Raw genomic sequence first — 57,671 nt, 5'->3', positions numbered from 1 at the left:
GTAACCCGGCCAGGTGCTGAGTTTAAACCTGTCCGCGCCCAGTTGCTTTGCCCGCTGCTCCTCGGGCAGCAATTCGTTGAGCTCCATCTCGACGTCAGTAATAAATGTAGGATGGGGGCCGGGCATGACATCACCGCCGGGAACGTCGAGGTTACCGCAAATGGCCCTCAACACCGCCCTTGCTTGGGCAACGGCACTGGTAGCCCTACCGAGCTGGTCGGTGGCTACCCCCCACTGGATACAAGCAGGCCTCGATGTGGCGTACGTCCTGGCCGCCATTGCTATCCTTTCGGCGGGCACCCAGGTCTTTGCTTCCGCCCATTCCGGGGTATACTCCTGCACCCGTTCCCGCAGTTCCTCAAAGCCCACCGTCCAGTTCTCGACGAAATCGGCGTCATAGAGCTCTTCATTGATAATGACGTTAAGCCAGGCCAGGGCCAGGGCGCAGTCACTCCCCGGGCGGATGGGTAACCAAATGTCGGCCCGGGCTGCCGTCTCGCTGTAACGTGGGTCAATGACAATGATTTTGGTACCGTTCTTTTCCCGGGCCTCTAAAAGCCCCCGCATTTCCGGTAAATACGAAGCACCAGGATTATGGCCCCAGACGACGACGCAACGGCTGCCCATAATCTCCGGGTCAAAGGCGCTCCAGCCGTAAATGGCCGTTTCTATTAAAAAATTGGGTATCCAGCAAACGGGTGAGGTGTGGACCACATTGGGGCTCCCCAATAGATTAAAAAAGCGGCGCCTGGCCCAATCGTCAGTACGGTTGGTGCCCCCGGCAGTGGCGATGCTTTCCGCACCATATTCCGCTTTGTATTTTTTTAGCCGGGCGGCAATGTCCTCCAGGGCTTCCTCCCAGCTGACACGCTTAAAATTACCAGATCCCCGTTCGCCGACACGTTTAAGGGGATAGTTTACCCGGTTGATGTGATTGAGGTGATCGATAGCCGAGGCACCCCGGGGACATTGTGCCCCCTGGTTAAAGGGATGCTCCGGATCGCCCGTTACTTTTTTTACGACACCGTCTTCAACGTGCACCAGCATGCCGCAGTTCATATGGCAGAAATAGCATGCTGCCTTTTTGACTTCAATGTTACCAGCCATTTTTTTACCTCCGCTCGAACAGGAAAACAATATAACACAATTATTTGTAATCGTCTTCCTTCCCAACTTAAAAAGAACTTGATAATCTGATTTATATATGCGATGATTAGTTATGGTATCGATCTTTTCACCTAAAGACCTCCATTCTATATGTTGTTAACCCTCCTAAACCTTAATCTTCTAAATCATTCATGCAAAAATCATGCCAGTAGCAGCGGCAAGATCCAAACCTCCGGATAGCGCTGAGGCACAATAATAAAAGTTAGCTATGACACTTAAACTAAAAATTAACGACCTAATGTTGTCCCTTTTTGATACTATGTATTCCCAAAAAAGAGACTACACGTAAGACCAATATTGTTCGTTTTATGCATTAATCAAAAATCAAAACTCAAAGATATCTTCTAATTATAATTGTGAAATGTATCACACATGCAATAGAGTTACTATCCGGGGGTGATTTAGCAATAAAGGGTGATTTATTAATAGGGTGGATTGTCTTCTAAAGGATCTGAACTCTGTTCCTTATTTACATATTTCCTTTTATTTCTTTGCTGCCAGATATTTATATGTAATAGGAGGATTGATATGGAAATCATCAGGACTGATATAGCCTGTTACGATAACCAGAGTAATTTTATATTAAATTCTGTGGACAATGATTTATTCCAACGCCGCTGGCAAGAGATTCGCCAATGTAAGCAAAGATTTATCTATTATAATGAAGACCCTCGGAATTTCCCTTGTTTAACCCCGGTAGTCGCCGATTCCTGGTTAAGATCATACAAATTTAAAATCGATCCATTTGCTAAAAAAATCGGGCATAACATATCGAAAGATGACCTGGAAGCTATCCTTTTAGAAAACAGTATGTTAATTTCAACTACTAAAACCTTGATAGATGCCTTTAAACATCTTCTTAAAATTTCCGGATACATGTTATGTCTCCATAATGCCAACGGCACCATTCTCTACCTCGATGGAGACGACAATGAAATTTCTTATTTCAAATCAATAAATGCAGTCATTGGGGCTGTGTGGAACGAAGCAACTTCAGGAACTATCGCCCACGGACTCAGTATGATCTTGAAATGTCCGGTTCAATTAATTGGCCCGGAACATTATTGCATAACCCTGGAGAATACAATCTGTTCTGCCGCTCCCATTATGGACGAAAAAGGTAACCTTATCGGTACCCTGACGCTGGTACAGGCATTAGGAGAACGGCCCTGGGAAAAAAATCTTAAAAACTTATTATCCCATACCCTGGGATGGGTTGCTTCCCTGGCAGTAGCTATAGAAAACAGTCTGAAACTAGAAGAAAAAAACCGCAGGTTACTGGTTATGAATAATACATTGGAAACAATTCTCTCCTGCATCGACGCTGGAGTTATAGCCCTCGATTGTGATAATAAGATTATTAAGGCCAACCGGGAGGCAGCCCTTATGCTTTCTCCCAGTGGCGACAAAGTCGAAGGCAGATACATTAGGGACTTTGTGGACGACAGGGTAATGCAGGTATTAACAAGCCAGAAACCTGTTAATTACCTGGAAGCAACTATTCGCAACTGCAAAAAGGAACGCCACTGCGTATTTAGCATACAATTTATACCAGGCCAGAAAGAAAAACGCACCGAAGGAGCCATTATCCGTGTCAACCTGTCTGAAAAAATCAATAACCTTGTTAATGTGCGAACTGGTGCAGTGGCCAAGTATCACTTTGATGATATTATTGGCAACAGCGCCTGCATAAACCATGCAAAAGACTTGGCCCGTAAGTTCGCCGATGCCGGCGAAAATATTTTATTAATAGGAGAGAGCGGCACCGGAAAGGAGCTATTTGCCCAGGCTATTCACAATCAATACCGGCCTGAAGGTCCTTTCGTTGCTTTGAACTGTTCTGCGATTCCCAGAAACCTCATTGAAAGCGAGCTCTTTGGCTATGAAGGCGGAACCTTTACGGGTGCCGAACGCAATGGAAGACCAGGCAAAATTGAGCTGGCTCACAAAGGGACGCTTTTCCTTGACGAAATAGGCGATATGCCCATTGAAACCCAGGCCACGTTGCTTAGGGTTTTAGAGGACAAGCGCGTAATGCGGCTGGGAGGCAGGAAGTATATTCCTGTTGACTTCCGCGTTATAGCTGCAACTAACAAAAATCTTTACCAGATGGTGCAAGAAAATCAGTTTCGTCTCGACCTGTACTTCCGGCTGGCGGTTCTCAAGCTAGAAATACCGCCCCTGCGACAGCGACAGGAAGATATCTTGCTGTTATGCCAGCATTTTATAGAATACTACTGTAAAAAGACAGGACATGTATTGCCAACTATAAGCCCGGCTGCTAAAAAAGTAATTTTGAATTATGAATGGCCAGGTAACGTTAGACAGTTGGAGAATGCTATGATTTATGCTGTCAACATGTCTCAAGATGGGATTATCGACGTACGCCACCTCCCTAATGAGATAGTAAGAGAGACAACCCAGAAAAATGCTGGTATTCGTAGCATTGAAGGGGTAACCTCAATGAAAGAAGCTGAAAGGATAGTTATTCAAAATGCTATGATTTATACAGGTAATAACATCCCTAAAGCTGCAAGACTCCTTGGTTTAGGTAAATCTACTCTATATAGAAAACTAAAACAGTATAACCTGGATAAAGCATATTAATATACATGCGGTTATTAAACTACAAAAACAGGCCCTTCCTGTTTACTGTAAGCAGAAGGGCCTGTTTATTATTTTCTAAAGTATAAAATATTAAAGTCCAGCCAGGCTCACTAAAAATGGAACAGCTAATGCAGTGAAGACAATTAGAAACAACGTCGGTAACCAGCCGGCTTTAACCATCTCAGTCATTGTGTAATACCCTTTACTGTAAGTGATAAGGGGCACCATATCAATAGGAAGTAAGAAGGTCACATTGGCCCATACAGTAACTATCATGGCCATAACGACCGGATTAACGCCTATATTCAATGCCAGGGCAGCCATAGGCGGTAAAGCCATGCCCACAACCGGTGGACCAGCTGGTACTAAAACGTGGAGAAACGCCATTATTGTGGAAGCTACCAGGAGTACCACAAAAGGATTCCATTGCTGCGCCCCGGCAAGCACGGTGTTCACAACCCATGTCGCACCACCGGATTTCAAAATGCCAGAAGTTACTGCTTGTATACCGCCTATCATAAGGATCATATCCCATGAGGCATCCCGATTGAATTCCTTCCAGGTCAGCAACTCTACTCCAGGTAAAAACATTACTATCAGTCCGCACAGGGCTACAAGGGTAGTATCAAACACGGGAAACCAGGTGCTGGCTATCCATAAAACTAACATTGTCAGAATAATAGCCACAACTTTCTTTTCCTCGGTCGACATGGGTCCCAGGTTACCCAGAGACTCATTGAAAGCAGCCAACGTCTCTTTCGTTATGGGCTCGGGTTTTATAACAGTTACCACCCAGAGCCAACATACCAATACTGTAAGCAGGCTAACGGGAATGCCGATTATCATCCACTGCAGGAAAGTAATCTTGATGTTGGTAGCATCTTCTAAAAGGTATAAAGCCATGATGTTATTTGGTGATCCGGCCGGCGTCATGATGCCTCCAACTACGGCGCCAAAGGGAATGCCAATCATGGCCGCTTTAACCAGGTTTGACTTATACATATCGGGTATACTTTTCTGGAGGGCGGTAATGGCAACCGCTGCACATAAAGCCGTAGTCGGAACGTTTGACATGATCGATGATAAAAGTGCAGTAGCTAAAATGAACCCCAGAACTATTTTCCTGGAGTCACCACGTGCCATCCTGAAAAGCACCGCGGTAAGACGGTTGGCCAATGGCGTTTTCATGATTATAGTAGTTAAGGCGAAGGTGGCAATTAGGAAGAAGATGGTAGGGCTTATAAAATCCTTAAACACATCAGCTAATTTTGGTGTGACTCCGTAAAAAGGTAATAATATCATTAATATAAAAGCGGTTATAGCTATAGGAAACACATCCAGCACCCAAAGAACAATCCCGCTTATTAATATGCCGAAAGCATTTTTTCCAGCAACGCTCATGCCGGCAGGCGGGGGCAGTAAAAAGGTAAGCACAAATATAGCTATACCTATTATGAGTCCAATAATTCTTTTATTATTCATTTACAAACACACCTCCTAATAATTTATGATTTTTTAAATTATCTGCTATGAGATAAAATGGAATAAAAACTCCTACTGTAAAAATAACCGGGACGGGTCCCGGGCAACCTCAGGACCCGTCCTGACTTATCGCATTGCTAGCTAATCAGGGTGCAAATAGCACCATTTTTTTACCCTTGGCCACCATCTTGGCCGCCAACTCTTCGACCGGACCATATTCCATTGCTTTACCCAAGCAATGATGAACGCACGCCGGATCTTTTCCTTTTGCTACCCTTTCTTCACATAGATTACAAAACTCCGTCGGAATTGGAACATAATCCATCTGCCAACGGTCAGGTGATAACTGCATAGGACCTATTTCTGCCAACTTAATCCCCCACTTACCTACTGGAAGATTAAGCTCTTTCTTGCAAGCCACCTCACAACTATGGCATCCGGTACAATATTCATAATCAATTAGTAAACCATTCCGTGACATCCCTTTCCCCTCCAATCTCTATTATTGGTGCGGGTTTCCGCCACCCTCTATTTTTACTCCTCAGCCTTGTAGACTTTACATATCATACTCTTTAAGGGAGATCCGAACCCTAGCTTACCAATATGCTTATGAGGTACTAGCAGATTTACATTGGCATCCCATACGCCGAAGAGATTCGGCTCGTCAGCCTGTTTCTCCGGGAACCACCAACCATGCTGGGCATGGACAACCTTCGGGTGGATGCCCACCGTCAGCTTGGCCTTCTGCTTACACTTTCCGTACATATTTTCGATGTAGACCCAGTCGCCGTCATTTATGCCCAGCTGGGCAGCGGTATCCGGATGGATCTCTACAAGGGGATCTGAATGTATTTCACGTATGGTCCGGATCTGACGGTGCTCAGAATGGAACATACCCCACATTCTAGCTCCCGTTGTTAGAATGAGCGGATATTCCTTCGCCAGTTCCGGAGTGCTATACGGGCTATAAGGAGGTTCTTCAAAGTAAGGCAGCGGATCGTCGCCCCACATCTCAAACAGCGTCGAGTACAGTTCAATCTTCCCTGAAGGTGTCATGAAGCCAGGCTCGCCGTCGGGCCGTAGCTTGCCTGTCTCATACTTCCGGTATTCGTACGGCGGATGGACAACAACCTGCTCCTTCAGTTCATCAAAGGTTATACCTAGCTCGGGCTTCAATTGGGAGGTGAAGAATTCTTTTACATCATTCCACGGCCAAGCCTTTGGGTTGAGGCGTTTGCCCAGTTCAAGGCAAATCTCGATATCGGACTTACACTCACCAACCTGCAGGGCCTTATTAATAGCTCCGACAAATATGGTATTCCGGCCGAAGTGGGTTAGCACAATGCCGTCGTGTTCGGCGAAGGTAGAAAGGGGCAGGAATATATCGGCAAAGGCCATGGCCGTAGGCGTCATAAAGGTATCAGTTGCTACAGCAAATTCCATATTTTTAAGAGCCCTGTACCACCTGTCGGGAGCAGTTGAACAAGTCGGCGAAATGAGATTGGTGCTGTTGAACCATGCCATCTTAATCGGGTAGGGTTTTCCAGTTTCTAGGACATCCAGTGTTACGTCAGGGTGAGTAGTTGCTAATGCATTGGCCAGTGCCGGATATTCTTGCGCTCCTATTCTCTTGTTCCACAGCTCTTCTGTTAACTCTAGCCGTGTCTCAACGCGCCATTTTCCGAGCAGCGCTGCCGGCGGTCCAATGGTGATACCACCAGGCACGTCTATATTACCAGTTACCGCCGCCAAAGATAGTACGGCGTGACCTACCTGTACTCCGTTGGGATTTTCATCCACCGCCAGACCCCAGGTTATGCTGGCAGGTTTGCTCCTGGCAAAAAACCTTGCGGCCTCCACAATTTTTTCCTTTGGTACCCAGGTTATTTCCGCCACCTTCTCCGGCGGGTATTCCTGAACACGCTGTTTCAAATCATCAAATCCGGCGCACCACTTCTCTACGAAATCCTTATCGTAAAGCCCTTCATTGATGATTACATGAAGCATTCCCAGAGCCAAAGCTGCGTCCGTACCAGGCCTCAGTTGCAGCCAGTATTCCGCCCGAGAGGCGAGCCAGGTCAGTCTGGGATCGACTACGATGAGCTTGGTGCCCCTCTTCATCATGTCCACAATGGCATGGCCGTACAAGCCATCGGGATTCGATTTTATTGGATCTTTGCCCCAGATAATTATACACTCAGGTAGCTTCCAGCCCGGGTGGTCATAGCGGTCCGGGTAGTAACCAGCAAAATCGATTTCTGGGTATCCCGTACCAAATACGTATTGTGTAATGGCGCACCTGGGGCCATAACAGGACCATCCGCTGAGAGGATAACATACATTTGGTGTGCCTAGGGCAGCGAAGCCGAGCGGATAATAGTATAAGCAGGCCTGTCTTCCGGTTCCACCGTACACTACTATCGATTCCGGACCATATTTAGCTTTTATATCCTGGACTTTATCAACTATGATGTCCCATGCTTCATCCCAGGATATGCGCTGCCACTTGTTTTCTCCTCTCTCACCAACCCTTTTCATAGGATAGATAATTCTCTGGGGGTGATGTACATATTCGGGAAGGCTTAAGCACCTGATGCAGAGCCGGCCCTGGCTGATTGGATGATCAGGATCTCCCTCTACTTTTACCAGCCTATTATCTTTAACATACAGCTTTAGGCCGCATCCTACAGGGTGGCATCCGGGCGGTGACCAGGCACAGGTTCTCGTTACAGTATAACCGTCTTCTTCCCAGGTCCACGGTTTCTTTGCGGTACTCATTGTTCTCTCCTCCTCTTTTTTAAAATTTTTGCTTATAATATAAACGAAATATAAAATTGGTTTAGATTTACGCTAATTTAGCTATATTTATCACCTCCTACGTTACCTTAATTCAACAAACATCCTTCGACAGCTAACTGTTTCCCGTACATTTATTTCTGGCCGGCAGTTTCTAGATCTGCTTTACAATGGGGACATTTTTTTTGCTTTATTCCTTCGAATATTGTTACTTCCTTTCCACAACTAGGACATTTAATCTTTCTAGATATGGCGGTAGGTCTAAAGCACATTAAAGCTACCTCCTCAATTTAATTTTTAATTAGTTCCTTTTTTATCCCAACAAATCAACCAACAAATCACCTCACCAATTTAAAACCCATTGCAATATTCGTGCCAATATTCACAGCCTTGAGCGTTACTTATTAAGCGAGATAAAATCTTATTTGAACAAACCTTTAAGGAAATGCTTTTTTGAATTTATAGCATACATTTTTCCATTTTGAAAATTATTGTCCCAGAAAGAGAACCTTTAGTACTGGCGTCGCCATTGTTGATACGGCTGTGCGCTAAATCATACCTCATTATACACATAAAAGAGCCCTGCCTTTTCTAAAAAAAACAGGGCTCTCATATATAGAAAATAAACATTTAACAGTATCTACTACTGCTGATAAAATCCAACCTGGCCCGTTGCGGCGGGGCTGTAAGCATTAATCATGGTACTTGTCGTTACATCCTTCATGGTCGGTACCTGGTAATAGCCTTTTTGGTTCATGTACTGCCATACTTCATAAGCCTGTTCGGCACAGTTAATGGCCCCCTGCTGGAGCATGCGCCGCAGCTCCAGGTCAGCACATTCTAAGGAAGCCATCATCCTAAAGGCTGCTGAAGCCTTATGGCACCCCAGCATGCCGCTCGCTACATCCCGGTCATCCATCTCATGCATAGAAGTATTGGGCCTCTGGGTTTCCGGGTTGTCCAGGCCGTAAACCGGAGCCGCCGTCCGGGGCAGACGGTAGGGTACCGCCTGGCTAATGCCGCGCTGGTTGATGGCCTGAACCATGTTGTTATACTCTTGCGTCATAAAGCGCAGTTGCTTGTCCAGGATGGATTTGAGCTGGGAATCTTTAACATGGGGACGGTACAACTGGAACTGATTGATCCCGTCAATTGTGTCGCTTAGTACCTCATGGAGTTCCATCACTTCGTGGGCACCGTAGTGGGCGGTCATAGACGATCTCCTCCTCTACATGTTATTAGTTACGGAGGTTATTATTTCCCTTTGCCGGATAAAATATATGACCTCAAATTCTTGTGAACGAGATCAGGCCTTCCTTTTTAAATAGCAAAGGATTAAAATACAGATAGTGTGTCAACAATCTAGAATAAAAGGAAGCGTCAAATGGTAAAATCCGGTACGATGCGGCTGGCCCACTCGGTAGCTATCATGAGCCTGGCTGCCGGCGTGTCAAGGATTTTAGGTTTTTTACGCAATACGGCTATTTCAGCCCTGTTTGGCCAGAACCAGCTAACCGATATGCTCAATACCTCCTTTGTTATCCCGGATACCATCTATTTAATCCTGGTGGGCGGCGGGGTTAGCTCGGCCTTTATCCCGGTGCTGGCCAGTTACCTGGCGGAAGAAAATGAAGAGGCCGTCTGGCAAACCGTAAGCATCGCCTTTAATCTGGTCCTGACCCTGGTAGGGATTGCCGTAACCCTGGGAATGATCTGGACTCCCTGGCTGGTACACCTGATAGCCCCGGGCTTTAATGCTGAACAAGTGGCTTATACCGCCTACCTGACCCGGATTGTACTCGTAGCCATCCTCTTTCACTGCCTGAATGGGGTCTTAATGGGGACAGAGTACGCCTACCAGTCCTTTATAGGAACGGCCATCGGCCCCCTGGTATACAACGCTGCCATTATAGTTTTCGGCCTCGCCCTGGCCGGGAAATACAGCATCGCCGCTTTTGCCATTTCCACCCTGATTGGCGCGGCCCTGAATTTTCTGGTACAGGTGTGGGGGGTATGGCACCTTAAGCCCCGCTACCGGCCGGTCCTGGACCTTAAGCACCCAGGCATCCGCAGGATTTTTAAACTAATGCTCCCTGTAACTATTGGCCTGTCCATTGCCCAGTTAAATCTTTTCTTTAACCAGACTTTCATTGCCTCTTTCCTGCCGCGCGGTTCTATCAACGCTCTGACCATCTCCAGCCGGGTGGTTTTAGTACCAATTCTCTTTGCCTCATCAATGGGCATCGCCCTTTTACCGGCCCTGACTCGTATTGCCATGGAGGGGGATTATCGTTCTTTTACCCGTTACCTGTCGGGATCGCTGCGGGCTGTGGTCTTCATCTCCATCCCGGCCACGGTGGGGCTAATTGCCCTGGGGCAACCGGTGGTCAGGGTGCTCTTCCAGCACGGCCGCTTTACCAGTGCCGACACCCTGGCTACTACCGAAGCCCTGGTCTTTTACTCCCTGGGGATAACGGCCTACGGTGCCTATGAGATTTTGAGCCGGGCCTTCTATGCCACCCAGGATACGGTAACCCCCCTAAAGATCGGTCTGGTCACCCTGGCAGCGGGCACCGCCATGAACTTTACCCTGGGGCCGGCCTTCGGCATCCGCGGCCTGGCCCTGGCCTACTCCCTAGCCGGCTGTGTCAACGTCGCCCTGCTGCTCTATTACCTGCGGCGCAAGGTACAAGCCCCCCTGGAAGGTCGCCGGTTACTGCAGACTTCTATGAAAAGTCTCCTGGCAGCACTGGTCATGGGCCTTCTCCTGAACCTGGCGGCCGGCCATCTTTTCCTCCCGGCATCCTGGCCCCGCCTGGTGCGGGAGGGAGTGGAGCTGGCCCTGCTGATTACCCTGGGGGTTTTGAGTTACATCGGCCTGGCCTGGTTGTTGCGTATGGAAGAGCTGGCCATGTTCTTAAGCGTCCTCAGCAGGCGCCTGCGCCGCAGCCAGGCCGCTGTGGGTTAAAGGAGGTTCCTGCAAATTGCTGCGTACTTTCCTGGCCCTCTGGGCCGGCCGCCTGGCAGCCTTTATATGCCGCCTTTTGCAACGGGGTGGTACCTCCCTGCCGGGCTATTTAGCCCTGAAAATTGACCCGTATTTAATGGGCCGTTTAGCCTCCAGGTATGAAAAAATCATCATCGTTACCGGAACCAACGGCAAGACGACGACCACCAACCTCCTGGCCTCAATTTTTCGGGCCGCAGGGTTGAAGGTGGTTCATAACAGCGAAGGGGCCAATATGCCCGCCGGCGTAACCACGGCCCTCCTGGCCCGGCGGGGAGAAATTGCCGTCCTGGAAGTAGATGAAGGTACCCTGGGCCTGGTGACCCGCCAGGTCAAAGCCCATATGGTGCTCATTACGAATTTACTGCGGGATCAATTAGACCGCTACCATGAGCTGGAGCAGCTGGCGGCAGCCATCAGCCGCGCCCTGGCAGCCATCCCGGCGGCCACCCTGATCCTTAACGCCGATGATTCCCTGGTCACTTCCCTGGGCCGGGGAAGGGAGAAGGTCCGCTACTTCGGCCTGGCGCGGACGCCCTGGAGCCAGGAAACAACCAGCGAAGTCCTGGAGGGCCATATCTGTCCCCGCTGCCGCCGGCCCCTGGAGTTTAATTACTATCATTACAGCCACCTGGGGGATTATTTCTGCCCCCAGTGTTCGTACAGCCGGCCACCTGCGGAGTATGAGGTCAGGGATTTAGAGCTAAATTCCGGAGGAGCCCGCTTTGACCTTGTTTACCCAGGCGGCAAACTGCCCCTTCGGTCCCCCATGCCGGGGATTTATAATGTCTATAATGTCCTGGCCGCTGCCAGTGCCGCCCTGCAATTAAAGATTGACCCGGCAACCGTCGGCCGGGTGGTGGCGTCTTTCCTCCCCGGCCAGGGCCGGGCCGAAACCTTTAGCCTGGGGAACAAACATTTGACCTTGATGCTGGTAAAAAATCCTACGGGCTTAAGTATTGCCCTGAAAACCCTGACTGCCGGCCGTGGCAAAGCGACTTATCTCCTGGCCATCAATGACCTGGCCGCCGACGGCCGCGACGTCTCCTGGCTTTGGGATGCCGACCTCAGTCCCTTGCTCCAGGCTCCTTACCACCGGATTATCTGTGCCGGCCTGCGGGCCGGCGATATGGCCATTTGTCTCAAATACCAGGGGGTAAAAGAGGCGAACCTCAAGGTTATCCCCGACCAGGAAGAAAGTGTCGACTTTTTACTGGAAGAACCGGTCGACGAAGGCCTCATTCTCTGTACCTATACCAACCTGGCCCTGTACCGCCGCATCCTTAAAGCAAGGGGGGCTGTCAGTGAAGTTACGCCTCTGCCATCTCTATCCGGAACTCCTTAACCTCTACGGTGACCGGGGTAATGTCTTAATCCTCTGCCGCCGGGCTGAGTGGCGGGGTATCGCGGTGGAAGTGACCCGGATCTCTCTGGGTGATAAGCTGGACCCGAAGGCTTATGACCTTTTCTTCCTGGGCGGCGGTCCCGACCAGGAACAGGGGGTGGCCAGTGCCGACTTACTGGCAAAAGGTCCCTGGCTTAAGGAAGCGGTGGAAGCAGGCGCGGCCCTCCTGGCCATCTGCGGCGGCTACCAGCTGCTGGGGGAGTATTACCGCACCAGCACCGGAGAAACGTTACCGGGCGTAGGCCTTTTTGCCGCCTATACCGAGGCCGGGAACAAACGCTTAAAGGGCAATATTGCCATCCAGGTGGAGGAGTTGGGTACGGACTGGCCGGTGATTGGTTTTGAAAACCACGGCGGCCGCACCTTCCTGCAAGGTACCCGGCCCCTGGGCCGGGTAATTTACGGCGACGGCAACAACGGTACCGACCAGACGGAAGGGGCCCGCTACCGGAACGCTATCGGCACCTACCTTCACGGGCCTCTATTGAGTAAAAACCCGCATTTGGCCGATTACCTCCTCCGGCTGGCCCTGCAGCGTCGTTATGGCGAAGTCGAACTGCCACCCCTCGATGATTCTTTGGAGCTGGCCGTTAATGAAGCAGTCTACCGGCGCTTTTTGCCCACAAAAGGTAAGTGGTAATGGCCAACCCTAAGCGGAGGTCTGTAGTCTAAGCCGAGAATTCCTGCAGGGGCTGCGTTTCCCTCAGGTATGGGTGCAGCAAACCCAAGGCCGGAGCTACCAGGTCTTGCAGTTTAACCCCGGGAACCAGGCCATATTCCAGCAACGACTGGTAGAGGATGAAATTAATAAATTGGCTGTATCTTAAACCGGCTGCCATGGCCATAGCCGTTAAAGAAGCCGCAGGGCTTAAAGAAGGCGTCCCGTTTACATCAATAATATAAAACCCTCCTTCACTGTCAGAACGCAGGTCAATCCTCAAGGCGTCCCTCGCCCCGGTGGCTGCCAGCACTTTGATGGCCAGGTCGCTTAAAAGTTGATAGCGTATGTCCTCTGGAAAAATGTGTTCTGTTACATCCTGTTTTCCCTTGATGGCAGAAGTCCTGATTTTCCGGGACAGAAAAGCTATTGGCGGTAGAATATAACAAGGAGAGCGGCCGATCAGGCCGACGGTAAACTCCTGGCCGGGGAGGTATCTTTCCACCAGTACCGGCAACTTGCCCAGGATCTCCAGGAGCGTTTTTACCTGGCACTCCAGCCGGGCAAAATCAAATACCACCGAAGCATCGCTGATACCAATACTGTTACCGCCGCCATTAGGTTTAACAAATAAAGGAAAACCTAGTTCCGCCACCGCCCGTTCCATCTGTTGTCGCAGTAAGCCCCGGCCCGGGTCAATCACCTTGTATGGTGGTACCGGCAAACCGTGTCGCTGTAAAACTTGATAGGTAAGGTTTTTGTGACGGCATATCTCCATGGTTTCCGCGGGAGAATGGCTGGCAGGAATACCATACTTCTGTAACAAAAACCGTACTTGAGCAGCTCCACTGCCGTCGTACAGGGTATGGGGTTCGTCGAGAAAACCTTCGGCCAGGACAAAGGCCAGGTGAGGAGCAGGCAGGCGGGAAAGGGATTTTTCCAGCTGGCGGCGGCTGCGGACATTCACAGGGTAAACATCGCTGCCGCCCTCCAGCAACGCCCGATAAATGTTAATTACCGTTTCCCAGGATAGACAATCGCTGTAGGGTCCCCGACGCTCCTGGGCGGGGACGGCATTGAAAAGAAATAATATGCGCAGCAAATAGTTCTTCCTCCCCGAGTTAACAGGCAGCCTGTTCTTGATAAAACAACCATATTATACCACATACATATTCCTTCTTAAATAGCTATAATACCTTAAACCTGTTCCCTTTCTGAAAGCCCCATAATTACCGGACAATAAAGGACCTGTCCGCAATTAATGGACAGGTCCCTTTTTAACAAGATACCAGGACCGGGGTAAAGTTTACATAATCGGCAGACACCAGGTGAAAGTTTATACCCCACGCCTTATCTGTCAGAGCCTTTTCGTGATCGGGGCCGTGTAAATGACCGTAATAACAATGGCTGACGCCGTAGCTCTGCATCAGTCTAATAAAATCCGTTACTTCGCCGTTAAAGGCCGGTGGATAATGCATCATCACCGCCAGGGGTTCTTCCCGGCGAAGATCCCGGATGCCTTTTAAGGCCATCTCCAGGCGCAGGACTTCCCTCCGGTAAACCTTACCGTCTGTTTCTTCATTAAACAAGGGGTGCTGGGGCACAAGCCACCCCCGGGTACCGCATACGGCAACGCCGTCAATTATCTCCGGTTTCAAAAGGGAAAATTCTCCATCGAGAATGGCTGTCTTCATCTTACGTTCCGTCTGCCACCAGTAGTCATGGTTTCCCTTTAAAAGCCTCTTAGACCCCGGCAGGGATTTTAGAAACTGCAGATCGGGGAGGGCGTCAACCAGGCGCATACCCCAGCTGATGTCCCCCAGGATTAAAACTGTATCTTCCGGTTCGACCACCCGCTCCCAGCGGGCGGCCAGTTTTTCCCGATGATTTTCCCATACCTTTCCAAACATGGACATATCACGACCCAGGTGCAGATCGGCGATGGCAAATAAAGCCACTCTTACCCCCCTACCCCTCCGCCAAGGGGTTAAGCCTTTTCCATCTGCCGGACGATGGCGTCGGCCATTTCGCTGGTGCCGGCTGTGCCCCCAAGATCATAGGTTAAGTACTTGCCTTCGGCCAGAACTGCCTCGATCGCCTTCTGTATCCGCACCGCAGCTTCCCTTTCGCCCAGGTACTCCAACATCATCACCCCGGAAAGGATGGTGGCCAAGGGGTTTACTTTGTTTTGCCCGGCGTACTTGGGCGCGCTGCCGTGAATGGGCTCGAATACAGCCGCGTTATCGCCGATATTCGCCCCAGGGGCAACCCCCAGGCCGCCGACCAGTCCGGCGCACAGATCAGAAAGGATGTCGCCATAAAGGTTAGGCAGCACCAGCACATCGTACTGTTCCGGCTTTTGGACCAGCTGCATACTCAGGTTGTCCACAATACGGTCGTCGGCCGTCAGGTCAGGGTAATCTTTGGCCACTTCATAGAAGGTCCGCAGGAAGAGGCCGTCGGTAAACTTCATAATATTGGCCTTATGACCGGCCGTCACCCTTTTGCGGCCGTTGGCGCGGGCATATTCAAAGGCCGCCCGGGCGATCCTCTCAGAACCTCTACGGGTAATTATTTTTATGCTTTCCGCCGCATCTTCTCCTACCATATGTTCAATGCCGGCATAGAGATCCTCCGTATTTTCCCTGAAAATAACCAGATCGACGTTTTGGTAGCGGGAAGGCACATTGGGCAAATTACGTGCCGGGCGAATGTTGGCATAAAGGTCTAGCTCTTTACGCAGGGCTACGTTAACACTGCGAAAACCGGTACCTACCGGCGTGGTTATGGGGCCTTTAAGGGCTACACCGTTTTTACGTATGGAAGCAAGGGTTTCTTCCGGCAATACGCTGCCGTACTTTTCCTGGGCCGCCTCTCCGGCTGCCATTACTTCCCACTCGATTTCAGCCCCGCTGGCATCCAGCACCCGCCGGGCCGCGGCAATCAATTCCGGTCCGGTACCGTCTCCGGGTATCAGGGTAACTACATGCTTCAAACAAAGCCACCTCCAGAAAATCTCATTCCCCATTATTATACGTTCTTGTCCACCCGGCGGACAAGTAAAAAATCGCCCTTAGTGGGGCGATGCTTTGCGGCGTTTCAATATAACTACGGGAGTTTGTTCGTCCTCATTGCCGAAAGGGTTGTCTTTCAAAGCTTCAATCACTTTATCCTTTAAACTCTTATCCGTAATGGCCAGAATATCGACACAACCCTTATCATTAACATCGGCAATCACGGCCTCTGCCCGGGTTGCCTTCTTTATATTCCACACCACCCGTTCCGGATCCTTTGGTCCCAGCACTATATGACGCTCAAATGGATACATGGTTCCGGCTATATCATCGATGAGGGCCAGCTGCCGCCCGGCCACTATGTAAAACAAACCTTTCTTTTTGAGCAGACGGCCGACTGCCGCCGCGGCACAACCGGCCAAAATGCGTAACGTCCCCACTTCCTCAATGGCCAGCTGCATGGCCGGCGGCGTGGCGAGGCTCCCGTCTTTGCCGGGAAAACGACTTAAAAAACGGGCCAGCCTGCCGGGGCGCACCGTCTCCGGCAGAACCGCCCGCCCCTGGGTAATAGCGACTACGCTTTCCGCCAGGCAAATAACGTCGCCAGGTTCGGCTATACCGACGCTGTATTTCCGGGCCAATTCTACTATATCCTCGTTTTCCATGATGATATGAGTACGGACGGGCACTTTATCATAGATTATTTTCCCTTTATTCCCGGCCATAAGTTCTATTCCCCCGCTGGAAATATTGTTTGATCGCCACGACAGTAGCCAGGGCTACCTTTTGATGGAAATAGGGGTTGCGCAATAAGCCTTCATCGACCCAGTTGGTTATGGCCACCGGTTCCAGCCTCAGGCCCGGCACCTCTCCAAGGCGGGTCAGTTCCTCATCGGCGGTAACACCCCGTGAAGGTGTCTTTACCCTCGCGACGATCCTTTCTAAGACCCGGACCGCCAGTTCATCGTTGCCCCGACAATTGGGATTGTAACGGACGGCCGTCCCCCGCAGACCGGCATCCGCCTCCCCGTGTTCATGGACGCTGATAAAACAAAATGTAGAGGCGGTAACTTTCTGCAGGCGTTCCTCCCAACTCGGATTTTCCTGTTCCCCGCGGGTCCAGAGCACCCTGGCTTTGAAGCCCTCCAAAATCTTCGCCAGGGCCAGGGCGGTCTTCCAGGCCATGTCCCGTTCCCAAAGGTTGACTGGCCCCCGCCAGCCGCCGTCACTCCCACCGTGGCCCGGGTCGAGGACTATCAGCTTATCACGGTAAAAATCTACCAGGGGCCGACGACTGAAACGGAGCACCACCCGACACGGCATGCCTTCCATCACTGTCAGATCTGCCCGGACGGCCGCATCAAGGCCGATGAGAAAGGAAACCTCATCATCACCCGCCACGACCGTTACTTCCCGGATAATGCCATCCTGGACATATAGGGAACCGGGATACATATTCAGGATGGCCCGTAAGGTAACTCGGCAGGTATCTGGTTGGGGATAGGAGATTGTTACGGGAGGTGGGGCAGTAGCTTCGATGGTTACGGTGCTGAACTGCTCTTCTTTGTCCAGGATAACCTTGCTATAGAGATTGGTTAGCCGGGGGGTGGTGGGCAAATCCTCTTCACCTCACTAACAGGTTCACCGGCATGGACGGACCGCCTGTTATTAATAGATATGCCGGGGTATCGTCTAAAAGACTTGCTGGTCTATTTTACAAGCTTAAATATACTATTTTTATTTTTGTTTTCAAGTTAAATTCTGTTAGCGAAAAAGAAACTTTACCACTGGCGTAATCCTTGCAACCTCCGGCTCGAAGTTCTAAAATAAACCTGGAGGCGAGGCAAATGTTTGTAGGATTGGATATGGGTGGTACCCATACCGACGCCGTCCTTATAGAAAAAGGGCGCGTTTCGCGCCACTACAAAACAGTCACCGACGCGGCCGATTTTGTCGGTACCATTCGCCGGGCCCTGGAAGCCCTCCTGGCAGGGATTAACCTTGACGCCGTCAGAAGCATTAATTTGAGTACAACTATCTGCACCAATGCCGTTATTACCGGGCGTACCAGCCCTGTCGGTCTCCTCCTGGAACCGGGGCCGGGCATGAATCCCGCCGTACTCACCTGCGGGCAAAAAAATTTTATCCTCTCGGGGTCCATCGACCACCGGGGCCGCCCCACAAGCCCCCTAGTGGAGGCCGAGATTAAAAACGCCGACCGGGAGCTGCAAAGGGCAGGAATCCGCCACCTGGCCATTGTCGGGAAATTTTCGACGCGCAACCCGGAACACGAAGTGGCCATAAAGGAGGCTTTATCGGTCGAGTACGACTTCATTACCCTGGGTCACCGCCTATCGGGACGGTTAAACTTCCCCCGGCGGGTTTTTACCGCCTATCTTAACAGCGCCGTCGCCGCCACCTACAGGTCCTTTGCGGCAGCCATAACGGATTTCGTCATGCAAAAGGGGCTGACCATTGCGCCCCATATCCTAAAGGCCGACGGCGGTACCATGACCATAGAGGCCTCCCAGGAAAGACCCGTTGAAACCATCCTCTCCGGTCCGGCCGCCAGCATCATGGGTGCCCTAGCCCTGATGCCGGTGGAACAAGATGCTGTCATCCTTGATATTGGCGGTACCACCACGGATATAGCCTTTCTGGCCGGCGGCGTGCCCCTTTTTGAGCCGCAGGGTATTACCCTTACCGGCTTTCCCACCCTAGTTCGTGCCCTCTTCAGTCATTCCCTCGGCCTCGGCGGCGACAGCTGCGTCAATAGTAAAGAAGGACGTTTAACCATCGGCCCCGAACGCCGAGGACCGGCCCTGGCCCTGGGCGGACCGACCGTCACTCCTACCGACGCCCTTATCACCCTGGGTCGCCTCGATGTGGGTGATAAAACCTTAGCGCGCCGGGGCCTCACCAAACTGGGTGACGAACTGGGATTGTCACCGGAAAGTGCGGCCACCGTCGTCTTACGTCAGATGGCGGAAGAAATTGCCCGCTGCTGCCGGACCCTCCTGGATAAGATCAACGACCGTCCCGTCTACACCGTTCGCGAAGTACTTGAAGGTAGACAAATAAAACCTGCACAGGTCATTGCCATTGGCGCTCCGGCACCACTTCTTGCACCGGAGTTGGAAAAGGCCTTCGCCCTTCCGGTAATTGTACCCGACCTGGCGGGCGTGGCCAATGCCGTCGGTGCGGCTTTAAGTCGTCCTACTACGGAATTGACCCTGTTAGCCGATACCGAAGAAGGTGTGCTTACCGTACCAGAAGAAGGTATAAGGGAAAGGATCCCAGGCAGCTATAACCTCGAACAAGCGAAAAAACGTGCCCTGGAGCTTTTGCGCAGCCGTTACACACGTCTGACTCGGGAGGTAGAAGAAGACAAATTGGAAATTATAGAAGAACAGGTCTTTAATATGGTATCCGGTTTTTACACTACCGGAAAAAACATCCGCATCAAGGCTCAAGTCAAGCCGCGGGTAATACCCCTGAAGGGAGATGGGGACCATGTATAAAGCCAGCCGCCGTATAGGCCTGGTATTCTTTCCGGCCTTTGACTGGGCCATCAGTCCCACCCACCCCGAACGCGAAGAACGCCTCCTTTACACCCAGGACCAGGTCCTGGAAGAAGGTATTTTAGATATCGAAGGCATTCGCGAGTACCGGCCGCATTTGGCAGCAGTGGCCGATGTGGAAAGAGTTCACGTCTGCGTCCCCGACGTCATGAGCCGTGTCACCGAATCCCACCTGATAGCCGCAGGCGGGGCCATTGTGGCCGCCGAGGCTGTTCTTAAAGGCGAGGTTGACAGGGCCTTTGCCATAGTCCGTCCGCCCGGACATCACGCCATGCGCATCGTCCACGGCGCCCGCGGCTTCTGCACCATAAATATCGAGGCAATAATGATCGAATATCTCCGCCGTCATTACGGTAATAAACGCATTGCCATCGTCGATACCGACTGCCACCACGGTGACGGCAGCCAAGACATCTACTGGCATGACCCCGATACCCTCTATATTTCCATCCACCAGGACGGGCGTACCCTCTACCCGGGCACTGGCTTTCTAAACGAGTTTGGAGGGCCCAACGCCTTCGGCTACAATTTAAATCTGCCCCTGCCCCCAGAGACGGGCGAAGAAGGTTTTCTTTATGCCCTGGAACACTGCATCCTACCCGTTCTGGATGATTTTAAGCCAGATCTCATCATTAATTCAGCCGGCCAGGATAACCATTATACCGATCCCATCACCAACATGCGTTTTTCCGCCCAGGGCTATGCCCGCTTAAACGACCGTCTGCAGCCCCATATCGCCGTTCTGGAAGGCGGCTACTCCATTGAAGGAGCACTTCCCTATGTTAATGTTGGTATTATCCTGGCCATGGCCGGCCTCGATTACACCTACGTCCGGGAACCTGACTACAACCCCGCCCGCGTTGCCCAGTCCCCTAAGGTCAGGGACTACATCGCCCGCCTATGCGAAGAAACCTATCAGGCCTGGCGGCGCCGCGATGAGCTGCGGGAAGAATTTATCCGTGATCAAAAAGAAATCAGCCGCAGGCGCCAAATCTACTATGATACCGAAGGTCTCCTGGAAAACCAGGAAGAAACAACCCTGGTCTGCCATGCCTGCGGCGGTCTCAGCTGGATTGACTCGCGTACCGATAGGGGCAGTCATGTTCTGGCCATATTTATCCCCCGCGATGCCTGCCCGCGCTGTCGTGAGGAAGGTCACAACCTCTTCGAACGTTCTTCACGCCAAACGTACCGGGACGGCGTCTTTCTTCAGGATCGGGTGGCCGACCGGTTGTTTACCAAATGAAAAAGGCCAGGGAATTGTTCCCTGGCTTTACTTTTCTTAAAATGCGCCTTTGATGACTTCGATATCAATAATCCTCTCCTGCCGGTCCATCAGCACGGCAGCCACATCGAAGCGGCAGGGGTGCCCGGACAAACCGCGTCCGTTCAAGTAATAAGCGGCCAAACGGCGGAGGCGCGTTTGTTTGCGTCTATCGACGGACTCCTGGGGAGTACCAAAAGCGTTGTTGGAGCGAGTCCGCACCTCGACAAAAACAATCTCATCTCCGTCGGCGGCAATGATGTCAACTTCCCCGAGGGGGCAGCGAAAGTTGCGTTCCAAAATGCGGTAACCCATATTTTCCAAAAAGGCGGCGGCGGCTGCCTCCCCCTGCAGGCCGCGCCGCCGCCGCGTCATGGTCATAGCGGTTCACCCCGGCGTGCCTTACGGCATAAAGAAGGCTACCGCCGAGTTCATGGCATAATTGGTCAAAGGCGTCGGGTAAATGCCGAGAAGGAAGAGGATCACCAGGGAGACGATCATGGCCACCTGCAACCCCGGTGCCACGCGTACCGTGCTGCTCCCCTCCGGCGGGCTCCCAAGGTACATGGCCTTGGCCACCTGCAGGTAGTAGTAGACGGACACCATGCTCATGAGGATGCCGAGGATGGCCAGCCAGATATAACCCCGGGATATGATGGCCATAAACAAGTACAACTTGCCGACGAAACCGGCCATAGGGGGTATTCCGGCCAGGGACAAAAGGGAGAAAAGCATGACCGCCGCCACCAGGGGCGACCGCCGGGCCAGGCCGGCGTAATCCTTAATCGTATCGCTCCCGTCGTTGTTGTAAAAGGCCGTAGCGGCCATAAAGGCCCCCATATTGCCGAACACGTAGAGCATGGCATAATACATTACGGCCCCGATACCCAGCACCGAGAAGGAAACTATACCTAAGAGGAGATAACCGGCCTGGGATATACTGGAATAAGCCAAAAGCCTTTTTATATTTGTTTGCGGAATGGCCACCAGGTTTCCCAGCACCATAGTAAGGACTGCCATGGCGATGAAAAGCTGCACCCAGAATTCATGCAGGTCCGGGAGGGCACCGAAGAAAACCCTGATCAGAGCGGCAAAGCCTGCCGCTTTGGAAGCCACCGATAGGAAACCGGTAATCGGTGTCGGTGCCCCTTCGTAAACGTCGGGCGACCACATGTGGAAAGGCACAGCCGTTACTTTAAAGGCAAAGCCGGCCAGGACAAAAATGGTACCCAGCAGGAGGGCCGGACCGGCGCCGCTGGCCGCCACCGCCTGCCCTATCTCCTTAATTACCGTGGTACCGCTAGCACCATATATAAGGCTTAAACCATAGAGGAGAATGGCCGACGACATGGCTCCCAGAAGGACGTACTTGACCCCTGCTTCAGCGGATTTGGCGTCGTCAAGGCGGTAGGCCGCCAGGATACAGAAGGTAATGGTCATCAATTCCAGCCCCAGGTACAGACTGATGAGCTCCCCGGCGGAAGCCAGGACCATCATCCCCAGGGTAGCCATGACCAGCAGAGCGTAATATTCACCCTGATTTAAACCCATCTTTTCTACATACTCAAAGGAGCATACTGCAGTTAGAAGGGCGGCGGCCAAGAACAGCACCTTGAAATAGGTGGCAAAGGGATCGATTATATAACCGCCCCAGACTACACCCGTAGCTTCGCGCATGCTGAAGGCAACCACCATAATGGCGGCCAGACCGGCGGCGGCTACATAGCCTATGCCCCTCCGGTCGCTTTTGGGTACCAAAAGTCCTAATGCCAGAAGCCCCAGCCCGAGAACCGCCGTTAATATTTCCACCGTTAGCAACTGCAGGTTTGCCATTAAAAGATACCCCCAATCGCCTTCGCAGCCTCGATTTTTGCCACGAGCGGGGCTATACCGCTGTTAATCACATCGACCTGGAGGGAGGGCAGCAGGCCAAAAAGGATGAGGGTGGCCACCAGAACGACAATGGGGACCATTTCCACGCCATGGGCATCCTCCAGGTGATCCCACTCGGTTTTGCGCGGGCCAAAGAAAGTGTTCTTCACAACCCGCAAAACATAGGTAGCGGTGATAACAATACCCGAAATGGCCAGGACCGACAAGATGCGGTAGGACAGGATACCGCCCATTATGGCCTGCTCCCTGGTGAAGGAACCCATAAAAATCAGGAACTCGGCCACAAAGTTGTTAAGGCCGGGAAGGCCCAGGGAGGCCAGGCCGCCGATGAGGAAACCGGCCGCCACCCGCGGCATCTGGTGGGCCAGACCGCCGAACCGGGCGATCTCCCTGGTATGGGCTTTATGGTACACATTACCGACCAGGGCAAAGAAAAGGGCCGTCATAATGCCGTGGGCGAACATCTGGGCCACTGCCCCATTGAGGCTTAAAGTGTTAAGGGAGGCTATACCTAAAAGGACGTAGCCCATATGGCTGACGCTGCTGTAGCCGATGACGAACTTCAGGTCTTTCTGCACCATGGCGATCATGGCGCCGTAGACAACGTTTACGATACAGAGAACGGCTATCAAGGGAGCCCAGTATTTGGCCCCTTCCGGGAAGAGGAAAATGCCCACCCTGATGAGACCATAGGCACCCAGCTTCATCAAAACGCCAGCGTGGAGCATGCTGACGGCCGTCGGCGCGGCCACATGGCCGTCCGGTGACCAGAGGTGCAGGGGCCAGATGGGTACCAGCACGCCGAAGCCGATTAACATGAGGAAGAAGACAAATTTCTGGAAGCCCAGATCGTATTTCACCGTGGCCAAGGTTTGAATGTCAAAGGTGGCATGGCCCAACTGCTGCGAAGCATACAAGAAAGTGGCAATAATGCCGATGAGGGCGAAGGCGCTGCCGACGAGGAGATACAGGGTCAGCTTCATGGCCGCGTATTCTTTCCGGGTGCTTCCCCAGATACCTATTAACAGGTACATGGGAATCACCGCTACTTCAAAGAAGAGGTAGAAGAAAAAGAGGTCGCGGCTAATGAAGACGCCAAATACGCCCGTCACAAGCATGAGGAGGAAAATGAAAAATTCCTTCACCCGTTTGGTCATGTCCCACGAGGCAAAGACGCCGGTAAAGATGACGATGGCCGTTAAAAGCACCATAGGCACGCTTATTCCGTCGACCCCGACGGAATAGTTGATACCGAAAGTCGGCACCCAGTGTACGTCCTGAAGAAACTGCAGGCCGCCTTTGCCATAGTCATAGAGAACGTAAACCACAACGGACAGCGCCAGGGACACAAAGGTAGCGACAGCGGCGGTGATTTTAATCGTCAGCTCTTCCCTTTCCGGAATCAGCAGGATGAAAAGGAGGCCTACCACCGGCGCCAGCATGATGGCCGTCAGAATGGGAAAATTCACTGGACTACACCTCCTAACACCGGCGCCGCCATCCAGAGGGCGAAGATAACTACTGCCGTAAAGATAACCAGGGCGTAGGTCTGCAGGTTCCCCGTCTGGATCAGGCGCAGCTGCCGCCCTGAAAGACGGGTGAGATCGCCGATGCCGTCAAAGATGCCGTCGACTACGTGCCGGTCGTTCCAATTAAAGGCTTCCGACACTCCCAACACGACGCGGCGGAAGAGCCACGTATAAATTTCGTCGATATAATATTTCTTTACTAGCAGGGTATAGATGGTACGAAAACGATCTGCCAGCTTTTCCGGTATGTCGCTGGGACGACCGTAGAAAAGCCAGGCCAGTCCTATACCCGCCAGGGCGACAACGATGGAAAGGAGCATAACGGCATAGTTGGGTTCTACGTGGTGCGGTTCGCCAAAATACACGAAGGTGCTGAAGCCGTGGCTAGTAAAGGGCGTTCCTACAAAGCCGGCTACTACCGAAAGCACGGCCAGGATAATTAGCGGCACTGTCATGGTCAAAGGGGATTCATGGCCGTGGAGGCCGGCACGGCGCTCGCCGAAGAAGGCCACAAAAATCAGCCGGAACATATAGAAGGCCGTTAGGAAAGCGACCAGGGTCCCCAGGATATAAAGGCCGGTATAGCCGTGATCAAAGGTGGCGGCCAAGATTTCATCTTTACTCCAGAAACCTGCCAGGGGCGGTATGCCCGCCAGGGCCAGGGCGGCAATGACAAAGGTCGTCGTGGTTATCTTCATATCTTTATACAGGCCGCCCATGCGGAAAATATCCTGCTCCTCCAGGGCATGGATGACGCTGCCGGCGCCCAGGAAAAGCAGGGCCTTGAAAAAGGCATGGGTCATGAGGTGGAACATGCCGGCCGTCATGCTGCCGACGCCCATGGCCATTACCATATAGCCCAGCTGACTCATGGTCGAGTAGGCGAGTATGCGCTTGATGTCCCGCTGGACCACGGCAATGGTGGCGGAAAACAGAGCCGTAAAGCCGCCGACATAAGCCACCAAAAGCATGACGTTCGGCAGGCTGGCAAAGAGGACAAAGGCCCGCGCCAGCAAATAAACGCCGGCGGCCACCATGGTGGCGGCGTGGATAAGGGCGCTCACCGGTGTAGGGCCTTCCATGGCATCAGGGAGCCAGACGTGGAGGGGAAACTGGGCCGACTTACCGATGGGGCCGACAAAAACCAGGGCCGCCGCCAGGGCTAAAAAGGCGGTGTTTTGATAGCCGGGTATGGCCTCGGCCAGTTCGCGGAAATTAAAGGTCCCGAACATGGCAAAGAGGAAGAAAAAGCCGAGCATAAAGCCGAAGTCGGCCACCCTGTTGGTGACAAAGGCTTTCAGACCCGCCCGTGCGGCTTCGGGTTTATGGTAATAGAAACCGATGAGCAAGTAAGAGCACAGTCCTACCAGTTCCCAGAAGAAAAAGATCATGAAGTAGTTATTGGCCAGCACCAGGCCTAACATGGAAGCGCTGAACAGGGACAGATAACTAAAGAAGGAGGAAAATCCCGGGTCGCCGTGCATGTACCCTACCGAGTAGATCTCGACCAGCAGGGCCACCAGGGTTACTACTAACAGCATTACTGCCGTTAGGGGATCGATAAGTACCCCAGCTTCGATCTTTAATATTTCGGGAATGTGCAGCCAGGGTAAAGCGTACTCTACTGGCTGCTCCATGGTTATGCCTAGTAGCAGCACTTCCCGCAGCACGCCTACGGCCATGACGAAGCTTGCCGCAATGGCGGCTATGGCCACCAGGGCACTTAGAGGACGCACTTTACGGGTAAGGAAGACGATTACAGGAAATGCGACGGCGGGAAATACTGGTATCAACCACGCATATTTGATCACGGGGTATCACCTGCCTTATGACAAATTACCATTTCAACCAGTCAAGGTCGTCCACACTGCTGTCCAGACGGCGCCGGTAAATGTTGATCACCAGGGCCAGGCCGACGGCCACTTCCGCCGCGGCGACAACGATTACAAAGATGGCAAAGATTTGTCCCGTTACCTGCGCCGGTTGGAGAAAATGGTTGAAGGCCACCAGATTGATATTGACGGCATTGAGCATGAGTTCAATACCCATTAAAACGGCGATGGCGTTCTTTTTAGCCAGGGCACCGAAAAGGCCGATGCAAAAGAGAAGACCGCCTACGGCAAGGTAGTGGGTCAGTGTAATCATTCTTCCCCCTTCCCTCCCCTCGCCACGAGGATGGCTCCGACCATGCCTACCAGAAGGAGCACGGCCGCTATCTCAAAGGGAATGGCCCAGGGGCCCAGAAAAGCCTCGGCTATGGCCCCGACGTTGCTTTTCGGAGGCTGGCCGGAGACACCTACCCAGGTCATGCGTCCTGTTGCCAGGGCGATTATGACAAACAGGGCCAGCGAAACCACACCCGCAGCTAGGTAATTGACGTTAAAGGGATTGCTCGCCCGGATATCGCCGCGACGGGTAAGCATCACGGCAAAGACGAACAGTACGGCTATAGCACCGGCATATACGAGAATCTGCACCGCCGCCAGAAACTCGGCGTTTAATAGGATATACAGCCCGGCGGTACCGACAAAGGTCAGCACCAGATATAACGCGCTGTGAACGATGTTCTTTAAAAATACGACGGCAAGGGCGGAGGCGATGGTGATAATCGCCAACAACCAGAATACAAGGGTGTTTACCTCAGGCACCTTTTTTCACCTCCGCTGCCGGACCGGCCAGGAGATCCTGTTCGGTATCTTCATTGCGATAACACGCCAGTTCAAAGTCGGGCTTCCAGTGCAAGGCGTCCTGGGGACAGCTTTCCACGCACAGGCCGCAGAAAAGACACTGGCCCAGTTTTGCCCGGTACCCGGTAAGCCGGCGCTTTTTTTGCTCATCGCGCTCGCTTTCAATTGTAATGACATGGTTGGGGCAGGCGCTGGCACAGAGGCCACAGGCAATACACTTTTCCTTTTCCAGATACAACGACCCATGGGAAGCCGGAGGCAGGTTGGGCCGCCGTTCCGGATACTGTTCGGTGATGGCTTTACCAAATAAGAAATGCCAGGTGACACTCAAACCTTTTAGTAAACCTTGCCCAAACATCCTACCACCTCCCCAGGGTCAACAGCTGGTAGATCTTGATTCCCACGCCCGTCACCAGGATGTTGGCCAGGGACAGGGGCAAAAGCACCTTCCAGTTAAAGCTCAGCAGGTGGTCAATACGAATACGCGGGAAGGTCCAGCGTACCCACATAAAGATAAAGATCATTATATAGACTTTGATCAAAAACCATAACCACGACGGCAGCCACGGACCGTGCCAGCCCCCCAGAAAAAGGGTCACGGCCAGAGCCGAGACGCTAACCAGGTTGGAGTATTCCGAAAGGAAAAAGAGGGCATAGCGCATACCGGTATATTCCGTATAAGGACCGGCAATAATCTCCTGCTCTCCTTCTACCAGATCGAAGGGAGCGCGGTTTATTTCCGCCGTGGCGGCAATGAAGTAGATGAGAAAAGCCAGGGGCTGCAGCAGAATATACCATACCTTTTCCTGGGCGGCAACAATTGCTGAGGTCTGCAGGGAACCGGCCAGCATTATTACCCCCAGTATGGAAAAGGTCAGCGGTATTTCGTAACTGACCATCTGGGCCACGGAGCGCATGCTGCCCAGCAGGGCGTACTTGTTGTTAGCCCCCCATCCTCCCATTAATATGGCGATGGTCGTGGTAGAAGCCACCGCCAGGAAGTAGAAGACGCCGATGTTCAAATCTACGGGGATCATGCCTTTACCAAAGGGTATAATGGCATAGACCATAACCGCAGGTATAAAGATGATAATCGGCGCCAGGATAAAAACCCACCTGTCGGCTCCCTGGGGGATAATATCTTCCTTTCCCAGGAGCTTGACGGCGTCGGCAATGGACTGAAACAGGCCGCGGGGGCCAAAGCGGTTGGGCCCCAGGCGCTGCTGCATATAGGCGCTTATTTTGCGTTCCAGGTAGATTAAATACAGGGCGTTAAGGAATATAAAGGCCAGGACGCCCACTAGATACAGGAGCCCCATCGTTATGGTCCGGGCCCATGACGGTGCCCCGGCCAGAAGCCCCTCTATAAAGGCGGCCGTGCCGGTGAAGATGTTTTCCATAGCCCATCTATCCTCTCCCTTAATGCAAAACTCTACTTACCGGTCGACTTCGCCCAGTACGATATCTATCGAAGCAATGTTGACTACAAAATCCTGGATATTACCGCCTTCGCTTATTTTAGGCAGGGCGCCCAGATTGACAAAGGAGGGGCTGTGAATGTGCAAACGATATGGTTTATTGCCGCCGTCACTTACGAGATAATACCCTAAAATCCCTTTGGCTCCTTCGATCTGGTGATACACTTCGCCCTTGGGCGGTTTAATCACCCGCGGTACCTTGGCCATCACCGGACCGTCGGGAAGCCCTGCCATTGCCTGGCGGATAATGCGGGCGCTCTGCTCGATCTCTAAAAGGCGAATGACGAAGCGGTCGTAGCTGTCGCCGTTGTTTAAAACAGGGATATCGAATTCAAAACGGTCGTATATGCCGTAGGGCCGCGCTTTGCGCAGGTCAAAGGGCAGTCCGCAGGCGCGGAGGTTGGGACCCGTTATGCCGTAGGCGAGGGCCGTCTCTAAATCGATTTTTCCTACCCCCCGGCACCGCGCCTGAAAAATTTCATTTCCCGTGATTAACCCGTTCACTTCGTCGATCATCTGGGGCAGGTCGTTTAAAAAGGCTTCCAGATTCGGTAAAAAGGCCGGCGGTATGTCGGCGGCCACACCACCGATACGCATATAGCTGACCGTGAGTCTGGAGCCGCAGGTCATTTCAAAGAGGTCGAGGATCCTTTCCCTTTCCCGGAATGGAGGGAACCATGCCGTCCACCCCGATAAATCCAGGGCCATTGAGGCGATCATAATCAGGTGGCTGGCTATCCGGGATAGCTCGGCCATGATGATGCGCAGATATTCGGCCCGCTCTGGCACTTCAACACCCATCAGCTTTTCCACCGTCTGGACATACCCCAGATTGTTGAGCATTCCTGCCAGGTAGTCCAGCCGGTCGGTGTAGGGAATAAACTGGGTGTAGGTGCGGTCTTCGGCCAACTTTTCTATTCCCCGGTGCAAGTAACCGATGATATTTTCTACCTTGACTACTTTTTCACCATCCAGGGTTAAAAGGGCCCGGTAGACGCCGTGGGTGCTGGGATGCTGGGGGCCCATATTGATCTCGATTTCCTGAGTCATTAGGTCTTTTTCGACTGCAGCCATCCCTTATTCCCCCCCTTCTTTACCGCTATTCAATTTAAAATCCTTACGCAGGGGATGCCCTTCAAAGTCATCGGGACAGAGAATCCGTTTTAAATTGGGATGACCTTTAAATACAACGCCCATGAGGTCGTATGCTTCCCGCTCCTGTACGTCGGCGGCCGGCCAGAGGGACGTCAGGGAGGGCACTTCTGCCTCGTGGCGGCTGAGGTTTACTTTGACCCTCAAAGCTTCGCCTCCGGGAACGGCCAGTAAATGGTATACCATTTCTATCCGGTCTTCTGCTTTAAAATCGACTGCCGTTAGGTCACTTAAAAAATTAAAACCGCGACGCTGCTTCAACTCTTCCATAAGCGCCAACAGCTGGTCGGCCGGTACAACCAGAGTCGGCATATCAATGCCTTCTTCCCCTTGCACTCCGGGAAATAGGCCCTTTAATTCCTCTATGAGCTTGTTCATTTTATTTCACCAGCACCGCTTTCGGGTTGATGACTTTCTTCTTTAATGTCAGCAGGCCGTTGATTAGGGCCTCCGGTCGTGGCGCACATCCGGGCACGTAGACATCTACCGGCACAATGGTGTCCACTCCCGGTACGACGTTATAAGAATCGACAAAGGGCCCGCCGCTAATGGCACAGCTCCCCATGGCGATAACCCATTTTGGCGCCGGCATCTGCTCATAGAGACGGCGCACCAGGGGAGCCATTTTTTTAGTTACCGTCCCGGCAACGATCATCAGGTCGGCCTGACGCGGCGACGGCCTGAATACTTCATAGCCGAAACGGGCTACATCATACCGGGCGCCGCCGGCCGCCATCATTTCTATGGCGCAACAGGCCAAACCGAAGGTCAGCGGCCAGAAGGAATGGGCCCGGCAGAAATTCAGCATATAATCCACCGTGGACAGGATGATGTTATCGGGAACCTGGGGTTCCGGCGGCCTTAATCTGACTACAGCCACTTCAAGGCACCCTCCTTCCATGCGTACCACAAACCAATTACCAGTATGGCTATAAAAATAAGCATCTCAACAAAGGCGAACAGACCCAGCATTTGAAAACGTACCGCCCAGGGGTATAAAAAGACTGTTTCTACATCAAACAATAAAAAAACAAGGGCATAAAGAAAATAGCTTACTTTAAACTGGACCCATGTCGGTCCCTGGGTTTCCAGGCCGCACTCGTAGGTGGCAAGCTTATCCCCCACCGCCTTCTCTTTTGGCCGCACTAGCCAGTTCATTGCCAGGGCGGCAACGGCCGTTAAGGCTCCTCCCACCAGAAAAACAGCTACTATACCATACTGCTGCAGCACCTTGATCCCCCCTTCCCATTTTAGGTCCAGGAATTTGAACTTAAGCAATACTCATTAACATATTCGCCATATTTATGGTAATTCCTGCTTTTGAATACTCCGGAATTTAAAACTTAAACGGTGTACGGCGCTCGGACCCCGGCAGGCAAGGGCGCGACGGTGTTCTTTTGTAGGATACCCTTTGTTTTCCGCCAGACCGTAACCGGGAAAAACATTATCATAGATGGCCATTAATTCATCCCTGGCCACCTTGGCCAGGATAGAAGCCGCGGCTATGGAGGCGCTCAATCCGTCGCCTCCTACCAGGGGCGTCTGGGGCACCCTTAGCCCCGGCAAAGGGAAGCCGTCTACCAAAACGTGTTCGGGTTTTAAGGGCAGGGACGTTAGAGCCCGCCACATGGCCCACCGGGAAGCAACCAGGATGTTCAAACAGTCGATTTCTTTCACCGAGGCCCACCCGATGGCCCAGGCCAGGCTTTTTTCTTTAATAATTACCGCGAGCTCCTGCCGCTTTGCCGGGGACAACTTTTTGGAATCAGCCAGACCGGTAATATTTATATCGGGAGGCAGGATTACGGCCGCCGCCGTAACCGGTCCCGCCAGGGGACCGCGACCGGCTTCATCAACACCGGCGATGAGGCGGACACCCTGGTACCACAGACGCCGTTCCCAAATGTAAAGGGACTGTCTTCCCGTCAAATCCCCCGCCACTTTTTTCACCTATATTAGCTTACCATCACTTAAACCGTGTTTCAAGGCGTAAAGGGCCGCTTGCGTGCGATCGCTCACGCCAATTTTATGAAATATATTTGTTAAATGGTTTTTTACCGTTTTTTCGCTGATATACAAGTCCCTGGCGATCTCCCGATTGGATTTCCCCAGGCTCACCTGGATTAAGATTTCTCGTTCCCTTGGTGTCAGCGGCAGTTCTTCCGATTGTAGGCTAAAAGACGCTTCTTTTTTTTGCAGATAATCCCTTACCTTGGGAGCAATGCCTGGATGAATTACCTGGTAGCCGCGGGCCACCTGCAATACGGCCTTTATTAGTTCATCGGCGCCGATGTCTTTAAGTATATAGCCGGTAACCCCGCACTTCAGCAATTCAATGATATATTCTTCATCATCATGAATGGTCAGGGCCAGAATGCCGGTACGGGGAAGCTCCCGGCGGATAATTTTAGTGATCTCAATGCCGTTTAAGCCTGGCATGTTTATATCGATTAAAATTACGTCCGGGCGATAGCGCCGGGCTAAAGCGACGGCTTCCCGGCCGTCGCCGGCCTCGGCTACTACATGGATATTTGGGTCTAACTCTAAAATCTTGCGGATACCTTCCCGTACCAGTGGGTGATCATCGGCAATTACTACGGCGATTTTTCCCTCCGGCACAATCTTCACCTTCCCTGTTTCATGGACCGGGTAAGTTTTTTGACTTTTGGCACATCATTTTTCAAAAACATTATAGCATTAAGGTCGCTCCAGGGTATATCGCCCTAACTGGCCTTCGCGAAAATCGTTAATCACGGCCATGGCGGTCCTTTCCTGATCGATTTTTTTTCCGGCCAAGAGAAAGCCCCGGCGCCGACCGATGATTTCAAGCAAATCGGCGCTTCCCATTTCTTCTTCAGTAATGCCGTACCTCTCTTGCAGGCGTTCCGGGGCTACTGTGAGTAAAAACTGTAAGATGACGTTGGCTGTATCCGTTGCCATGAGAGAACTTTCTGCGATACAGCCAATTGCCCCCAGCCACAAGATGCCCCCGCCTTCCTCGCGGCCTTTTCCTATAACACCAGGAGTATCGAGGATTTCTAATTCGTTACCCAGACGAACCCATTGGGGACCACGGGTTATCCCGGGGCGATCTCCCGTTCGGGCCGCCCCGCGTCCTACGAGGCGGTTTAAAAGGGAGGATTTGCCTACATTGGGTATTCCTACTACCATGAGGCGCAGCGGCCGCATTTTTAAGCCCCTGGCAGCAAGCTTTAACTTTTTTTCCCCGGCCATGGCGGCCAAATGCCGTTGTAAGGTAGCTATCCCCTCACCCCTACGGGCATCAACAGCTACCGCCGTCATGCCCTCTTTCTTAAAAATCTGCAGCCATTCAGCCGTTACTGCGGGATCGGCGAGATCGCATCTAGTTAAAACCAAAATCCGCGCTTTACCTTGCAAAATTTTATTAAGGCCTGAAAAACGGCTGGAAACAGGTAACCTGGCGTCGGCCACTTCCAATACAACGTCGACCACTTTAAGATACGGGAGGAAGGATTTGAAGCCCGACGGCATAATGCCACCTACCTGATAAATCCGATGCGGTCTAACGGCCAGTAGATGACGACGGCCTTGCCGATAATGAATTTCCTTTCCAGGGTACCCCATACCCGGCTGTCGGCACTGTTATTGCGATTATCGCCCATCATGAAATAGCTGCCCGCCGGCACCTTAACAGGACCGAAGTCGCTGTAAACGACACCCGGCGGCAGATAGTCTGCTTCATTTTGGGGCTTGCCATTTATATATAAAACATTATTACGGACCTCTACCGTATCGCCTCCTATGGCCACTACCCGCTTAATCAAGTCCCTGCTCGGATCGAGGGGGTAGCGAAAGACTACTATATCACCGCGTTGTGGGTCCCCAAGGCGATAGGCAAGGCGGTTAACGATGATGCGGTCCCCCGGGTAAAGGGTCGGTTCCATGGACGGGGAAGGGATATAAAAGGGTGTGAAAAGAAAACTGCGAATGATTAGGGCTAAGACGGCGGCAATCACCAGGGACTGTAATATTTCTTTCCACCAGGGCGAAGCTTTGCTTTCCGCCGTAGCCTTTTCGGTATCTTCCAACGGTTAACGCCCCCTATTAGTTAAACACGGGACTGATTAAATACCAGTCCCGTTGTGTGGCTATGTTATCTTTCCTCTTTAATCCGGGCGGCTTTGCCGGAAAGACCCCGCAGGTAATAAAGTTTTGCCCTTCTCACCTTACCGCGCCTTACAATTTCGATGCGTTCAATGCGTGGTGAGTGTATAGGAAAAATCCGCTCTACCGCCACCCCATAGGAAACACGGCGGACTGTGAAGGTTTCATTTATGCCCCTTCCCCGGCGGCCGATAACCGTACCTTCGAAAACCTGAATGCGCTCCCGGTTACCCTCGATGACCTTAACATGCACCCTTACGGTGTCTCCCGGCCGAAAATCGGGTACGTCAGAACGCATTTGTTCTTTCTCCAGGGCTTCGATAATGTTGTTCACCGCAACCCCTCCTTTCCTGCACTAACACAGCGAATATTATACCATAGTTAGATCTCTGGAAACAACTTTAATAGGTTTTTCCGCTGTTTTCCCGGCTATTTTTAATAATTTCATCTAAAAGGCGCCGATCTTCGGGACTTAAACTCAACTTCGCCAGCAAATCAGGTCGCCGTCGCCAGGTTCGCTCTAATGCCTGCCGGCGCCGCCACTGCCTTATTTTTTCATGGTTGCCGGACAATAATACTTCCGGCACCTCCATTCCGCGAAAAGATCGCGGCCTGGTGTACTGGGGATACTCTAGAAGGCCCATGGCAAAAGAATCTTCCAGCGCCCCGACCGGATCGCCAAGTACGCCCGGCAATAAGCGGGTTACGGCATCAATGACGACCATGGCCGGCAGCTCGCCGCCGGTTAAAACGTAATCACCAATAGAAATTTCCCGGCTGACCAGAAATTGTCTGACGCGTTCATCTACGCCTTCATAATGGCCGCAAATGAGGATGAGATGTTTTTCCCGGGACAGTTCGGCGGCCAGCTCCTGGTTGAAAACTTCGCCCTGGGGTGACATGAGGATAACAGGCGGCCGCTCCGCCCCTTCTTGCGGTAACAGGCTTTCTACCGCCAAAAAAATCGGTTCGGCCATCATGACCATCCCCGGTCCGCCGCCGAAGGGATAATCATCGACGCTACGGTGTTTGTTTCTAGCGTAATCCCGGATATCGACCAGGTTTACATGTAAACGGCCCTGTTCCCGCGCCCTTTTGATGATGCTGGTATTTAAAAAACTGGAGAACATCTCAGGGAATATAGTAAGTACGTCAACCCGCACGGGAACCGCCTCCTAGTCAAGCAAACCCGGCGGCAGGGCGACGATGATTTCCTTCCGGGATACATCGATTTTAAGTACCACGTCTTTTAAGGCAGGCAAAAGTATCTCCTTATAGTTGTTACCTCTAACCACATAAACGTCATTGGCGCCGGTGGCCAAGACGTCGGTTAAAGTTCCCAGGAATTCGCCGTCGGTAGAATAGACCCGGCTCCCCAAGAGCTGGAATATATAATAATGTCCTTCCGGAAGGGGTTCCACCTCCCAGGGTTCCACTTTAAGCACCGCCCCGCGTAAAGCTTCGGCGCTATTACAGTCGTTTACTTCCTCAAGTTTGAGAAGTAAATGGCGCCCATGGGGACGCGCCCCGGCGACGGTCACCCTCCGGGTCTCCAGGCCGAGCTGCAGCAACAACTTAAGCCCGGGGCGGAAGCGCTCGGGAAAGTCGGTCCATGGTTCAACCTTGACCTCCCCGTGGACACCGTGGGGGGCCACGATTTTACCGACGCCGATCCTCTCTTCTGTCATTGTTACTGGATAATCTCCACCACGACGCGTTTGCCCTGGTGGGCTGCCGCGGCCTTGACTAAAGTGCGTATGGCCCGGGCGATGCGCCCTTGTTTGCCGATTACTTTGCCCATATCTTCTTGGGCCACTCTGAGTTCAAGGATAACCGATTTTTCTCCTTCCACCATGTTGACGCTGACCTGCTCGGGATGATCTACTAAGGCCTGAGCCAAAGTTAACAACAGTTCCTTCACCTAAACTCCCCCTCTATTTGGCTTCCCTGGCAGCAATAAATTTCTGCCACACACCAGCTTTTTTCAAGAGAGCGCGTACGGTTTCTGAAGGCTGCGCACCGGTATTCAGCCAACGCAGGGCTTTTTCTTCGTCGACTTTAATTTCGGCAGGTTGTTTAACGGGATTGTAGTAACCGATCTCTTCAATCACCCGGCCGTCGCGGGGCGAACGTGAATCTGCGACTACCACCCGGTAAAAAGGCGCTTTTTTGGCCCCCATGCGTTTTAAACGTATCTTGGTCGCCACTGACATCACCTCCTTCTAAAATGGAAAGGGCAGGCGGCCTTTCTTTTTCATTTTACCACCGCCTTCTCCCAAAAAGTGCATCAGCTTTTTGGCTTCTTCAAACTGGCGCAGCAGGCGGTTTACGTCCTGCACCCGGGTACCGCTGCCGGCGGCGATGCGCTTTTTGCGGCTGCCGTTTATTATACTCGGATTGCGGCGTTCCTCCGGGGTCATGGACTGGATGATGGCCTCGGTATGAACCAATTCCTTAGGATCAATCTGAAGATCCTTAAGCTGTTTAATTCTCCCGGCCCCCGGCAACATGCTTAAAATCTCCTCCAAAGGACCCATCTTCCGCATCTGTTTCATCTGTTCCAGGAAATCTTCGAGGGTGAATTCATGCTGACGTATCTTCCTTTGGAGTTCTTTGGCCTTTTCAACGTCAAGATTGGCCTGGGCCTTTTCAATGAGGCTTAAAACATCCCCCATCCCCAGGATGCGGGAAGCAAGGCGATCCGGATGGAAGGTTTCCAGGGCATCGGTTTTCTCGCCCATGCCGATAAATTTTATCGGACACCCGGTTACCGCCCGTACCGAAAGGGCTGCGCCGCCGCGGGTATCGCCGTCAAGCTTAGTAAGGATTACACCCGTAAGGCCGAGTTGCTGGTTAAAATTAGAAGCTACCTGCACGGCATCCTGGCCGGTCATGGCGTCTACCACCAGGAGAATTTCGTGGGGATCGACCGCTCTCTTAATAGCCACCAATTCGGCCATCATTGTTTCGTTAATATGCAGCCTGCCGGCGGTATCCAGGATAACCGGGTTGTTGCCGTATTTGCGGGCATGCTCTACTGCGGCACGGGCAATGTCGACGGGACTTATCCCTTCCCCCATGCTGAATACGGGTACCTTTAACTGTTCTCCCAGTACCTGGAGTTGCTTGATGGCTGCCGGCCGGTAGACGTCGGCGGCCACCAGCAGGGGTCGCCGCCCCTGGTTTTGCAGAAGTCTGGCCAGTTTGGCGGCCGTGGTCGTCTTGCCGGCGCCCTGCAGGCCTACCAGCATGACGATCGTCGGCGGCTGGGCGGCCCAGTTGATTTTGCTCTCGCTGCCGCCCATGAGGGCCGTCAATTCCTCATGGACGATCTTAACTACCTGCTGCCCGGGGGTGAGACTCTGCATTACTTCCTGGCCGACGGCCCGCTCCTTGACCCGGTTGATGAAATCCTTAACCACTTTAAAGTTAACGTCGGCTTCCAGTAAGGCAAGTCGAATCTCCCTCATGGCGGCCGTAACATCCGCCTCGGTGAGCTTACCTTTCCCACGCAGTTTTTTAAAGGTTTCCTGGAGCTTATCGGCCAACGAAGCGAAGATAGCCACCTTTTTCACCCCCGGTTTGCCCTGCCGGCTCAATATTCCCCTACGTATCTAATTTTGCCCCATGCTGCCTTCCGGCAGTTCTAGAAGAAGTTGCAATATCCGGGAAACTGCGGCCAGTTCCCCTTCCCCGCCACCCCGGCGGTAGTTTTCCAGATGCCTGATGGCTGCCGCCAGCTGTTCCCGTAAGGTTAATTCCCGCTGCAGGTAACCCAGGCGGGCTTCATAATCCTCCAGGGCTTTGACGGCCCGCTGCAGACCGTCGTACACGGCCTGGCGGCTGATCCCCTCTTCTTCAGCTATTTCCCCCAGGGAAAGATCATGGTGGTAATGAAGTTCCAACCATTTCCTCTGTCGTGGGGTGAGGAGGGGACCGTAAAAATCGTACAGGCGCGCCACCCGGGCCAGCTGGTCAAGCATCAGCACCACCGGAACAATTATAAAGCACCTTATTACCCGTGTCAAGGGCGCGGCTTTGACACTTATATCATCCTGATGGCCAACTGCGGGCACACCTCGGTGCAGTAGCCGCAGAGAAGGCATTTGCTGCGGTCGATCCTGGCCTTACCGTTGACCATAGATATGGCTTCGTTGGTACAGGCTTTAAGGCAGGCGCCGTCGCCTTTGCATACGGTTTCTACCACGGCGAACTCTTTGGTACCGATTTCTATTTTGCCCGGATCTCCGCCGTTAAAATAGCGCAGGTTGTAGTCCACCTCCGCCTCGCTGACCATCCCTACGGCGACGGCAGCAATCCCCGGTATCCGGCGGGCGAAGTCCATGGCCTCGCGGTAGTTGTCCAGGAGGTTGCCCCCAGCCAGAACCTTCATCAGGTAAACCCCTTTGCCGGCAGCTACGGCTGCGGCAATGGCGGCCAGCATGTCTTCCCGGCTGCCGTCGATAATACCCATGCCCCTGATGTTTATCAAGGGAAAGATAACGTCTATTTCTTTTTCGGCGGCCGCCTTCCGCACCGCCGCCACGCTGTGGGTGGATATACCGGCGGCCTTGATCAACCCTTTTTCCCGGGCATCAAGGAGGCAGTGCAAAGCGCCCGACCTTTCCTCAAAAATTCGCTCCGTTGCCCGGGCAGCATGCAGGTGGAAAATATGGATATAATCCAGCTGGAGCTTCTCCCGGGCCTCCTGGATAGCCCGCTCCATATCCTCATAGGTGGCGGCATTGGACTTGGTGGCAATGATTACTTCCCCGTCATAGGCGTGAATGGCCCTCCGGATAGGCTCATAAGTTTCATATACCTGCGCCGTATCGATGAAATTAACCCCTCCGTCCAGGGCCCTTTTGATAATCCTGGTGCAGGTATCAACGTCGAGGTTTTTCTGACGCGGCCCCATAGGTAAGGCCCCGAAACAAAGCTCGGATACCGTCATACCCGTTTTACCCAGCCGGCGGTATTCCACAGACTTCACCCCTTCCATTAAACTCTAATTTTTGAAAAGTCCCCTGGAAAAAACTCTCTAGATTTACCACTAAGTTTTATGTTAACAAAAACAGGTTCCCATGCTACAATAAAAATGCCATCAATTCCATCCTTTCTTCCACCAGATCGCCGAATTTCCTCGGTGGGAAAACGGGGGAACCGTTTTTCTGGGGTTAATCCCGGCATTGTTCTAGATGCCGGGTAGGGCCATCCTGGGTCCGCACCCGTCAGCTAACCCCGTAGGCGTGGAAGGAGGTGGAATTTTTTTTGCCTTCAACCGGCCCGCTTCTTGACCTCTGCATAAATCTCCTCAACGTCCAGGGTTTTTACTTCTCCTCCGCTCATGAGGATTTTACCGTTGACGATCACCGTATCGACGTCGTTGCCGCTGGCGGCATAGACGATATCGGCTTCTACATTATGGGACGGCATCATATGAGGCAGGCGTTTGTTTACTAGGATGAGGTCCGCCTTTTTTCCGGCCTCCAGGGTGCCTATTTTCTTATCTAGTCCCAGAGCACGGGCGCCGTTCAAGGTGGCCATCACCAGGGCCTGGTGGGCGGGAACAGCCGTGGGATCGCCGGAAATTCCCTTCGCCAGCAGGGCGCAGGTGCGTATTTCACCCACCATATCCAGGTTGTTGTTGCTGGCGGCGCCGTCGGTACCGATGGCCACATTAACGCCGGCAGACAACATGGCCTTCACCGGGGCCACACCGCTGGCCAGCTTCAAGTTGCTCTCCGGGCAGTGGGCCACACCGACCTTTTTCTCCGCCAGGATGGAGATGTCTTCGGCGGTTAAGTGGACGCAATGGGCGGCCAGGACCGGGAGTTCAAAGAGGCCCAGCCTGTTTGCCAGGGCTATGGGGGTAGCGCCATAACGGGACTGGATATCTGCCACCTCGCCCTTCGTTTCCGCCAGATGGATGTGGAGGCCCACCCCCAGTCCCGCTGCTGTGTCGGCAACTTTGGTCAGGTATTCCGGAGGACAGGTATAGGGAGCGTGGGGCCCCAGCATGGTGGTAATGCGGCCGTCGCCGGCGCCCTGCCACTCCTTGACCAGGCTGACGCCCGAAGCCAGGCGCCCGCCGTCTTCGTCCTGAAAACCGATGAGCCCTTGACTGAGACATCCCCGCAGGCCGGCCTCCAACACGGCTTCGGCCACGGCGTCCATATTAAAGTACATATCGGCAAAGGTGGTGGTACCGGAGCGGATCATCTCCAGCAGGGCGAGCTTCGTTCCCCAGTAAATATCTTCCCGGGTAAGCCTCGCCTCCCTGGGCCAGATTTTTTTCTCCAGCCATTCTTTCAAGGGGAGATCGTCGGCGTAGCTTCTCAAAAGCGCCATGGCGGCATGGGTATGGGCGTTCACCAGGCCCGGCAGGGCCACTTTATCGTCGGCCTTGATGACGGTATCCGCCTGCCAGCCGGCCGGAAGAGCGTTTGCCGGGCCTACGTAATAGAGGCGGTCGCCGTCGACGGCGATAACTCCCTCTTCAATTACCGGTCCGCTGATGGGGACGATGGTGCAGCCTTTAATAAAAATCTTACCCACCGTTATTCCTCCTTTACCCCAGCCAGGCCGCTGAACAGGGCGGCGGCAAACTCCCGGGGCTGAAATTCCTTCAGATCGTCCAGGCCTTCGCCAAGGCCTACCAGTTTCACCGGGATCCCCATTTCAGCGGCAATGGCCAGGACCACGCCGCCCTTGGCCGTGCCGTCGAGCTTGGTCAGGACGATCCCGGTAACGCCCACCGCTTCGCTAAAAAGCCTGGCCTGGGAAAGGGCGTTCTGGCCGGTGGTGGCGTCAAGGACCAGGAGCACCTCGTGGGGCGCTCCCGGTAGCTCCCGCTCAATCACCCGGCGGATCTTCTTCAACTCGTCCATTAGATTTACCTTGGTCTGCAGGCGGCCGGCAGTGTCCACCAGGACCACGTCGGCACGGCGGTTGCGGGCCGCCTGCAAAGCGTCGTAAACCACGGCTCCCGGATCGGCGCCGGCCTGGTGGCGGATGAGTTCGGCCCCGGCCCTCCCGGCCCAGACATCCAACTGCTCCCCGGCCGCGGCGCGGAAGGTGTCGGCCGCCGCCAGGATGACCCTTTTGCCTTCCTGTTTGAAGCGATAGGCCAGCTTGCCGATGGTAGTCGTTTTCCCCGCGCCGTTGACCCCCACCACCAGGTAAACCGTCGGCGGGGCCGGCGACCAGGCCAGACGCGGTACTTCTTCACCGAGAATCTTTGTAACTTCTTCACATAGCAGCTCGCCGACTGCCGTTGGCTCGGTTATCCGCCTGTTTTTTACTTCCCGTCTTATTCGCTCCACCAGTTCCATGCTGGTATTGGCGCCGACATCGGCCGTTACCAGGATCTCCTCAAGCTCATCAAAAAAATCGTCGTCCAGGCGGCTGCTGGCGTTAAGTAAAATCCCCACCCGCCGGGTAAAGTTATCCCGCGTTTTATTTAAACTCTCCTTTAACCTGCTAAATAAGCTCAAAGTAAGTTGCCCTCCCTTATTCGTATCAAAAGACCCCATCCCTTAATTTAGCAGAGACGGGGCCTTTTGTCCAAGGTTTAATTGGCAACCGGAGCTAATCCAGTTGCTCAACGTATTCCTTTAACGCCGCCGAAAGGGTACCATACGGGTTGATATAGCTGTGGTACTCGAAGGGTCCCGCAGTCGTCCTGCCGTAAAAGATGACTACGATCGGTCTTATGTTCCCGGTGAACTCGGGCGGGGCCTCGATATTAAGGAGTTCCTCGATCACCTGACGGTCCCTGATTTCCACCCGGCGGGGCTTCGCGACCTCGCCGGGCCTTTCGTAATCGGCCGGGTTCTCCAGGGCGACATATTCCACTTCCTCCGGCTGTAAAACAATGCCTTCATAATACCCCTTTTTCTTTAACCATGCGATGACCGACCTGTACCCGTTGAGAAGGGCATATTGATCGCTTCTACCGTTCGCTCCCATCACGTTGATAGTGACGTGATGCTTCCCTCCGGCCGTCATTTCTGCAAAGGTGGCCTCCATAATATCCTGTTTCAACAGGTCTGTAAACTCACGGATCTCTTCCCGGTGGGACAGGATTAGTGGGTTCTTGGGAACTCGATAATCATTGATCTCAATCATCTTTATCTCCTCCGGCTCCTGGGTCAACACGGGAAACCGGGCCTTTTTATACTCGAAGGATTCGTATAGGGGTTTTAAGAAAGCGGCGTATTTCCTCTCATCTACTTCGTAGCGGCGGGCCAAATAACTGCCGTCGGCCAGGGTGTAGATGATATACCGGGTTGCCCCGGTTTGATTAGAGCGGTCGGCCGCCAGCTCACGGTGCAGGCGGACAAGGTGCTCGATGTTGTTCCGATCTTCAAAGAACATCCGGCCTTCGTACCGGGGATCTCCCACATCGGCATCTTTAAGCATCTCCAGGTGTATCCATTCCCCTAAATTGCTACCGAAGTAAACCTTCTGCACCTCTTCCGGAGCGGGAACGCGCCGGACATAACCGGTAACGTCGGTGGCAAGCCCCCACACCAGGACGGCGACAACCGCCCCGTAAACCAGATAACCACGGTAAGAGGCCCATACTTTTAAAGATTTCTGCAGCATGGCCTCGGCCGCAAAATAGCCTAGCAAAGAGCCGAAGAGGTACCCCCAAAGGATTACCGCCGGCGCGCTCCTATACCGGGCGGCGAAATAAGTTCCGGCGAGGAGCATAGCGCAGGTCGTAACGCCGTACTTAAAAACCGGCCGCAGGAAAGGAAAGGCGACGACGTCGCCGGCCGCCTCCAGATGCCGCACCCGATAGACAAGGAAGGCAGCGGCGAAAAGGGCGACGGAAGCAAGCAGGTAGGCGGCCACGGCGCCCGTGGTGAATACATCGCTCCTCGTGCCGGAAGCAAACATCATGAGGGGAAAGTTGTAAGGGAGTTCGCCGGGGTAACTTAAAGGGGTGTATCCGTGGAGCCACCGGCTTAAGTTCTCCACCAGGAGGACGTGCAGCCCATTGGGCAACACCTGCAGGATATAGGTAAAGGCCACATGGGCCATGGCATTGCCCGTAAACATGCCGACCAAAACGGTAAGGGCGAATACCAGGGTATCGAACAGGGCCGTCATGCCCACCCAACGGGCAATGTCCAGGAAGGTATAATACTCCTTTAGATGTGTAGTCGTATTGAGGAGGGCCAGCACCAGTCCGTTAAAGATAACGGGCAGAAAGAGCAAGACAAGCCCCGCTGCGCTGTGGCTCAAAAATAGGCTCAGCCGGCTGCAGGGCAGGCTGTGCATCACCGCCGCCGCCCGGCCGTTGTGAAGATACCCGAAAACAAGGACTCCCAGGACCACCGGCACGATGCAGATCAGGACTATCTGGAACCCGCTCTGGCCCGCGAAAAGGTCCAGGGACCTCCTAAGGATTTCCCGGGCCCAGATTTCCTGCATGGGTAGTTCCTGGAGCATGTGGTTGAAGGGAAGGAGCAGAAAGAGAAAGATGCCGTATAACCCTCCCACCCACCAGAAGCGCTTGAGATCGCTTATTATAAGGCCCCTTTTAAATAAGGACCCCTTGAATATCATAGCCTCTACCTCCCAGTTCGTAGATGAAAACTTCCTCCAGGGTAAGGGGCAGGACGTCCAAAATAACCGGTCCGGCCTGTCGGGCCTCGGCCATTAGCTTTTCCTTATCTCCCTTGACTACTATCTGGAGAACGCTTCCCTTTTGCTGCCGGTGCAAGACGGTTCCCGAAGAGAAGATTTTTTCCGGAATTTGCCCGGTAAAGGCCATTTGGAATTTGTGGATATCGCTTTTCAAATCGTCAAGCTCCCTTTCTAGAAGGAGGGAACCGTTATGCAGGATGCCGACGTGATCGCACACGTCCTCCAATTCCCGCAGGTTGTGGGAGGATACCAGAACCGTAGTTTCCCGTTCAGCCACATCCTGAAGCACGAGACTCCACACTTTCTTGCGCATTATGGGATCCAGGCCGTCCACCGGCTCATCCAGGACCATAACTTGAGGCATGGCGGAAATGCCCAGCCAGAAGGCCACCTGTTTCTGCATCCCCCTGGAAAGGCGGGTGATCCGCCGTCGCGGATCGATGGCAAACACCTGCTTTAAGATCTCATATCTTTTCCAGCTCCAGCCGGGGTAGAGGTCGGCGTAAAAACGGGCCGCCTCCTCGACGCTGTATGGAGAGAAAAAGTACAGCTCGTCGGGAATATAGACGATGATGGCCTTTACATCCGGGTTCTCATAAACCGGCCTACCGGCAACGGTCACGGTTCCTGCATCCTGGCGGTAAACGCCCACCAGGTGTTTAATAAGGGTGGTCTTGCCGGCGCCGTTGGGGCCAAGTAAGCCGTAAACAGAACCCCTGGCAACTTCAATACTGACACCTTTTAGTGCCTCATGACCGCCGAACCTCTTGGTTAGATCCCTGACCTCAATCATCGTTCAGGCCTCCTTTTTTATAGACGGCGCGTACGGTTTCCAGTACCCGCTCCAAAGGTTCACGGAGATACATTAATTCGGCCACGTTATGTTCCAGCTCCTTTAAGAGTTCCTCCCGCCGGGAATTGTGGACACCAGGATCACGTCGGGCGACAAAGTTCCCCTTGGCGCGGATGGAATAAATGTAGCCTTCCGCCTCCAGCTCCTTGTACGCCCTCTGAATGGTATTGGGGTTGACGGCGAGCATGTGGGCTAGATCGCGTACCGAAGGTATCTGCTCTTCCGGCTGCAGTACGCCGGTGATAATGAGCTTTTTGACCTGTTCTTTAATCTGCTCGTGCAGGGGGCGACGATCCCGGAAATCAAGATGAAACATAGGCACCTCCTCTTCTGTATTAGTTTTATTAATACAGTTAATACATAATTATATTAGCCTGCGGACGGCAATCTGTCAATAATATCCTTTTGCGCCTTAAGCACTGCATTGGAGTAAAAATTCAGGTGAGTACTGGCAAAGCCGGGAGGAATTGCCTGCTCGAGGGCGAAAAGAATACTTTGATTCTTGTCGTTTCGATAATAATCGCCCCTACCATTGGCAGGAGGTTTAAAATGAAACGGCTGACGGTTGTACTTGTTATACTTTTATTGACCGCCGGTTTGTCGCGGCCGGGCTTAGCCCAGGGGCAGCAGGAAATCCCGGTCTTTGTAGACGGACTACGGGTCGATTTTGATGTACAACCAATTATCCAGAACGGTCGCGTCCTGGTCCCTTTTCGCGCCACTGGGGAAGCGTTGAAGGTGGAGGTGGCCTGGGACGGCACCACCCGGACGGTAAGCGCCACCGATGGGAAAAACTCCGTCCGGCTCCAGATCGACAACAATACCGCCTACCATAACGGCACCCCCATACCCCTGGATGTGCCCCCGCAGATCCTTAACGGCCGGACGTTGATACCCTTAAGGTTTTTCAGCGAAGCCTTCGGCTGCCGGGTGGATTGGGACGGCGCCCTTATGGAAGTCCGGATTACTTCCCCGCCCGCGGCGATGACGGTGATCGGTTTTTATGCCCTGGGCGACGAGAGAACCAGCAGCTGGACCAACCTCTTTGGCCGGCCCTACCCGGAATACGCGGCAGGAAACACGGATATTGTAGACGAGCTGGCCCTGGGCTGGTACAGCCTGGACAAAGAAGGAAAACTCCTGACCAGGAGCAGGACCGGCTGGCAGCGGCCGGACGGCTGGGAAAGGGTGCTAAAAGCGGCCAGGGAGTATAACCTAAAAACCGAAATGGTCGTCCACGTAACCGACGGGGACGGTACCCTTTCTTCCCTGCTGGCCGATGAGGTGGCGATGAATAGGGCGGTTAACGACATAATGGCAGAAGCGGTATTGTACCAGGGCATTAACCTGGACTTTGAGGGTTTAGGTTATCAAGACACAGGCGAGGAGTTGCAGGCGGTGCGGGACAGCTTCACCAGGTTCGTGGGAAACCTTGCGGGGCGAATTAAAGCTGCCGGCCTTGCCTTAACCCTCACCCTCCACGCCCCCAACAGCGCCTATCAGGGGTACGATTATAAGGCCCTGGGAGGGCTTGCCGACCGGATCATAATCATGGCCTATGACTACGGTTCCACGCCGGAGCCGGTAAGCCTTGTCAAGCAGGCTGTGGAGATAGCCAGGGCTCTTGTTCCGCCGGAAAAGCTGGTACTCGGTATTTCCGCCCCCGCCGAAACTCCGGCAAGTATTTTAACCAAAGTCGGTATCGCCAAGCGTTACGGCCTTGACGGCATCGCCATCTGGCGCTTGGGGCTGGTGCCCGGTGAGATGTGGGATGCGTTGCGGTCTACCGTAATACCGAGGAGGTAATGCCTACCGCATCAAGTGGCTGCTGGGTGACCAGCCGAATTACAAGAGAGAGAAGATTGCAGACCATTTACAAGGGCTACTGCCTCCTCGATTTCTTTTGGCGATTGAGATGATCGGGCGCAGGCTGTAAGGTGGTAATGACTGTTAACAAAGCTAAATAAAAGGTAGACCGTCATTTTAGGATACCAATTTACCATCTTTTGTCTATAACTATTTAAGCATTACGCTTATTTAGGCTAGGATTACACCCCTTTTAATGAAAGACCTTATTACGCACTTAGCAAAGATACATTTACAAGTTATACCCGATCGCTTTAACCAGGTTAGCGATTACCTCTCGTAGTACCAGCGGCGGCCTAAACATGGCTGTTTCATGGACACCGGCGCCGGAAACCTCTATGCCTAGCCGGCGAGCTTCGGTCATGGCCCGTAAAAGGTGAAAATCATGGGTGACAATAATCGCACTTTTCCAATCGTGTTTGCGCATAATGTTGAGGGCCCCAACCAGGTTTTCCCTGGTGTTGCTCGAAGTGACTTCCTCATAAATTACATTGGCAGGGATACCATGGGAAATAAGAACCTGCCGGGCGGCGCTTCCTTCCGGGGTAGGATTAAATCTCCCAATGCCGCCTGTCGTAATTAGCGCCGGCGCATATCCCTGTTGATAAAGAGTTTCGGCCAGTGTAATACGTTCCATTAAAGCCGGGCTTGGACCATTCGCCCAAACAGCAGCACCTAACACTATAATCACATCAGCTCGCTTGGGAGCCGTATTCCACCCAAACCATTCTATATACCAGTACGTACTACCTAATATCAAGGTAATTAAGGCGGCAAAAATTATTGCTACGGATATGTTTCTTTTCATGGCAAGTCTAGAGTATCCCCCCACCTTCCAAAAAGGCTTTACTTATTCCTTTTTCTAGTCCTGTTAAGGCAACCTAATTTCAACTATTCCTATTTCGGCACTAGCGTTGCATAAAGAAAAAATAAACTTGTCAAGGGACATAACGCCCAAAAAACAGCCAAATTCCTGAAATAACCTAGCCTTGCAAGAAAAAACTCCTTATACTAGAGATTGAGGGTAGTCCTTGCCCCAACCTCTAACATAAGGAGGCCCAAATGCAAGGTAAGGATACCACATTATCCACATTTCATCAACTGTTTGCTCCGGTTTCTAACGACTATTTTTGGCAGTTAACCGCCGGTATGGGGGTCGATAAGTACGCTAAGAAGCTAAATTCCCTTCAACTCATTAAACTAATAGCCTTCGCTCAGCTGGAACAACTTAATGGCTTGCGGGATATCAGCAATAGCTTCAATGACCCGCAATTTAGCCGGGCTATCAATTTAGAGAGTATCAGTTTCTCCCAGATAGCGCGCCGTTTAAGGGATTTATCGCCGCAATTCATCCGGCTATTATTCAGCCATCTCACCACCCGGATAGGCCGGGAAATCGGCTTTGAAAACTTAAGAAATACCGCAGGACGTATTTACCTCATCGATTCCACTATCATTAGTCTCTGTTTTACCCAGTACCTCTGGGCCGAGTTTCGCAGGACTAAAAGCGGGATAAAACTCCACCTGCGCTTAAAGTTCTGTGAAGAAGAGGTTCTACCTGATAAAGCAATTGTCACCCCGGCCCGGAAGGCAGATAAAACCCAGATGGATACCCTCGTAGTAGAGGAAGAAGAAGCCTTAAACGTCTTTGACCGCGGCTATGTCGATTACAAGAAGTTTGACAGATACTGTGAAGAAGGCGTCCGCTTTGCCAGCCGCTTAAAGGGTAATGCTCTGGTAGAAATAATCGCCGAGTTGCCGGTAAACCCTGACAGCAAGGTTAAAAAGGAACAGCTTGTTTACCTTGGCAAAGATGGAGTTACCAAAATGAAGCACCCTTTACGGCTGATAACAACCGAAGATACCCAAGGGCAACCGGTAATTATAGTCACCAATGATTTCGAGTTACCGGCGGAAGAATTAAGCGAGATTTATCGTAAGCGCTGGCAGATAGAACTCTTCTTCAAATGGATGAAACAACACCTGCAGGTGAAACATTTTTATGGTAAAAGCGAACAGGCTGTAGAAAACCAGCTCTTCATAGCGCTAATAACCTACTGCCTGATGGTTATGCTGCAATTAAAGGCCGGCTATCAAGGACCATTGCTCACTATTAAACGTTTAATACGCACCTGTCTATATGAGCCCTTTACCTTCTTCGTCCAAAGCCTGCACCGTAAACCCAAACGAAGGTCTTATGGGCGGCACAAGATAGACTATGAAGGCATCTATCAGGATTTAGTAAAGCAAGTTTTAGCTGGCGAAGCTGATTATTTAAACGACGTAACTTATGACCCCTTAGTTCTTTAAGCAACTTTATATGGCAATATGTGGATAAGGACTACCCCTGATAACCTAAGTCCTTTGGCCAGTGAAGGAAGAAAATGCATGGTTGTATACACCATTAATGTTATTATATAACATATTCTTCCTTCCATATATTGCCTTGCACTGTGCTAAAAATTTTTATGCAACGCTAGTGATATGGGGTGGAAAAGTATTTCCGGGTTCCGCCTTCCAGGTCCGGGGTGGCAGGGATATTATACCGGTAAAAGGAAGCTTGCTGAAAAGGCTCAATGGTAATCCCCTTGCACTAACGTCAAAAGGCTTCCCTTAAATATCGCGCCGGTTAAAGACGTAAACTGCCGCCGCCAGCAGAACGACGATATAGACCAGGGTATAGAGGAGCATCCAGTCGCTGGGGGTGGACTGGCTGCCAAAAGGCCCCAGCATCGACTGGGGATTGATAAAGCGGGGAATATCCTGGCCGTTGCCGACGGGGAGCCGGTCGACCACCGTCGCCACCAGCCGGCGGTAGACGGCGTCCGCCGGCAGGATGAGGCTGGTGACCACACCTGTATAAATGGCAGCGGTGCTCTCCACCAGGGCGCCGATCTGTTCTATCATACCCCCGACTACGGCCAGGGCGTAGAGGGCGAAGGCCAGGACGCCGTTACCCAGGGTACTTAGCCTGGTGGTCCCCAGCATGGTGACGGCCAGGAGAACCAGGGGCTCCAGGATAAAGAGGCCCAGGGCTGGCACCAGCCCGGGAATGACCAGACCCGTTTGCCAGTACACCAGGCTGGCCAGGGCCAGGAAAAAGAGGGCGGCGTAGGTGACCAGCATGGCCGCCAGGCCCAGGAATTTCCCCAGGAGCAGGTCGCGGCGGGACAGGGGCCGTACCGCCAGGGTGTACAGGGTGCCGTTTTCGATTTCTCCGGCGACGCTGCCCACGGCGGCCAGGACGGCCAGGCCGGCCGCCAGGAAACTGGCCAGGTAAATCCCCAGGACAAAAAGGGTAACCGCCTGCATCATGGCATAGTAACTGGCGGCGGCGGCGGGATTGGCGGTATTCACCATGTCCCTGGTAATAAAGTGCAGACCGGTGCCGTACAGGATGAGGAAGGCCAGGGTGAGGGCGCCGGCGATGAGGGCCACCTTTTTCCGCCAGGCCTCCCGGAAGGTAAAGAGGGCCATCAACCACATACCTGCTCCCCCTCCCGCACCAGGTGGACAAAGACGTCTTCCAGGGAACTATGGCCGGGCCTCACTTCATAGATGCGGCAACCCCCGGCCACCAGCCGGGCCACCAGATCGGCGATTTCCTCCCGGCCGCCCAGGGCCAGGGTGAGCCGGTCACCTTCCAGTTGTAGTTCGGGGTAACGCCGGCGTAGCTCCGCCACCAGTTCTCTTGTCAGGCCAGCCAACCTGATGGCGACCGTCGCCGGGCCGGCTTGAAGTTCATCCAGGCGGCCGGCGGCCACCACCGTACCCCGGTTGATGATGGCCACCCGGTCGCATACCTGCTCCACCTCGCTCAACAGGTGGCTGTTTAAAAAGACGGTCTTGCCGGCTTCCTTCAGGGCCAGGAGGATCTCCCGCACCTGTAGCCGGCCCAGGGGGTCCAGGGCCGAGGTGGGCTCGTCCAGGAAGACCACCCGCGGGTCGCCCACCAGGGCGGCAGCCAGGCCCAGGCGCTGCTGCATGCCTTTACTGTAATCGGCAACCAGTTTCTGGCCCTCCCCGGCCAGGCCCACCAGTTCCAGGACTTCATGAGCCCGCCGGCTGGCGGCCCTGCCTTCCAGGCCCGCCAGCCGGGCGTGAAAGGTCAATAGCTCTTCTCCTTTCATCCAGCCGTGGAGGCGGAAGTTCTCCGGTAAAAAACCCACCCGGCGCCGGCCCCTGATGTCCTGGGGCGTGTAGCCGGCAACCTTTGCCTCCCCGGCCGTGGGGTAGACCAGGCCCACCAGCATCTTTACCAGGGTACTCTTGCCGGCGCCGTTGGGTCCTAAGAGGCCAAAGATCTGCCCTTCCTCTACGGAAAGGCAGATCTCCCGGCAGGCTACTTGCCGGCCATAGATTTTGGTCAAATTCCGTGCTTCAATTAAGGCCATTATTTGACCTCCGCCGCCACCCGCAGGGCTTCATCCAGGGATAGGCCGGTGATAGCCCGCCAGCTATTACCCTGGCGCCAGGCCAGGATAATCTTGCCGTTAGTAGCGCCGTCGCTAAAGTATACCCCCTGGTTGCCGTTGACCGTGATCTCCCGCGCCGCCATACCCTGGGTCTGCGGGATGGGCAGGGTGTGCTGCCAGTCTTTGATGGCCGCCAGTTGCCGGCGCAAGTTTTCGGGCAGGAAGGGCAGGTTGAGCAGGGCCTCGCGCAGGGCTACCGGGTCGACCCCCTGGGGCGCGTCGATTGTCAGGTCGCGGGCGGCGTACAGGGTAAAACCTTTGCCCGGCTGGCCATAGTCGGCTATGACCAGGGGCGGGATGCTCAAGGTGAAGGACTTGCCCGCCAGTTCGGCCGGCAGCGGGACGCCGCCGTGTTTCCGGAGATAGCTGTTGAGGTTTTCCACATCGGGGGTGAAGGTGATGGTCGGGGCCTGCTCAATGTATACGGCCGCCCTTGCCCGCCCGGCCAGGGTGGCGGGCAGGTCCAGTTGTAAACCGCTGAGGGCTGCCACCTGGTCCGGCTCCACCTTTTTCACCCTTAACTCCGCCCTATCTGGCTTTCGCACCTCTACCCGGCCAAAGTTCTTGATGTCCACTTCTCCCCCCTGGCCGCTTAAAAGTTTATCCAGTTGGGCCATATCTTCGGGGGTGATCTTCACCACCTGGATTTTCTCCATGCGGAAAACGTTGAGGAACTGGGCGGCCAGGCTGCGGCCCGGGGCCCAGCTTAAGAAGACGGCCAAAGCCAAGGCGGCCGCCGCTGCACCGGAAAACCACTTGTGCTGCCGGATCATGTCGCCGATCCTCCTTGTTTTAGTCAGGGGCCGGTTGCTACCGGGCGGGAGGCTCATGGGGGGAACCCGTACAGGACGACCCATGGCCTCGGTTTCCCGCCGGTAAGGCGCCAGGGCAGCACCGGTGCCCGCTGCCAGTTTCTCCAGGCCGTGCAACCTTTCCCGGCAGGCGGTACATGCAGCCAAATGGCCCGCTACCCGGCTTGCCATATCCAAATCCAGTTCGCCATCAAGATAGGCCTGAAGAATGCCCTCCTCCGGACACATGGTCGTCCCTCCCTTCCAATTCGCTGTATAAAGCTATGAAGTGCCGCCGCGCCCGGGCCAGGATGGTACCCACCGAGTTTTTATCCACCTGGATGACCGCGGCGATCTCGGCGTAAGTATGACCTGCGTTCTTTAACAGCAGGCAGATGCGGTGCCGGGGCGGGAGCTTGGCCAGGCATTGATGGACCAGCCGCGCCTCCTGGCTGCGGATGACCGCTTCCTCCAGGGGGATAACGCCGCCCTCCTCCCTGGCTTGGTTCTCCTCGCGGCGGCGGCGCCGCTCTTCGCCGCGCAGGTAGTTGTAGGCCAGGTTGGCGGCCACCCGCAACAGCCAGCCGCCCAGGTTGCTTTTTTCCCGGGGCGGCTGGTAGTACAGCTTGAGGAAGACTTCCTGGGTCAGGTCCTCGGCCGCCGCCCGCTCCCCCAGGAGATAATACAGCCGCCGGTACACCAGGGGATAGAAGCTTTGAAACAGGGCTTCAAATTCCGCAGATTTGATGGGAACCTCCCTCCCTTTAAAACCCCTGCTGTAACTATAACACCGGCAAAGAGGATTTTGTGACAGCGCTCGAACCCTTTTTACCGGGTATTTATCATAATCGCATCCCGGGAAAACAGTTTCAAAAGCGGCCCGCCTTCGCCAACAGTAGCCCGGGCCATCACTTCTGGTTCCGGTTGATTGTACGGAGGCACGGGTAATTTCTGATCCGAGGGGGCCGTAGAAGTTAACCTGTTTTGAATCTTCCAGTTAATATTTCCCTGAAACATTTCGGCAGCCCGGGAGTAAGCTTCAATTTGAACGTTTATACCCCGATTTAACGTCACCCGGATAGGCCCCGAGTTAGTAATAGACCAGTCTGCTTCCAGGTAATCCAAAACCATCTCCAGTCCTGCCCCAATCTTATCGCCAGCTACCTCTACTGCCAAACCAGCAGGGAGAATCAAGGTGCTGCCTGATATCCTGGCAGAAGGCCCAAATCCCTGGTATAAAGGTACCTCCCTCAATTCCAAAAAGAGGGTATCGCCAACCTGGCGGGTAAATAAGCCAGCATTGCGAGCCATCTCCCTTGCTTCCGCTTCAGATGTAGCTGTAACCATCGCCTGGCCAAAAAATACTATTTGATCGGCAGAACTACCCGAACGTAGCTGCAGGTTATGCCACTCGCGTCCCGGCCCCTGGACTGCAATTTTCTTCACTCCTTCCGCCACAGACAACCTTTTTTCCGGCAGATCAACCGTATAGCTTGCCGCGCCAAGGGCCTGGGTCAACCTGGCAGCCAAACTGCTGCTGTTGAAAACATAAATTACCAGACTGATAATTACTATCACGAGGACAAGAATTAAAGCCAAAAAATCATATTTTAGCCGGGGTACATCGTCGCGGCAAAAATAACCCGCCAGAAAAATTTCCAAACCCAGCAATATGAGCACCACCGGCCACCAGTTATTTATTAATTGGGGAACATAGCCCGGCTCGTGCCTGTACACCAGGGTAGCCACGCCAAACAAAATCAGCGCCAGTGCCGTGGAAAAGGAACCTACCCGCCATTGCCTTATGGATTTTCCCTGTGATTGCATCTTTCACCCTCCATCAATTCATTATTTGAGGATACTCCCGTCTTTTCTTCTGTCGCCGGCAGGTCAATCTTACTTCCCAGAGCCAGCCTTAAGCCCCCGCCGATAAATATTGCCGCTATAAATCCCGTTTTGATGAAGTTTATTAATTCATAGCTAAGGTAAGGAACAACCATGCGGTCAAATATAATAAGAATGCCCAGACCAATTAAAACAAGACCCACCCAACGTTGTCTTTCTAACAGCCAGGTAGAAAAACTTCCTTCGCTGGCCGGAACCGATATGTCGTTCGAAACCATTTGCATAACATCAAAGAAACTATACAGCCAGATCACCGGCAGCATGAAAAAGAAAAGGCTTAAGCGCAACCATTCCATAAGAAACATGGCCAGGAAAAATGTAGACATAAACCCCAGCCCCCGCTGCTGCCAGCCAAGGTACATATGCCCGGCGCCCGGGATAATGCTAAACAGCAACGCCCATAACCTGCTCTTATAACCGTTGACTAGACTCTCACTCAGCTCCGCCAGGGGGGAACTATCGGAAACCGTTTCCCCGGATTGGAGGCGACCGCACAGTTGGACGGCGTCAAATAAACTGTAGAGCCAGATAAGGGGGAGTAATATTAACAGCGCAATAAAACCTTTGAACCCGGTGATGACGCTGGCCAATATTACCAGCGCCATCCAGCCGAAGAACGTTGCCATGAAGGCTATACCACGGTTCATCAGACCCAGGTAGAAATGGCCAAGGCCGGGAAAAAAGGATAATATAAAACTTATTAATTTGCTTTTACCCATCTAATTGGCAACCTCCTTATCGATAATTTCCGTAAGTTTATCAGTAGCGTTTTCAAACAGGCGCTCGGACCATCCGAAGGAAATTTTCTCCTCGAGGGTCTGCGCGATTCTTGCTACCCGCACCTGGCTATGCATGGCTTCTGAAACCATAAAGTCGAACCATCCTCCGGCCAAAAGCAGAAGGGTAACGGCAGCCGCTATGGTATAATACTGGATGGCCCTGGCAACCCAGTTACCGCCCGGACCCGTCTTATACTTTTGCCGGGCGCCCATTCCGGCAACCCTGCGGGCAACTCTGGCGGAAAAATCAGGGGAAAGGATTCCGGCAGCCGCCGTTTCATCCTGGGACTCGAAGGCAGCCAGGTAATTTTCAAGGCAAGCTTCACAGTGCCGCAGGTGATCCTCCATGGCCCTCCGCACCCCTTCCGGTAACAGTTCGTCCTTGTATAACCGCCATTCCCGGCGACTGTAATGCGGCACCACTTAACCCCCCTTTAACTTCTCTCTTAGTATTCTGCGAGCGCGATATAAACGCGATTCCACCGTTTTTACTGTAACGCCGGCTTCAGCTGCCAATTCTCGATAACTTTTGCCGTCAAAATAATAGCCCGTAAAAGCATGGCGATAACTTTCGGGTAATTCCCGGCATAAAGACTGTAAGTTGGCTACTGTTTCCCTGTAAATTACTTCATTTTCCACAGAAGTCAGCGGGGCAACCTTGAATACCTCCAACTGCCCGGGATATTCTACTATCATCTCTAAATTGCTTTTTCCTTTGCGTTTCCAATCAATCGCTTTATTGATAGCAATACGGGCCAGCCAGCGTTTGAAACTACCGCCGCGAAAGGTGTGAAGGGAACGGTAAACCTGAATAAAAGTCTCCTGTAAGATATCCTCCGCTGTTTCCTTACCACCTACGATTGGTAAGATTATCGCCAGAAGGAAGGGACTAAAAAGTTCTACTACCCGCGTGAAGGCCCATTCATCTCCAGCTGCAGCCCGTCTGATTAAATCTTTTTCCAGGTATATACCCTCCCCTCCTGTTTACTGGCTTCTCTATTTATTAAGACGTAAAAAAATAAAAATACCCTGCCTTTAGTTTATAGGGTATTTCTCGGCCAACAAAGGGAAAACTAATCCTTGCTTGGAAACTTTTCCTGGAGGTGCCGTTATGACGGATAAAGAAATCAGCGACCGTCAGAAAACTTTCCGGCACGAACTCATACGCGAGGAATCCCCGGAAGAGTTGTGGAACTTGGAGGCAAAGGGAGAGGTTTTACGCGAAAACCCGTACAAGACGCCGCCCAATAATTTGACTACGAAAAGGGATAAAGAATAGCCGTGGACACAAGAAGCCCCGGCCAGAACGGGCGGGGCTTCTCTGTGTTTAAGCCGGCAGTTGCTCCAGCCGTACCGAAACGAGGCGGGAGACGCCTTGTTCCGTCATGGTCACGCCGTAGAGGACGTCGGCTGCGGCCATGGTGCCCTGGCGGTGGGTGATAACGATAATTTGCGTCCGTTCGGCGAACTGACGCAGCATCCGGGCAAAGCGCTCGACATTGGCTTCATCCAGGGCCGTATCCACCTCGTCGAAGATGCAAAAGGCACTGGGCTTAACTTTTAAGAGGGCGAAGATGAAGGCCACTGCCGTCAGGGCCTTTTCCCCCCCTGACAAAAGGGCCAGATGCTGGGGTTTCTTTCCCGGCGGCCGGGCAATGATCTCCAGGCCGGCGTCCAAAATATCCCCGTTGCCGGTCAGCTCCAGGCGGGCCTCGCCGCCGTTGAAGAGTTCCTGGAAGATGGCGGCAAAATGCTCCTGGACGGCGTTAAAGGTGGCCTTGAGCTGCCGGGCCATTAAACGTTCCATCTCGGTTATCACCTGGTGCAGGGCCGCTCGGCCTTCTTCCAGGTCCTTTTTCTGCCGCTCCAATTCATCGACGCGGGTCTTTAAACCTTCGTAAACCTCGATGGCTCCCAGGTTGACTTCGCCTAAACTTTCCAGCTTTGCCTTGAGGCGTTCCCGGACGTAAGGGGCCTTTTTCCGGAGATACGGCCGGGGTTTTTGCAATGCCTTTTGCCATTGGGAACCGTAGCGTTCTGTCAGCTCGCCGTGGACGGCCGCCAGGGCTGTTTCCAGGCGGGCTATATTTACCTCTTCTTGTTGCCGGCGGGCAAGGATTTTGTCCCTCTCGACCCTTAATTTTTCCAGCTCTCGGACCACTTTCTCCTCCTCGGCGGCATGGACGGCGACTTCCTCTTCCAGACCGGTCAATTTTTCCGTAAGCTGTCGGCAGGCGTCCCGAAGCCTTTCTTCTTCCCCGACCAGCCTTTCCAGTTCTCCCTTAAGCTCGTTTTCCAGGGAAGAAGCCTGCTCCCGGGCGGAAGCCAGTTCTTCCTGGCGACGCTGCCACTTTTCCTGTTGCCGGGCCAGCTCCCCTTCCCGGCGGTTTAATTGTTCAAAAGCATTATTTAAGGCCTGAAGGCGGGCCTGATTGACGGCCAGCTCCTGGCGGCAGGAAGCAAGGCGCTGCTGGCAAGCAGCCACTTCTCCCTGGAGTTCGGTCAAACGGAGGTTCAATCCGTCTTCCATGGCTGCCAACCTGTCCAAGAGTTCTTGTTTTTCCGCCCGCTCTTTGTTCAGGTCCTGGAAGTCACCGGTGCCCTGGTCCATTTCTTCAGTAAGCACGGCAATTTTTTCTTCCAGGCGGACCAGGTCCTCTTTGCGCTCACCCTGGCGGTGCAAGAGGTTTTGGAGCCTGCCGCGGCAGTCAAAGAGCCCCTCCGTGACCCGCTGTAAGTCCAGACGGTATTTTGCCAGTATTTCCTGTAAGCTTGCGCTCTTAACCTTTGCTTCTTTGATTTTTGCGTCTAGTTCGGCCAGTTCGGCCTCACTCCGCTGGATGGCCTGACGACGCTGCAGGTAACCGCCCCTCTGTCCGACATTTCCTCCGGTAACCGGTCCCCGGGGCTGGATTAAATCCCCCTCAACGGTAACCAGGCGGACGGGCGGCCTTAATCTTTCCCCCAGGGCGACGGCCCGACGGATATGGTCTACGACCAAAATTTGGCCCAGGAGATAATCAACCGCCGGTCGTACTTCTTCATCGCAAACGACGAGGCCAGCCGCTATGCCTAGCACTCCCGGCTCTTGTAAAGCCCAACTGGCCCAGGTCGGCCAGCGGCGGGGCTCCAGCCAGGCCAGGGGCAGGATGGTAACCCGACCCCGCCCCCGGGTTTTAAGAAAATGGATGACGGCTTCAGCATCCTCCGCCGTCCTCACCAGGATTTGCTGGGCCGCCCCGCCCAGGGCCGCTTCAATGGCTAAGGTTAGCTCTGCCGGTACCTTTAATCGTTCTACCACTACATCCAGGACACCCCTTAAAGCGGTCTCCCCCCTTTTGCTGGCCTGCATGATAAATTTAACGCCTTCAGTAAAACCTTCATATTCGTCCTGGGCCTGATGCCAGACTTTTATTTGAGCGGCCAGGGTCCGGCGGCGTTCCTGCCACCCGGCCAGTTCCCTTTCCAGGGTGGCG

At 53.2% G+C, this 57,671-nt stretch carries 58 protein-coding genes and 1 riboswitch (2 of these 59 only partly in view); of the genes, 9 read left to right on the top strand and 49 right to left on the bottom strand.

The annotated features are described in order from the left end of the window. Positions 1-1,107: the 5' portion of a molybdopterin-containing oxidoreductase family protein gene (locus MHFGQ_RS05290; RefSeq protein WP_106004923.1), read on the bottom strand. The gene continues 1,089 nt to the left of window position 1, outside the view; only the first 1,107 of its 2,196 coding nucleotides appear in the window; it begins with the start codon at positions 1,105-1,107; its stop codon lies off the left edge, out of view. A 588-nt stretch (positions 1,108-1,695) separates the two neighbouring features. On the opposite strand from MHFGQ_RS05290, the gene MHFGQ_RS05285 reads away from it, so the two are divergent. After that, a complete protein-coding gene (locus tag MHFGQ_RS05285; RefSeq protein ID WP_106004922.1) occupies positions 1,696-3,774 on the top strand; it encodes a sigma-54-dependent Fis family transcriptional regulator in 2,079 nt (692 codons plus the stop codon). Between the two features lie 90 nt (positions 3,775-3,864). On the opposite strand, the gene MHFGQ_RS05280 is transcribed toward MHFGQ_RS05285, so the two are convergent. The 4 genes from MHFGQ_RS05280 to MHFGQ_RS05265 form a co-directional block, all read right to left on the bottom strand. Then, positions 3,865-5,256 (bottom strand): SLC13 family permease, encoded by a 1,392-nt coding sequence (locus tag MHFGQ_RS05280; protein WP_106004921.1) that lies wholly within the window; start codon positions 5,254-5,256, stop codon positions 3,865-3,867. A 145-nt stretch (positions 5,257-5,401) separates the two neighbouring features. Then, entirely contained in the window at positions 5,402-5,737 is a 336-nt protein-coding gene (locus MHFGQ_RS05275; RefSeq protein ID WP_106004920.1) for an oxidoreductase, read from the bottom strand. 53 nt (positions 5,738-5,790) lie between these two features. Next, complete coding sequence (locus MHFGQ_RS05270; RefSeq protein ID WP_106004919.1) at positions 5,791-8,034, bottom strand: molybdopterin-dependent oxidoreductase; 2,244 nt, start codon at positions 8,032-8,034, stop codon at positions 5,791-5,793. Between the two features lie 661 nt (positions 8,035-8,695). Next, complete coding sequence (locus tag MHFGQ_RS05265; RefSeq protein WP_106004918.1) at positions 8,696-9,265, bottom strand: spore coat protein; 570 nt, start codon at positions 9,263-9,265, stop codon at positions 8,696-8,698. 171 nt (positions 9,266-9,436) lie between these two features. Here MHFGQ_RS05265 and murJ point away from each other — a divergent pair, with 171 nt between their 5' ends. From murJ to MHFGQ_RS05250, 3 genes are read left to right on the top strand one after another with little or no spacing between them, the layout of a single operon-like run. Beyond that, positions 9,437-11,020 (top strand): murein biosynthesis integral membrane protein MurJ, encoded by a 1,584-nt coding sequence (gene murJ, locus MHFGQ_RS05260; RefSeq protein WP_106004917.1) that lies wholly within the window; start codon positions 9,437-9,439, stop codon positions 11,018-11,020. Positions 11,021-11,036: 16 nt separating this feature from the next. Continuing rightward, positions 11,037-12,404 (top strand): Mur ligase family protein, encoded by a 1,368-nt coding sequence (locus MHFGQ_RS05255; RefSeq protein WP_106004916.1) that lies wholly within the window; start codon positions 11,037-11,039, stop codon positions 12,402-12,404. Continuing rightward, complete coding sequence (locus MHFGQ_RS05250) at positions 12,364-13,104, top strand: type 1 glutamine amidotransferase (RefSeq protein ID WP_106004915.1); 741 nt, start codon at positions 12,364-12,366, stop codon at positions 13,102-13,104. The genes MHFGQ_RS05255 and MHFGQ_RS05250 overlap by 41 nt, the downstream gene beginning before the upstream one ends. A 28-nt stretch (positions 13,105-13,132) precedes the next feature. Here MHFGQ_RS05250 and MHFGQ_RS05245 read toward each other — a convergent pair whose 3' ends face one another. The 5 genes from MHFGQ_RS05245 to MHFGQ_RS05225 form a co-directional block, all read right to left on the bottom strand. Further along, positions 13,133-14,224: a D-alanine--D-alanine ligase family protein gene (locus tag MHFGQ_RS05245; protein ID WP_106004914.1), complete on the bottom strand. Its 1,092-nt coding sequence runs from the start codon at positions 14,222-14,224 to the stop codon at positions 13,133-13,135. A gap of 175 nt (positions 14,225-14,399) precedes the next feature. Beyond that, complete coding sequence (locus MHFGQ_RS05240; RefSeq protein ID WP_170066198.1) at positions 14,400-15,080, bottom strand: metallophosphoesterase; 681 nt, start codon at positions 15,078-15,080, stop codon at positions 14,400-14,402. Positions 15,081-15,109: 29 nt separating this feature from the next. Next, positions 15,110-16,117: an isocitrate/isopropylmalate dehydrogenase family protein gene (locus MHFGQ_RS05235; RefSeq protein ID WP_170066197.1), complete on the bottom strand. Its 1,008-nt coding sequence runs from the start codon at positions 16,115-16,117 to the stop codon at positions 15,110-15,112. Positions 16,118-16,195: 78 nt separating this feature from the next. Then, positions 16,196-16,861 carry a coenzyme F420-0:L-glutamate ligase gene (locus tag MHFGQ_RS05230; RefSeq protein ID WP_106004912.1) on the bottom strand — a complete coding sequence of 222 codons (666 nt, stop codon included), beginning with the start codon at positions 16,859-16,861 and terminating at the stop codon, positions 16,196-16,198. Continuing rightward, complete coding sequence (locus MHFGQ_RS05225; RefSeq protein ID WP_106004911.1) at positions 16,848-17,753, bottom strand: N-acetylmuramoyl-L-alanine amidase family protein; 906 nt, start codon at positions 17,751-17,753, stop codon at positions 16,848-16,850. The genes MHFGQ_RS05230 and MHFGQ_RS05225 overlap by 14 nt, the downstream gene beginning before the upstream one ends. A 230-nt stretch (positions 17,754-17,983) precedes the next feature. On the opposite strand from MHFGQ_RS05225, the gene MHFGQ_RS05220 reads away from it, so the two are divergent. Both MHFGQ_RS05220 and MHFGQ_RS05215 read left to right on the top strand, forming a co-directional pair. Beyond that, positions 17,984-19,657, top strand: coding sequence for a hydantoinase/oxoprolinase family protein (locus MHFGQ_RS05220; protein ID WP_106004910.1), 1,674 nt, complete (start codon positions 17,984-17,986; stop codon positions 19,655-19,657). Continuing rightward, positions 19,650-20,963: a histone deacetylase family protein gene (locus MHFGQ_RS05215; protein ID WP_106004909.1), complete on the top strand. Its 1,314-nt coding sequence runs from the start codon at positions 19,650-19,652 to the stop codon at positions 20,961-20,963. The genes MHFGQ_RS05220 and MHFGQ_RS05215 overlap by 8 nt, the downstream gene beginning before the upstream one ends. A gap of 36 nt (positions 20,964-20,999) precedes the next feature. On the opposite strand, the gene MHFGQ_RS05210 is transcribed toward MHFGQ_RS05215, so the two are convergent. From MHFGQ_RS05210 to MHFGQ_RS05070, 29 genes are all read right to left on the bottom strand, one after another. Continuing rightward, on the bottom strand, positions 21,000-21,362 hold the full coding sequence (locus MHFGQ_RS05210) for a YraN family protein (RefSeq protein ID WP_106004908.1): 363 nt from the start codon (positions 21,360-21,362) through the stop codon (positions 21,000-21,002). A 21-nt stretch (positions 21,363-21,383) separates the two neighbouring features. Beyond that, positions 21,384-22,814 (bottom strand): NADH-quinone oxidoreductase subunit N, encoded by a 1,431-nt coding sequence (locus MHFGQ_RS05205; protein WP_106004907.1) that lies wholly within the window; start codon positions 22,812-22,814, stop codon positions 21,384-21,386. Next, positions 22,814-24,343, bottom strand: a complete 1,530-nt coding sequence (locus MHFGQ_RS05200; RefSeq protein WP_106004906.1) for a complex I subunit 4 family protein — start codon at positions 24,341-24,343, stop codon at positions 22,814-22,816. Before MHFGQ_RS05200 ends, MHFGQ_RS05205 begins: the two co-directional genes overlap by 1 nt. Further along, positions 24,340-26,214, bottom strand: a complete 1,875-nt coding sequence (nuoL, locus tag MHFGQ_RS05195; protein WP_106004905.1) for an NADH-quinone oxidoreductase subunit L — start codon at positions 26,212-26,214, stop codon at positions 24,340-24,342. Before nuoL ends, MHFGQ_RS05200 begins: the two co-directional genes overlap by 4 nt. 25 nt (positions 26,215-26,239) lie before the next feature. Beyond that, positions 26,240-26,548 carry an NADH-quinone oxidoreductase subunit NuoK gene (gene nuoK / locus MHFGQ_RS05190; protein WP_106004904.1) on the bottom strand — a complete coding sequence of 103 codons (309 nt, stop codon included), beginning with the start codon at positions 26,546-26,548 and terminating at the stop codon, positions 26,240-26,242. Then, positions 26,545-27,051 (bottom strand): NADH-quinone oxidoreductase subunit J family protein, encoded by a 507-nt coding sequence (locus MHFGQ_RS05185; protein ID WP_106004903.1) that lies wholly within the window; start codon positions 27,049-27,051, stop codon positions 26,545-26,547. Before MHFGQ_RS05185 ends, nuoK begins: the two co-directional genes overlap by 4 nt. Beyond that, positions 27,044-27,448, bottom strand: coding sequence for a NuoI/complex I 23 kDa subunit family protein (locus tag MHFGQ_RS05180; protein WP_106004902.1), 405 nt, complete (start codon positions 27,446-27,448; stop codon positions 27,044-27,046). Before MHFGQ_RS05180 ends, MHFGQ_RS05185 begins: the two co-directional genes overlap by 8 nt. 1 nt (position 27,449) lies before the next feature. Next, positions 27,450-28,490: an NADH-quinone oxidoreductase subunit NuoH gene (gene nuoH / locus MHFGQ_RS05175; RefSeq protein ID WP_106004901.1), complete on the bottom strand. Its 1,041-nt coding sequence runs from the start codon at positions 28,488-28,490 to the stop codon at positions 27,450-27,452. Positions 28,491-28,526: 36 nt separating this feature from the next. Next, a complete protein-coding gene (locus MHFGQ_RS05170; protein WP_106004900.1) occupies positions 28,527-29,642 on the bottom strand; it encodes an NADH-quinone oxidoreductase subunit D in 1,116 nt (371 codons plus the stop codon). Positions 29,643-29,645: 3 nt separating this feature from the next. After that, positions 29,646-30,098 carry an NADH-quinone oxidoreductase subunit C gene (locus MHFGQ_RS05165; protein WP_106004899.1) on the bottom strand — a complete coding sequence of 151 codons (453 nt, stop codon included), beginning with the start codon at positions 30,096-30,098 and terminating at the stop codon, positions 29,646-29,648. Between the two features lies 1 nt (position 30,099). Next, positions 30,100-30,621, bottom strand: coding sequence for an NADH-quinone oxidoreductase subunit B (locus tag MHFGQ_RS05160; protein ID WP_170066200.1), 522 nt, complete (start codon positions 30,619-30,621; stop codon positions 30,100-30,102). After that, positions 30,591-30,950, bottom strand: a complete 360-nt coding sequence (locus MHFGQ_RS05155) for an NADH-quinone oxidoreductase subunit A (protein ID WP_106004938.1) — start codon at positions 30,948-30,950, stop codon at positions 30,591-30,593. Before MHFGQ_RS05155 ends, MHFGQ_RS05160 begins: the two co-directional genes overlap by 31 nt. A 72-nt stretch (positions 30,951-31,022) precedes the next feature. Beyond that, on the bottom strand, positions 31,023-31,661 hold the full coding sequence (locus MHFGQ_RS05150) for a ribonuclease HII (RefSeq protein WP_245907807.1): 639 nt from the start codon (positions 31,659-31,661) through the stop codon (positions 31,023-31,025). A 9-nt stretch (positions 31,662-31,670) separates the two neighbouring features. After that, entirely contained in the window at positions 31,671-32,339 is a 669-nt protein-coding gene (locus MHFGQ_RS05145; RefSeq protein WP_211292860.1) for a response regulator, read from the bottom strand. Between the two features lie 78 nt (positions 32,340-32,417). Continuing rightward, a complete protein-coding gene (ylqF, locus tag MHFGQ_RS05140) occupies positions 32,418-33,233 on the bottom strand; it encodes a ribosome biogenesis GTPase YlqF (RefSeq protein ID WP_106004897.1) in 816 nt (271 codons plus the stop codon). Positions 33,234-33,241: 8 nt separating this feature from the next. Continuing rightward, positions 33,242-33,790: a signal peptidase I gene (lepB, locus tag MHFGQ_RS05135; RefSeq protein WP_106004896.1), complete on the bottom strand. Its 549-nt coding sequence runs from the start codon at positions 33,788-33,790 to the stop codon at positions 33,242-33,244. A gap of 65 nt (positions 33,791-33,855) precedes the next feature. Beyond that, complete coding sequence (gene rplS, locus MHFGQ_RS05130) at positions 33,856-34,164, bottom strand: 50S ribosomal protein L19 (RefSeq protein WP_245907809.1); 309 nt, start codon at positions 34,162-34,164, stop codon at positions 33,856-33,858. A 103-nt stretch (positions 34,165-34,267) separates the two neighbouring features. Continuing rightward, positions 34,268-34,996, bottom strand: coding sequence for a tRNA (guanosine(37)-N1)-methyltransferase TrmD (trmD, locus tag MHFGQ_RS05125; protein ID WP_425463821.1), 729 nt, complete (start codon positions 34,994-34,996; stop codon positions 34,268-34,270). 45 nt (positions 34,997-35,041) lie between these two features. Then, positions 35,042-35,554, bottom strand: coding sequence for a ribosome maturation factor RimM (gene rimM, locus MHFGQ_RS05120; protein ID WP_106004893.1), 513 nt, complete (start codon positions 35,552-35,554; stop codon positions 35,042-35,044). A 2-nt stretch (positions 35,555-35,556) separates the two neighbouring features. Then, on the bottom strand, positions 35,557-35,787 hold the full coding sequence (locus MHFGQ_RS05115) for a KH domain-containing protein (protein WP_106004892.1): 231 nt from the start codon (positions 35,785-35,787) through the stop codon (positions 35,557-35,559). Between the two features lie 13 nt (positions 35,788-35,800). Continuing rightward, positions 35,801-36,073: a 30S ribosomal protein S16 gene (gene rpsP / locus MHFGQ_RS05110; RefSeq protein ID WP_106004891.1), complete on the bottom strand. Its 273-nt coding sequence runs from the start codon at positions 36,071-36,073 to the stop codon at positions 35,801-35,803. Between the two features lie 15 nt (positions 36,074-36,088). Further along, positions 36,089-37,432 carry a signal recognition particle protein gene (gene ffh / locus MHFGQ_RS05105; RefSeq protein ID WP_106004935.1) on the bottom strand — a complete coding sequence of 448 codons (1,344 nt, stop codon included), beginning with the start codon at positions 37,430-37,432 and terminating at the stop codon, positions 36,089-36,091. 48 nt (positions 37,433-37,480) lie between these two features. Next, positions 37,481-37,849 carry a YlxM family DNA-binding protein gene (gene ylxM, locus MHFGQ_RS05100; RefSeq protein WP_106004890.1) on the bottom strand — a complete coding sequence of 123 codons (369 nt, stop codon included), beginning with the start codon at positions 37,847-37,849 and terminating at the stop codon, positions 37,481-37,483. Between the two features lie 62 nt (positions 37,850-37,911). Then, positions 37,912-38,859 (bottom strand): aldo/keto reductase, encoded by a 948-nt coding sequence (locus MHFGQ_RS05095; protein WP_245907806.1) that lies wholly within the window; start codon positions 38,857-38,859, stop codon positions 37,912-37,914. Positions 38,860-38,987: 128 nt separating this feature from the next. Continuing rightward, a riboswitch (cyclic di-AMP (ydaO/yuaA leader) is annotated at positions 38,988-39,131 on the top strand. 12 nt (positions 39,132-39,143) lie between these two features. Beyond that, positions 39,144-40,424, bottom strand: a complete 1,281-nt coding sequence (locus MHFGQ_RS05090; protein WP_106004888.1) for an amidohydrolase — start codon at positions 40,422-40,424, stop codon at positions 39,144-39,146. 2 nt (positions 40,425-40,426) lie between these two features. Further along, positions 40,427-41,362: a signal recognition particle-docking protein FtsY gene (ftsY, locus tag MHFGQ_RS05085; RefSeq protein ID WP_106004887.1), complete on the bottom strand. Its 936-nt coding sequence runs from the start codon at positions 41,360-41,362 to the stop codon at positions 40,427-40,429. Between the two features lie 94 nt (positions 41,363-41,456). Further along, positions 41,457-43,445, bottom strand: a complete 1,989-nt coding sequence (locus MHFGQ_RS05080; protein WP_106004886.1) for a DUF6449 domain-containing protein — start codon at positions 43,443-43,445, stop codon at positions 41,457-41,459. Next, complete coding sequence (locus tag MHFGQ_RS05075; RefSeq protein ID WP_106004885.1) at positions 43,420-44,319, bottom strand: ABC transporter ATP-binding protein; 900 nt, start codon at positions 44,317-44,319, stop codon at positions 43,420-43,422. Before MHFGQ_RS05075 ends, MHFGQ_RS05080 begins: the two co-directional genes overlap by 26 nt. Beyond that, entirely contained in the window at positions 44,312-44,695 is a 384-nt protein-coding gene (locus tag MHFGQ_RS05070) for a GntR family transcriptional regulator (protein WP_106004884.1), read from the bottom strand. Before MHFGQ_RS05070 ends, MHFGQ_RS05075 begins: the two co-directional genes overlap by 8 nt. Positions 44,696-44,928: 233 nt before the next feature. Here MHFGQ_RS05070 and MHFGQ_RS05065 point away from each other — a divergent pair, with 233 nt between their 5' ends. Continuing rightward, a complete protein-coding gene (locus MHFGQ_RS05065) occupies positions 44,929-46,185 on the top strand; it encodes a stalk domain-containing protein (RefSeq protein ID WP_106004883.1) in 1,257 nt (418 codons plus the stop codon). Between the two features lie 292 nt (positions 46,186-46,477). On the opposite strand, the gene MHFGQ_RS05060 is transcribed toward MHFGQ_RS05065, so the two are convergent. Beyond that, positions 46,478-46,882 (bottom strand): YdcF family protein, encoded by a 405-nt coding sequence (locus MHFGQ_RS05060; protein ID WP_245907805.1) that lies wholly within the window; start codon positions 46,880-46,882, stop codon positions 46,478-46,480. Between the two features lie 425 nt (positions 46,883-47,307). On the opposite strand from MHFGQ_RS05060, the gene MHFGQ_RS05055 reads away from it, so the two are divergent. After that, positions 47,308-48,555 (top strand): IS4 family transposase, encoded by a 1,248-nt coding sequence (locus MHFGQ_RS05055; RefSeq protein WP_343105502.1) that lies wholly within the window; start codon positions 47,308-47,310, stop codon positions 48,553-48,555. 303 nt (positions 48,556-48,858) lie between these two features. Here MHFGQ_RS05055 and MHFGQ_RS05050 read toward each other — a convergent pair whose 3' ends face one another. From MHFGQ_RS05050 to MHFGQ_RS05015, 8 genes are all read right to left on the bottom strand, one after another. Then, positions 48,859-49,731 (bottom strand): ABC transporter permease, encoded by an 873-nt coding sequence (locus MHFGQ_RS05050; RefSeq protein ID WP_106006364.1) that lies wholly within the window; start codon positions 49,729-49,731, stop codon positions 48,859-48,861. After that, on the bottom strand, positions 49,722-50,639 hold the full coding sequence (locus tag MHFGQ_RS05045) for an ABC transporter ATP-binding protein (protein WP_106006365.1): 918 nt from the start codon (positions 50,637-50,639) through the stop codon (positions 49,722-49,724). The genes MHFGQ_RS05050 and MHFGQ_RS05045 overlap by 10 nt, the downstream gene beginning before the upstream one ends. Continuing rightward, entirely contained in the window at positions 50,639-51,760 is a 1,122-nt protein-coding gene (locus MHFGQ_RS05040; protein WP_106006366.1) for an anti-sigma factor family protein, read from the bottom strand. Before MHFGQ_RS05040 ends, MHFGQ_RS05045 begins: the two co-directional genes overlap by 1 nt. After that, positions 51,723-52,211: a sigma-70 family RNA polymerase sigma factor gene (locus tag MHFGQ_RS05035; RefSeq protein WP_245907907.1), complete on the bottom strand. Its 489-nt coding sequence runs from the start codon at positions 52,209-52,211 to the stop codon at positions 51,723-51,725. Before MHFGQ_RS05035 ends, MHFGQ_RS05040 begins: the two co-directional genes overlap by 38 nt. A 128-nt stretch (positions 52,212-52,339) precedes the next feature. Continuing rightward, positions 52,340-53,338, bottom strand: a complete 999-nt coding sequence (locus tag MHFGQ_RS05030) for a hypothetical protein (RefSeq protein WP_106006368.1) — start codon at positions 53,336-53,338, stop codon at positions 52,340-52,342. Next, entirely contained in the window at positions 53,314-54,135 is an 822-nt protein-coding gene (locus MHFGQ_RS05025; RefSeq protein WP_106006369.1) for a hypothetical protein, read from the bottom strand. Before MHFGQ_RS05025 ends, MHFGQ_RS05030 begins: the two co-directional genes overlap by 25 nt. After that, on the bottom strand, positions 54,136-54,615 hold the full coding sequence (locus MHFGQ_RS05020; protein ID WP_106006420.1) for a hypothetical protein: 480 nt from the start codon (positions 54,613-54,615) through the stop codon (positions 54,136-54,138). Between the two features lie 3 nt (positions 54,616-54,618). Further along, the gene (locus MHFGQ_RS05015; protein WP_245907909.1) at positions 54,619-55,056 is read right to left on the bottom strand and encodes an RNA polymerase sigma factor; all 438 of its coding nucleotides are present in this window, start codon (positions 55,054-55,056) and stop codon (positions 54,619-54,621) included. A 250-nt stretch (positions 55,057-55,306) separates the two neighbouring features. On the opposite strand from MHFGQ_RS05015, the gene MHFGQ_RS05010 reads away from it, so the two are divergent. Beyond that, a complete protein-coding gene (locus MHFGQ_RS05010; protein WP_161484966.1) occupies positions 55,307-55,474 on the top strand; it encodes a hypothetical protein in 168 nt (55 codons plus the stop codon). Positions 55,475-55,522: 48 nt separating this feature from the next. On the opposite strand, the gene smc is transcribed toward MHFGQ_RS05010, so the two are convergent. Next, positions 55,523-57,671, bottom strand: partial view of a chromosome segregation protein SMC gene (gene smc / locus MHFGQ_RS05005; RefSeq protein ID WP_106006371.1) — the 3' portion only. Its footprint extends 1,415 nt past the window's final position; only the last 2,149 of its 3,564 coding nucleotides appear in the window; its start codon lies off the right edge, out of view; its stop codon occupies positions 55,523-55,525.

This window comes from Moorella humiferrea (assembly GCF_039233145.1).
GTDB lineage: Bacteria > Bacillota > DSM-521 > Neomoorellales > Neomoorellaceae > Neomoorella > Neomoorella humiferrea.
This window is presented reverse-complemented; position numbering and strand designations above follow the sequence as displayed.

Coding starts and splice junctions, on each gene's coding strand:
- rimM (WP_106004893.1), bottom strand. CDS start 35,554: ATGACAGAAGAGAGGATCGGCGTCGGTAAAATCGTGGCCCCCCACGGT.
- MHFGQ_RS05230 (WP_106004912.1), bottom strand. CDS start 16,861: ATGGCCGGGAATAAAGGGAAAATAATCTATGATAAAGTGCCCGTCCGT.
- trmD (WP_425463821.1), bottom strand. CDS start 34,996: ATGTTCTCCAGTTTTTTAAATACCAGCATCATCAAAAGGGCGCGGGAA.
- ylqF (WP_106004897.1), bottom strand. CDS start 33,233: ATGCCGTCGGGCTTCAAATCCTTCCTCCCGTATCTTAAAGTGGTCGAC.
- MHFGQ_RS05060 (WP_245907805.1), bottom strand. CDS start 46,882: ATGGAACGTATTACACTGGCCGAAACTCTTTATCAACAGGGATATGCG.
- MHFGQ_RS05030 (WP_106006368.1), bottom strand. CDS start 53,338: ATGCAATCACAGGGAAAATCCATAAGGCAATGGCGGGTAGGTTCCTTT.
- murJ (WP_106004917.1), top strand. CDS start 9,437: ATGGTAAAATCCGGTACGATGCGGCTGGCCCACTCGGTAGCTATCATG.
- MHFGQ_RS05265 (WP_106004918.1), bottom strand. CDS start 9,265: ATGACCGCCCACTACGGTGCCCACGAAGTGATGGAACTCCATGAGGTA.
- ylxM (WP_106004890.1), bottom strand. CDS start 37,849: ATGCTTGACCAGCTGGCCCGGGTGGCGCGCCTGTACGATTTTTACGGT.
- nuoK (WP_106004904.1), bottom strand. CDS start 26,548: ATGATTACACTGACCCACTACCTTGCCGTAGGCGGTCTTCTCTTTTGC.
- MHFGQ_RS05280 (WP_106004921.1), bottom strand. CDS start 5,256: ATGAATAATAAAAGAATTATTGGACTCATAATAGGTATAGCTATATTT.
- MHFGQ_RS05040 (WP_106006366.1), bottom strand. CDS start 51,760: ATGTGTCCGGAGGAGGGCATTCTTCAGGCCTATCTTGATGGCGAACTG.
- MHFGQ_RS05065 (WP_106004883.1), top strand. CDS start 44,929: ATGAAACGGCTGACGGTTGTACTTGTTATACTTTTATTGACCGCCGGT.
- MHFGQ_RS05070 (WP_106004884.1), bottom strand. CDS start 44,695: ATGTTTCATCTTGATTTCCGGGATCGTCGCCCCCTGCACGAGCAGATT.
- MHFGQ_RS05180 (WP_106004902.1), bottom strand. CDS start 27,448: ATGTTTGGGCAAGGTTTACTAAAAGGTTTGAGTGTCACCTGGCATTTC.
- MHFGQ_RS05215 (WP_106004909.1), top strand. CDS start 19,650: ATGTATAAAGCCAGCCGCCGTATAGGCCTGGTATTCTTTCCGGCCTTT.
- MHFGQ_RS05050 (WP_106006364.1), bottom strand. CDS start 49,731: ATGTGGTTGATGGCCCTCTTTACCTTCCGGGAGGCCTGGCGGAAAAAG.
- MHFGQ_RS05170 (WP_106004900.1), bottom strand. CDS start 29,642: ATGGCTGCAGTCGAAAAAGACCTAATGACTCAGGAAATCGAGATCAAT.
- MHFGQ_RS05205 (WP_106004907.1), bottom strand. CDS start 22,814: ATGGCAAACCTGCAGTTGCTAACGGTGGAAATATTAACGGCGGTTCTC.
- MHFGQ_RS05075 (WP_106004885.1), bottom strand. CDS start 44,319: ATGATTGAGGTCAGGGATCTAACCAAGAGGTTCGGCGGTCATGAGGCA.
- MHFGQ_RS05285 (WP_106004922.1), top strand. CDS start 1,696: ATGGAAATCATCAGGACTGATATAGCCTGTTACGATAACCAGAGTAAT.
- MHFGQ_RS05045 (WP_106006365.1), bottom strand. CDS start 50,639: ATGGCCTTAATTGAAGCACGGAATTTGACCAAAATCTATGGCCGGCAA.
- MHFGQ_RS05270 (WP_106004919.1), bottom strand. CDS start 8,034: ATGAGTACCGCAAAGAAACCGTGGACCTGGGAAGAAGACGGTTATACT.
- MHFGQ_RS05055 (WP_343105502.1), top strand. CDS start 47,308: ATGCAAGGTAAGGATACCACATTATCCACATTTCATCAACTGTTTGCT.
- MHFGQ_RS05080 (WP_106004886.1), bottom strand. CDS start 43,445: ATGATATTCAAGGGGTCCTTATTTAAAAGGGGCCTTATAATAAGCGAT.
- MHFGQ_RS05275 (WP_106004920.1), bottom strand. CDS start 5,737: ATGTCACGGAATGGTTTACTAATTGATTATGAATATTGTACCGGATGC.
- MHFGQ_RS05165 (WP_106004899.1), bottom strand. CDS start 30,098: ATGAACAAGCTCATAGAGGAATTAAAGGGCCTATTTCCCGGAGTGCAA.
- nuoH (WP_106004901.1), bottom strand. CDS start 28,490: ATGGAAAACATCTTCACCGGCACGGCCGCCTTTATAGAGGGGCTTCTG.
- MHFGQ_RS05010 (WP_161484966.1), top strand. CDS start 55,307: ATGACGGATAAAGAAATCAGCGACCGTCAGAAAACTTTCCGGCACGAA.
- MHFGQ_RS05210 (WP_106004908.1), bottom strand. CDS start 21,362: ATGACCATGACGCGGCGGCGGCGCGGCCTGCAGGGGGAGGCAGCCGCC.
- MHFGQ_RS05220 (WP_106004910.1), top strand. CDS start 17,984: ATGTTTGTAGGATTGGATATGGGTGGTACCCATACCGACGCCGTCCTT.
- MHFGQ_RS05160 (WP_170066200.1), bottom strand. CDS start 30,621: ATGGAAGGAGGGTGCCTTGAAGTGGCTGTAGTCAGATTAAGGCCGCCG.
- MHFGQ_RS05025 (WP_106006369.1), bottom strand. CDS start 54,135: ATGGGTAAAAGCAAATTAATAAGTTTTATATTATCCTTTTTTCCCGGC.
- rplS (WP_245907809.1), bottom strand. CDS start 34,164: ATGCGTTCTGACGTACCCGATTTTCGGCCGGGAGACACCGTAAGGGTG.